This window comes from Saccharibacillus kuerlensis DSM 22868, from assembly GCF_000378145.1.
Taxonomy (GTDB): Bacteria; Bacillota; Bacilli; order Paenibacillales; family Paenibacillaceae; genus Saccharibacillus; species Saccharibacillus kuerlensis.
Genome location: NZ_KB899295.1, coordinates 1 through 57,671, shown reverse-complemented (window position 1 = coordinate 57,671; position 57,671 = coordinate 1). Strand labels below are relative to the sequence as shown.

The window sequence follows — 57,671 nt, the reverse complement described above, 5'->3', positions numbered from 1 at the left end:
TCTCCTCCAGCTGCTTGTTCCGGTCTACATCCTGCGCTTCGAAGAAGACATAAGCCTGCTCGAAAAAGATGCTGCCGCCAACTCCGCCCTGCCGGCTCTTGATGTACTCGAACGCTTCGCCAAGCTCGCTGTGAATGTAGCGGATCAGCGCAAGGTTGTGTCCGCTCTCACTGCCGAATGCCTGGTTCCACTCGTCCCATTTTGGCACCGTTCCGCTCAGAAGCGCACGACGGATCAGCTCGGAATACCGCGCTTTTTCGTTTTCGCTCAGCAGCGCGGAATCCAGCAGATCGTCGACAAACGGATAAGTCAGCCCGTAGCAGTAACCGAGCCGGACCGCTTCATCCATTCTGCGGGAGCGCTCTTCCTTCGGCGTATGCTCGTCCATATCTTCCCGCGCATGCAGCACAACGCCTGCGATAATCTTCATCAGCTTGCGCTGGGCCTGCTCCGCGCTCAAGCCTTCCGGGATATTTTCCGAGACTCTCTTCAGCTTGGCAATCATCCAGATGACCGTATCTTCAATTCCTTCCTGACGGCCCCAGCGGTACAGCACCGCCGTGTCGAAACCGTCTACCGGCATGCCTTCCTGCATGCCTTCTCCGCTTAGCAGCGAGCGCTTCAATCCGGAAGCGGTGCGGCGTACCCGGCTCTGCGTAGTTGGATTGTCCAGCGCCTGACCGAGATCGCGCATATACAAATACGACACGCTGCGCTCCAAATAATCGTCCAGCTTGCCCACCGCGTTCATCCATTGGATATAGCGCTCGTAATCCTGCCTGTCCGGCGTCCGGTAGCTGCGGAAGAGGCGCGCCGGCCACGGCGAGACATGCCCCTTTTTCCATACATAAAAGTCTTCCGTCAGTTCAGCCGCGTACTGTCCGCTTTGTACCCGCTCCGTCAGCTCCTCCAAATACTTTTCTGCACGAATTTCTGCCTGCCGATAAGCCGCCCGCCCGCGATATTCGTTTGTCGGATCCGTTTCGGCCGATGAAGCCGTCCGTGTCGATATTAGACGCATAGTCATTCCCCTTGGATTTTGTCATGTTGAGATCGTTAAGCGGTTATACGGAGCAGATGGAGAAGGGTTACGAAAAAGCCGATCGATCTTCCCAATTGTTATTAAATAGACGATGAAGAGACGGAAAACCCTGCACAAAAAACCGCCCGCAGAAGCCTTAAAAGGTTTCAAGCGGGCGGTCTGGAGCCGTACTTTGGATTTTAACGAACGGTCTGATCAGAACTCTTCGTACTCCGCCGGGTCCTGATCCCACAATCTCTTGTTATCCTTGCTGAATGCCGAGATCGTCTGCATCTGCTCGGCAGTCAGTTCAAAGTCGAAGATGTTCAGGTTCTCCTGCTGGTGCTCCCGCGAACCGGCTTTCGGAATCGGAACGGCGCCGAGCTGCGTATGCCAGCGCAGAATAACTTGAGTCGGCGTTTTGCCGTACTCTGCCGCAATAGCTTTGACCGACTCGTCTTCCAGTACGCCGTCGCCTTTGCCGCGGCCGAGCGGGCTCCACGATTCGGTGATTGTGCCATGCTTGGCGTTCGCCTCACGCTGAACCGTCTGCTCGAAGTACGGATGCAGCTCCACCTGGTTGAGGCTCGGCGCAGCGCCCGTCTCCTTAACGATGCGGTCCAGATGCTCCGGCAGGAAGTTGCTGACGCCGATGGAACGCACATAACCGCGCTTTTTCGCTTCAATCATCGCCTGCCACGCTTCTACATACTTGTCCTGCTTCGGATTCGGCCAGTGGATAATGTACAGATCAAAATAGTCGAGACCGGTGCGCAGCAGCGACTCTTCGATCGTCAGCAGCGCTTTGTCGTAGGCATGGTGGCGGCCCGGCAGCTTGGAGCAGATCCGCAGCTGTTCGCGGGGAACGGACGCTTCGCGCACCGCTCTGCCGACTGCACCCTCGTTCTCATAGTTGAAAGCCGAGTCGATCAGGCGATAGCCGACTTCGATGCCGCTCTTGATCGACTCCGCACCGGAATAACCGTTCAGCGAATACGTACCCAGGCCAATAGCGGGAATATCGAGTCCGTCGTTCAGTGTAATCGTTGGGATATTGGTTTGCATAGTAAAAAGCCCTCCTTCGTTATACGTCTATATTACCCGTAATATCATTCGAAAATCCGGCTCCTTTACGCTTCCGCAGGAAGACTCTCCACCGCCGTAAAGAACACATCGTACAGATCCCAATGCAATTCGCCGCGCACGTACGCTTCGATTTCCTGCAGCTGCGCTTCTCCGGTGTACTCCAGACACGGCCGCCCTTCGCTCCAGAGAACGCGGCAGGCAAACTGCTTCGTCACCCGCTCGATCACTTCATCCTGCGGAATATGCTCCCGGATGCTTCTCATCGCTACCCCTCCTTTTAACCCGACAATGGGACGATATATGTATTTATTTTATAAAAAAACAGATAGGAATGCGAAAAACCGCTCCTGCCGAGGTCGGTCGGCTTGGCGGATTTTTCGGTTTTGTTTGGTGAGTTTAACGCATTTTTCGATTCAATTCGTCTGCCCGCTTTTTGCTGTCCATTTTCGCATAGACATAGAATCCGAGTGTGTGCAGCACCAGCGACAGCACGATCATGCCCGGCAGATAAGGGAAGATCATATCGTACATCTCTCTCGAAAACAGCCATACCGCCAGCATGGTGCCTGCGAGCGACAGTACCGACGAGATCGCGATATTCCAGATCGGCTTCATCGTGAAATGATTCCACAGCGCATTGTACATGACTCCAAACACGGCGGCGAAGATTACGGCGATTCCGGCAACGTTCCATAGGTACCCCATATTAATGTTCTGATCTCCGAAAAATAGCGTAAGCAGCAGAACGACCCACAGCAGCGACATCGTGAACACCTGGAAAAACGAATTGCGAAGTTGAATGATCATCATAAACCCCTCCTGAATTGTTGGATGTAAAAGCGGCTGACCACATGCTGCGAACCATCATTCAGCATGACTTCGATACGGGCATGAGCGGCGGACGAAAATTCCCGGATATGATCCGTGCCGATGATCGTGCGGTTGTTGATCCGGAGAAAACGAGGCGCTTGGAAGTCTTCTTCGGCGGCTTTGAGCCTCTTGTTCAGCAGATACCGCTCGCCGGTGATCAGGGTGACGCCGCACATGCGGTCTTCCGACTCGATCACGGCGATCTGTCCCAGCGGAACCTGAACGACCCGATCGTTGGCGGCGTTGATCAATCCGATCTTCTCATCCGCCTGTTCGATCGCTTCCCGAATTTGCGGCCAGCGCCCCTGTTCCTCGGGATGCGTCAGCACTTTCGCTGTTCGGCGGTCGAGCACGGCATCGGCTTCGAACGTGATTTTCATGATGGCCTCCTTTCTTTAACTTGAGTTTATCGTATAGCGAAAATCGCAAAGAGGCTATATTTTGAGCAGTTTGTTGCAGGGATTAGAAAGTTTGTTGCATATATAGCAAAAAGACGCTCCGAAGGAGCGTCAGATTGTCGAGAAAGTCCAATATGCGCGAGAAGCGAGAAAACTCCGAAAGAAATTCTTTAGCTGATGCTTACGATGTACCTTTCTTCGAAAGGCTTTAGGTCGCGTGTTGAAATCGAGAAAAGGAATTAAATTTAAGCGGAATTTTCTCGATTAGCGGTGCAAGTTCACATCCTGATTCTGGGTGAACTCGCACCACAAAGGCGAACGCGATCAGCATATGCTTCCGAAGTGGCTTTCTGCGAAAGCCTGCACTTCACTGAATTTCCTCTTCCGCTCATTGGATTCTCACAAAAAAGACTTTTTCGACTCGTTGGACGTTCCGAAGGAGCGCCCTATATGCGTCAACGTGCTTCTTTTAATGCTTATTCGTTTTGGCTTACGTCTGCTTCCACACCATCACATACTCCCGTTCGCTCGTCGCTTCGTCGGTTTGCTCCCGTTCGATCTGGAAGCCGTTTTTTCGATAAAACTCGGCGGCCTTCGCATTTTGCACAAATACGTTCAGCGTGACGGTGTCCCGATCCCTTTTCACGTAATCCAGCATCAGACGACCGTAACCTCTACCCTGACAAAATTCGTCGACAAACAGTGCGGCCAGATGATTTTCGCTCATCGCGGCAAACCCGACGATCTCACCATTTTCCGTACAGACATAGACTTCGGAACCGGGCAGATGCCGAGTCTCCATCGCCTGCTGATTCGCTTCCCAGTAGTCGGAATCGATAAAAGAATGTGCGGAGAGCGACGTATCGAGCCAGAGCTGTGACAGCCTTGGGAATTGTTCTGAAGATGCTTTTTGAATCTTGACCTCGTCGGCGTTCGAATAATACTCACTCATGATTGGCAAAACTCCTTCGATCCGTTTTATTCATTATGGTTGATTATTGAAAAATTCGCAAAAAAAAACGGCATCCGCAGTCAACAGACCAGGATACCGCTTTTCATCAATCCAAAACTTTCAAACGTTCTCCGCCTCGACACCTGCAGCTGCCGCGCTTTCTTTTAGCCGAGCAATGTCATATCCCGTCGGATTCTGGAAAATACGCAGTCCGAACGTCGGAGCCACAGCGAAGATATGGTCGAAAATATCTGCCTGCAGCGATTCGTACGCCACCCAAGACGTGTCGCTGCTGAACGCATAGATTTCCAGCGGCAGACCGGTTTCTTCCGGCGCCAGCTGTCTCACGATCAGCGTCATGTCCTGGTGAATGCCGGGATGATGGGTCAAATACTGGCGAATATATTCCCGGAATACGCCAACGTTCGTCAGCTGACGACCGTTGACTCTGCTCTCCCGGTTGATATTGTGCTTCAAATTATATTCTTCGATCTCGGTCAACCGGTTGGTGAGGTAGTCGGACAGATAATGTATTTTCTTGAACTCTTCAATCATCTCATCTGTACAAAAACCAATGCTGCTCGTATCGATCCGGATACTCCGTTTGATCCGTCTGCCGCCGGACAGCTGCATGCTTCTCCAATTACGGAACGAATCCGAAATGAGCGCGTAACTTGGGATCATCGTGATTGTTTTGTCGAAGTTCATGACTTTGACCGTATTGAGCGTGATGTCGATGACGTCGCCGTCCGCATTGTAATTCGGCATTTCAATCCAGTCGCCCACGCGCACCATATCGTTGGAAGAGAGCTGTATGCCTGCTACCAGGCCGAGGATGGAATCTTTGAAAATGAGCATAAGTACCGCCGACAGGGCGCCGAGACCGCTGAGAATGATCAGAGGATTTTGGCCGATCAGACTAGAGATTAAGACGATGCCGCCGATGATGAACAGCACGATCTTCATGACCTGAATGTATCCCTTGATCGGGCGAATCTTGGAGATCTCAAACGAACGGTAAATGGCTTCGAAAGCATCCATCAACGCGTTCAGCACTACAATCGTGGCCAAAATCATATAGGCGGCGGACAGCTTCTCGATTAGCGACTGATAGACCGGAAATACGGGCGCGAATAAATAAATGATGATTGCCGGAACGAGATGCGACAGCTTGTGGAATACCCTTTTCTCCACGATGATATCGTCCCAGTGGTAGCGGTTGCTTTTGACAATCCGAATGACAGCGTTGAGCACAACTTTTTTGGTGATCAAATTGGCGAGAATACAGAGCAGCGCGATAAACAGGATCATAATGACGTTCGAGATGTAGAAGGTCATCGGATCAGTCATGCCTGCATTTTCGAGTTGATTACGGATAAAGTTCATGAGTTCCTCCTTGCAATTAAATCCATGTAGCATAAATGAATACGACAAGTTGGATATGAAGCTGTGCAGGACAAGTTTTTATTATAGGGGATACGGGGAACGTAGGCAAAGTTGATGCCATAAAGGACAATTCTATGAAAATAAAAAAAACATCCTTCCGGATGTTTTTTCGTTAACCTTTGTTTAGAGCTTGTCTGTACGCAAACGCACTGAATTTTATCTGCAGCCGCCTTCCTCTCTTGCGTCCGGCTCTTTTCGCATCTAGCCCCTAATCCGACCTTTCTTTGGCGAATAACCACAGCCCGATCGCGAAGAACAGCAGCATATAAACGGCATCCACGACCAGGGACCCGGTCACGCCGGGCATTTGCACTGCGTATTGCGGGTCACGCCAATACAGACTTAAATCATCGTGATGAATGAATAAAAGGTGAGTCCAAGAGACCGAAACGAGACTGCCGCCAAAGATCAACTGCATAAAATAGAGCACGAGACCGCCTCCGACTCCAATTGCTGCCGATCTCGTCCAAACGCCGATCAAAGAGGCAAGACCTGCATAAAGAAAACACTGCCACATAAGCGCCGCTGACGAATATACAGCCACCGACGGTTTTCCCCACGACATGTCAGGGCCCCCCATCACTAAAAACGAAAGCAGGGCGGCAAAAGCTACGCAGCAAACACCAGTGATAATAAGCAGCACCATCGCAGCCGCTTTGCCGGCATACAGTTTTGAACGTGAGGAACTATGTAAAAACAGCTGTTTTAAGGTTCCATATTGATACTCATCCGTCCAAATGGATGGGGAAACGACAATCGCCCAAGGGACGACAACCAGCATGCCCAGGGCTCCAATCATTCCATCCATCATTTGAAATCTGGTGATGTCGATCGCAGCCCCCTGAGAATATGACCCTGACAACACAAGTGCTGCGCCTGTAAGACCAATCAACGATAACACAAAGAATTTTTTATTCACAATCTTCAGCCATTCATTCCATATCAATTCAACTCACCTCACCACGTTTAGTTGTCCATTCCAAAAATTTGTCTTCCAGACTCGTATGGGCGGGAAGCACTCGATGAATATCTACTCCGGCTTCGCATAAAGATCGAATCAGCTTCGGAACCTGTTCTTCTTCAAGCGTAATAGCAATTGCATACAATCCGCCAGGCAGTTGTTCTGCCTGCTTGCTCTTCAAAGAACGATGAATGCCTCCTGAAAATTCAGTTAAGGCCTTTCCAGCTCGTTCAGCGTCATTGACATGAAGCGTGAGCTGAAGAACACTGCTGCCTGCCTCGTCTCCAATTTGCTGCTCGGCTATTAGACACCCCTGCTGGATCACGATCACACGGCCGGCCATTTGCTCAATCTCAGCCAGTTGATGACTGGAGATTACGACCGATACTCCTAGCTCGTCCGCAATCTGGTTCAGATACGTTCGTGTTTCTCGCACGCCTGCAGGATCCAGGCCGTTCATCGGTTCATCCAGCACAAGCAGCTTTGGCTTTTTGAGCAGTGCCTGCGCAATTCCCAAACGCTGTTTCATCCCAAGCGAATAAGTACCTACCCGCTGCTTCAATGCATGGTCGATCCCGACGAGACTCGCGACTTCCAACAACCAATCTTTAGATGCTTTTTTGTGCAAACGCTGATATTGACGCAAGTTCTCATACCCACTCAGGTAAGGGTAAAAAGCAGGCGCTTCGATCACTGCACCAAGATCGTCAAGAGCTTTGGAAAACTCAGTTTTCATACTGCGTCCAGCAATCTTGACATCTCCGGAACTGATTTTGCTCAATCCCACAATCATCTTCATAGTGGTCGTTTTACCTGCGCCATTTGCGCCGAGCAGTCCAACGATCTCTCCAGCCAAAACGTCGAAAGACACATCGTTTACGATAGTTTTGCCTTTGATTTTTTTGGTCAAATGCTGCACCGACAATATCGTGTTCAAGTCGCTTCCTCCTCTACAACCACTTTTATTGGCTTTCTCAATAAAGTATGGTCTCCATAGAATTTATGAACTCAGTTCTTTATAGTAATGCCGATAATAGCTGGAGCTTTGCAATAATTGAGGGTGGCTTCCGACATCACGAATTTTCCCGTTTTCCAAAACAATAATCTTGTCGCTGTTCATCACTGTCGTCAGGCGATGGGCAATTACAATTCGTGTACAGTTAATACGTGACAAATAAGTATCTACCTTCTCTTCACTTATATAATCCAAGGCGCTTGTAGCTTCATCCATTACAAGTACGGTAGGATGATTGAGCAAAGCCTTGGCCAGTGCAATCCTCTGCCTTTGACCGCCTGAAATGTTTCTTCCCATTTCAGCGATCATCGTTTGATATTGCATAGGCATCGCCATAATTTCCTCATGGATATTTGCTGCTTTTGCAGCTTCCACGACTTGCTCCGCCGTTACGTCTTCTTTATGAAGAACAATATTATCGTAAATGCTGCGGTTGAACAACGTGATATCCTGCGGTACGATACCCATCTGTTTGCGTATATATGGCATATCCAACTCAGAAGCTTCATGACCATCGTATCGCACTTCCCCTGAAGTCGGTTCAAACAAACCTACGATCAAATGAGCCAAGGTCGTCTTACCAGAACCCGACTGCCCGATAACAGCAATTTTTTGTCCGGGTCGAATATGCAGTGAAACGCCGTCGATTACTTTCGGGCTAAACCGTGTATAAGAAAAGCTAACATTCGACAAATTAATTTCTCCGCGGATTTTCACCTGCAATCTTCCATTATTTTTCTCGGTTGGCGCTTCTAAAACATCGTATACCCTTTTTAATACAGAAGTTGTAAGAATGTATGAATTAATTCCGTTCACACAGCTCGACGACGTAACGAAAAATAGCGTTGCAATAGCTTGGAACGAGACCACTGTGCCAAGCGTCATAGCCCCATACCCATTTGTCATCATCAACATGCCGATAGTCAAGACGACAAGAGGTGACATAAATTGGAGGCCACTGCCGACTGACGTAATATAACTGTTCAAGTTTTCTTTGCGCCGATAGATCTGAAGCAATCGGTTAAATTTCTCTCGCCATTGCAAGTAGACCTGTGTTTCTATGCCAGCTGTTTTTACGCCCACCATCCCATACAGCATCTCGGTATTTGCAGATTGTACTTCCGTCATAGTCACTACCTGCTGCTGATTAATTTCCGCTATAAATCTTTTGGTAAATAAAATAAGGAAAATATTTAAGCTAACTAGCAATAATACGATGGTTGCGAGCGTCGGAGATACAAATAACATATAACCTGACAATACAAACAGCATAATTCCGTCTAATATACCTCTAATTAATACGTCTGAAATCTGATTTCGAACGGTAACCAAACTGTTCATTCGAAAAATTAGGTCTCCGTACGACCGCAACAAAAAGAACGAAAAAGGCAATTTCAATAGGTGCGAGAAAAAGTGAGTTTGCATAGAGTAATCCAGCGCATTATTCAACTTCACCAGAACGCGACTACGTATAAAAGTGACCGTTATATATATCATTAAAAATCCGGTGATTGATATTAAAACTGTCGCGGGTAAATTTGCATGCTGCGGAGTTACAATACGGTCGATAATCTGCTGCATCATTAAAGGCATGGCTACGACTAGGATTTGCAAAATGATCGTAATCAAAAAAATATAAAAGAATATCCGTTTGAGCGGCTTGATATAATTCAAAAAAAACAACCAAACATTGCTTGTTCTTTCAGGGATGACTTTTTCCGTTGGAAACATAGTCATTGTGGTACCGCTAAAATTTTCACTAAATTTTTTCAATGACAATTGGATTCGACCGAATCGCGGATCGACAATACAAACTGAATTTTTCTTCACCTTTTCCAAAACGACAAAATGCGAATGGTTCCAATGCAAAATTGCGGGCAAAGAAAGCTCTCTCAATTGGTCCATATGCTCAATCCGATAAGCTTTAACCTCAAATCCCAGTGTTTCTGATGCCTTTTTTAATTGCAACAACGTTGTTCCGTCTCTTCCGACATCCAATCGTTCGCGTAAATCGTATAAAGAAACTTCTTTTCGATAATACGCCGATATCATGGCCACGCAGCAAATTCCGCATTCTGATTGATGCATTTGTTCAATATAAGGTACCCGTCTTCCCATTGCATGCTCTCCCTTCCTCAGATCACACAGGTTATCCGGAATTTGCAGCGAGAAAATCGTCGTTATCCAAACTTAAAATGTTGGCAACTTTATCCGGAAAAGCCTGTTTTAAAAGGCCGAATCCTACGCCTGCCAACCCAGCCATCAACCCTTTTCGATCGAAAGCGCGATGAGCGCCCACTGCGGTCCACGGCTGATCTTTTAGCAGTTCTAACAGCCGCATTCTAACAGCATCAATCCGATCAGAGAAAACATCCCGTTCAAGAACGGTATTCGCAAAAAGCAAGATTTCCAATTGCCCAAAATCTCCATGACAATAAAGGGGGTCTCCACTAAATCCCGACCGAATCGTAGTTTCAAGAGCGCACTCGATTTCTTTATCAATTTCCGAATCCCAATATCCGTTTTTTATCAAGCGTAAACGCGCTAATAGCACTCCAGGAGCTCCGTGACACCAGGTCACTCTGGCCGTATCGCCGGGAGTCATCCAGTTTTTAAGTTCTTCATCGTAATTTGCCCGCTCATATTGAAGTCCTTTTGCTATATACGGGATGTACTTTTCATTTCGGGTTTCACGATACAGCGACGACAAAGCGGCAATAATTCCGGAAACGCCATGTGAATACCCGACATAAGGCATTTGATCAGGTTGAGCCGACCATGCCATGCTGCCGTCTGACATTATTCGTACGTTTTCAAGCAAATGCTCCGCGCACTTCTCCGCTCCTTTTAAAGCCTCGATCCATCCCGTGCCCCGATATAGATGCAGAAGGATATCAATCGCTCCAGCTGAACCGCCTATGTAATCGAAAACGGTATCTTGCTCGACAAGGTCGCAATAATACGGAAGATATTGTTTGACCACTTGGAGCAGTGACTCTTCTCCCCATAGACGAGCTAAATGGTATACAGCAAATACGCCTCCGCCAATTGTGCCTGTATCAAAAGCTCCGATGCTTCGAACCTTTTCCTTGCTTTGTTTCTCTTTCATGATCTCGATCAACGGTCTCAATACTTTTAAAGCCATGTCTTTATACTTGTCTTCTGCGGTCAATTCGGCTAAATAGGCAAAAAACAACGCGATTCCGCTGTTCCCGTCATATAAATCGTATCCTACCGGAACGAGCCTAAGCTGCCTTTCATTATGTCCTCCTATCAAACCGATCCACGTCGCATCGTCGTTTATGGAATTCCGAGAGGTGATAGCGGTTTGAAGCATATTTTCTCCGATCGAAACGGCTAAACGAACATACTCTTTCCTCCAGTCAAACTGCAAAGTGTCGGTAGAATCTTTCGGACGCGCTTTCACAATGAATGGTTTATAAAGATGAGGGTTAGACGCCAAAATAGACATATGCAGAACTTGCAACTGTTCCTTTAAATCTCGATCGTCCATCTTTCTGATTTTTTTGATGGCAACATTCAGTCCCGATTCATCAAACATACAAGGAATTTTTTTATGATCGGAAGACCAAATATCTTTTTCAGCCGGATAAGTGTAAAAAATCGGAATGTCACCTTCTTCGATATCCCGCATTTCGTGAGAAACCAGCCTTAGATACTTAGAATTGGCCAGACAAGGAAGCCATAGTCTATGTAAAACAATTTTTCGATCCAATTCATTTTGCAATAAATCCGGGTGACATAATGTACGCATTAATTCTCCATATGCTCGGGTATCCCTTACAATGACTCGAACTCTGACAGAAGCAAATTGCCGAATCATGCTCTCTACCTCTACTTTATTTTCTGCAATAATTTTATATGCTTGAACAAAGCCTTTTTCTATCTCTTCAATATGTTTGTAGCTGTCTACTACTTCTCCTTGATAGTGCGGAAGATTTTGAGTTTTTTCTGTTTCTCCGTTCCCTTTTTCCAACCTCATTAAGTCCGTTCCCCTATTAATAACACCTATTGCATTAGGAACCTTTTTTCCTCCATGCCCAAAAATGCCGCTTACGTCCAATCCTGAATGTGTTTCGGTTTTATAGGCGTACTGCGGCAGCATTCCGGAAGACATTACGGAGTTTGAAAGAATTTCATAAGCATGGCCATTAGCGTCTTTCTCAAACGTTTTTGTGCTTATGGGAGAATGAAATAAAGATTCCAGATCGATTAAAACCGGACTGCCGCCATGCGCAATAATATTTTCGTAATGAAAGTCAGTAGCATTGAATACGTACATCATGGCCAACTGTACGCCCATACCGTAATAAAAAAGTTTCACTTCCTGCTCACTTTTACACTCTTCAAACTTGACGAATTCCGTCCAGCCGTAATCTCCACAATCTATATTTTTTACGACTTTCATGACGGGAATCCCTTTTTCAAACATCCATGACATCATTCGATAGTAACCTGTATCGACTTGTAACGAGCGGGGTTTGTAAACCAATCGATCCCCATCAGCAAACTCCAAAATCGTTACGCTTCGTCCATCATGCGTATCTCCTGCACCGATATGGATATGAACAACTTTACCGAACTGTTGGACTTCAGGCATATGTAAAAGAATTTTTGGATAATCGTTTTCAAATCTGTTTAAGACTTCGCTAACATGAATCGTCCATTTCCGGGTCACTTGAATCAACGAACGAATCAATACGGGATACTTGTCGGTTAATTGGGTTAAATACTCTTTGCTATAAAGCAGGCTTTCAAAATATTCATATCTTTTTTCTGAAGTTTCACCAAGAAGCAGCCCTTGATCTCTCAAAATATTCACTTCCTGAATAAGAACCTTGTAACTCATTCCAATGATTTTGTTGCTCAAGGAAAGAAACAAGGTGTTGAAGAAATTTTCATTCAAATTAAAATGTGTAGACTGGATAAGCTCCTTTTTCCCCAGTAAATCTTTAGCTATTATTAAAAAGCGTTCAATAAATCCGACAAATGAAGGTTTTTTTGCGGAAAATGAATTTTCTGGATTTCGATTCAGCAGCTCTTCCCATTGCACTTTCCAATTCATATCTTTTTCTTTGACTTCCAAAACGTTATCAATTTTGATGTCTGAAACTTCGGCAAGGCTTCTTCGCAGATATTCTTCTTTATCATAAAAAAATTTCTTCCAGTAGTGTGTTTTTTCATATATATCGATCACTGTCGTCCCAACCTCTCGATTTATATAAATGGTTCTCCAACATGTGCATACGTCGAGCCCTATTCATTTCCAATTAAGAAGAAAGGGCATATGAAGCGGTATATTTGAAGGCAGCCTTTACTAGACTGATCGAATATCCGTATATGCCCTTTGGGGAATTACTGAATTTATAACCTTTTTATAACGATAAGTATGCATTCAAAATCTTTGTTCATTACTTTACTTACTCTTAGCAGAGTCCCAGCCACGGAGTGCAGTCAGCTGTGATACTCTTCAAACAGTTTCCATCTGTAAAACCTTGCGCAGTAGCTCCGCCGGCTACAGTTTCCATCTCAGTGTCTGTCAATTCAGACAACACACCGCCTACTGGACTGTTCATTTCCAGATTGCTCATTTCCAAACTGTGTTTTTCCATTTTTTTCACCTCCTTTCACGCATGTAGGAAGTCTAAACTCTCAAGATTGGAATCAAAAGAATTTTTGTAATTTTAATGGATCAAATGAATTTTATGGATATTGTTTATATGTCATTTCTATCATCTTTAACTTACAAATTCAACCTTTAAATGTTTTTTTATACCTTTTTACTATAACTGATTATCAATAATAGGTCTTTTTACCTTATTTGGAGGAAGGGTATTATAATTAAAGTCTATCTTGAATAGGTCCTTAACAAAGTTACCTTTGATAGGATTCAGGAATTTTCGGAAAACAACTTCTTGTGAATAAAAAAGACACCCGAAGAAAGGGTGTCAGACGAAGATGAATTTTAAATTTTTCCCAATCGAAAGCGTCTAGTTTGCCGGCTTATTTCGCCCAATACTGCTGCGCGATTTTTTTACCCTGTTCGATCTTGGCCCATTGCTCCGCTTGAGTCAGCTCATTCCCGCCGTCGCAGGAAGCGAAGCCGCATTGGTGGGACAGCAGCAGACGATCTTTTTCGATGATGTTCGACGCTTCGTCCAGCAGACGCAGTACACGCTCTTCGTCGTCCAGCGTATTCGTCTTCGACGACAGCAGACCAAGGACGATCTCCGTGTTCGGCTTGTCTTTGAACACTTCCAGCGCTTCCAGCGAACCGGCACGCTCGTCGTCCCACTCCAGGAAGAAGCGGTCGTATTTGAGCTGCTTCAGGAACAGATTCGCGATCTTCGCATACGAACCGCCGCCCATGTTCCGGGAATCGTAGTTGCCGCGGCAGTTGTGTGTCCACATTTTCAGACCCAGCTCGTGACCGAAGTCAATGATCGTGTTGTTGATGTCGATAAACTCGGCCGCCAGTGCCTGTACCTGCTCCTGATCGATGTTCTCGCCGGTGTACGGAGAGTTCGGATTGTCGTCCGCAAACAGCTCCCACAGGCAGTCGTCGAATTGAAGGATTTTCCCGCCGGCATCCGCGAAGTCCTGAACGAATTCTTTGTACGCTTTAACGAGACCGGCTTTGAGTTCTTTTGCATCCTTATAGACAGAGTCTTTGCCACCGATATTATCCGACCACGACAGCTCTCCAAAAATATGCGACGGAGAAGGTACGCACAGCTTCGTCTCGCGTTCGCCGGCACTATCTTTCAGCTGCTTGAAGGACTCGAGGAAATGATGGTTTTTGCCGCCCAGCTCGCCTGTGATACGCAGCCCAATGTCTTTGCGCGTCTCGTATTTGGACGTGCCGTCGACATCGCGGAAGAAGTAGCCGTGATCTGCGATATAGCGCTCGATCCCCTGGAAGCCCCAGACAAAGTCCAGATGCCACATCGACTTGGAATACTCGCCGTCTGTGATGACCGAGAGATCATGCTGGATTTGGTCTTGGACGACCGATTCGATCGCTTTTGCTTCACACTGCTGATAACCTTCGAACTCCTGATAGAACGGATACTGGATGTCGTCGCGGTGCTCGATTTGCGTCTTATATTTCAGCAGGTCTTCGGGACGAAGCAAGCTGCCTACGAGTTGGAATTTATCAGTCATGGTAAAGGCCCCCTTGGTTGTTGGTTAACATTTGATCATTTGTAGATCGCGTCCGGTTGGAATGATTTGATTGTAGCATGGGAGCAGCTTTTCTTATGTAAACTTAAAAAGCATGACTGGTTATAGGGAATCGATATAGGAAGCTTTTACGAGAGGAATAACGAGATAGGTAAGATTATGAGGGAAATTACGTGAGAGGGATTGAAAAAAGAAAAACCCGCTCGGTGAGCGGGTTTGAGAATAAGATTTGCGGTCGCTTGGCAGTTCGACAATCCGGCGCTGGACGAAGCAGAGGATTCGGTCGGCCAAACGATCACGTTAACTTTTGCTAAAAATTAATGCATAGATTTCATCGTCTCGCGGCTGACCAGCACGCGGCGGATGAATAAAGCCATAACAACGCCGACCAGTGCGATACTCATTGTGAACAAGAATACGCTCTGCGATCCCGACGTCATTGCATTGGCAATTTCGGTCGGCTGGGAAGGCGCCGAGGAGCCGTGCAGGTACTTTTCGATTCCGCCAGACAGAATGCTGATTGCGACCGCCGTTCCAATCGCTCCCATCACCTGCTGTAGGGTATTCATGACAGCCGTACCGTGCGGATACAGTTCCGGCGGCAGCTGATTCAACCCGTTCGTTTGGGCAGGCATCCAGATCATGGCGATTCCTACCATAAGCCCGATGTGCAGAGCGACAATCAAGGCAACCGAAGAAGCCGGCGATACGTGGCTGAAGAACCACAGCATAAGCGTAACAACCACGAGACCCGGAACAACCAACCATTTTGGTCCGTATCGATCAAATAAACGTCCCACTCGCGGCGAAAGAATACCGTTCAGCGCACTGCCCGGCAGAAGAATGAGACCGGTGGCAAATACGGACAACCCTGCGCCTGTCTGAAGAAACATCGGCAGAATGATCATGCTCGACATAATGATCATCATGCACGACAGCACCAGAAGCAGACCGATAACGTACATAGGATGTTTGAATACTTTCAGGTTCAGCATAGGTTCTCTCATAGAAATTTGACGCAGCGTAAACAGCACCAAGGCGACTAGCCCCACGATGATCGATGCAACCACTACCGTGCTGCCCCAGCCTTCGGAACCTTCGCCCGCCTTACTGAAACCGAAGACGATTCCTCCAAAGCCGAGCGTCGATAATACGATGGACAACAGGTCGACCCGTGGCTTGGTAACTTCGGTGACATTCTCCAAATACTTCATGCCTACCAACCATCCGATAATCAGAAACGGCAGCGAGAGCCAGAAGATATAATGCCAGGTCAAATACTGAATCAATAATCCGCCTACCGTTGGGCCCGTCGCTGGTGCAAACATGATGACAAGTCCAACAAATCCCATTGCGGCTCCGCGTTTTTCCGGCGGATAGATGACGAGAATGGTATTGAACATAAGCGGCAGCAGCAGTCCCATACCAATCGCCTGCAGCACTCGGGCAAACATCAGCATTTCAAAATTAATCGCAAGCGCCGCCACCAATGTACCCGCGATCATGCTGATCAGCGAACCGGTAAACAGCTGTCTGGTTGTAAACATCTGCAGCAGCAGTCCGCTTGTTGGCATCAAGATGCCGAGAGTGAGCAGGAATCCGGTCGTCAACCACTGCGCGGTTGCAGCCGAAATCTGGAACACTTCCATCAGATTTGTCATGGCTATGTTCAAGGCGGTCTCGCTGAACATGCCGACAAAACCGCAAATCAGCAGCGAGGCTAAAATGGCGCCCGTATTGTATGTCTTATTCATTTTTGTAACTCCTCGTCGATTGATTTAAGTAAATCTTAGGTAGGATGCTTGAATAGCGGGTTAACTTCGGCACAATACCCTTCGTCGGTGAGAAGCCGTGCTATGTATCCACTAGTGGCCTTCTTTTTAGGAAAGCTTTAATTCAAGTTAAATAACTTCATTTAGCCTGCTAAATAAGTGAACGAGCTTATAATCACAACAAGTTGCTTTCCATTTGCTTCAAAATCCGTCTCAACAACAAACGTTCTTCAGGCAGAATCGAGTGCAGCAGCTTCTCCTGCTGCCGTTTCCATCTGAGTTCGACCGGCTTCTCCAGATCCTTACCCGTATCTGTCAGGAAAATACGCATGACCCTTGCATCTCTCTCGTCGCGCTTGCGGGTTATAAATCCGTTCTGCTCCAGTGATTTGACCATATTCGTAATCGTCGGCGGCTCGCAGTTTAAATGCTCACACAGCTGCATCTGCATGATGCCGTCTCCCTGCCACAAGCGGGCAAGCAGATTGTCCTGCCCCACATACAGGTTAAGTTCTCTAAGCGATTCCCCATAATCCCTGCGCATCTGGGAAGAAATCCGATCGACTGACTGACGAATATCGCAATCCACTTTATCTGTCATTTCTATCTCCTCGGCAGCTTGACTTATATTTAGCTTGCTAATAATATCACGATGAAATTCTCTCGTCAATAAGGATTTTACGCCGTTCATGGGAAAGTGAAAACGAGAAAATCAAAATAAAAAACTAAATAAAAAACTAAATAAAAAAACCATCAACATAAAAAAACCATCAACCAAATAACGGTTGATGGTTCCTGGTCTTACATATGGAGGCGAGGGGAGTCGAACCCCTGTCCGAAGGCAACGCAGCATAGGCTTCTACGGGTGTAGTCACAGTTTTGATGTCACCCTAGGATCTCCCCGTAACCGGATTCCCTTCGGGTCAGCCTGATTTTCTTCTTCCGTCTACCCCCAGGCGGAGACTAGCCGGCGTATCCTACTAATTGGGTTGGGCCCTCATCCCAGCACATAGGCGATGCTGAGCGAGAGCACGCATCACAGTTTCTTAGGCTGCGAAAGCGTAGTTGTTTTGTTGTTTGCCATTTAATAGGCTTTAGCGTTGATAAAGCGGCCGCGTCCCCACTACCCGCTACCCATGCCCGAACTACCCCCGTCGAATCCATAAACGCCCCCTTATTAAAAGGGAACTTCCGGATCAATGAGACTCGGGTTGAGTCACGTCTGGTCATCCTAAAGTTCGTACCGATCATTCGTCCCTCCATAAAAGACGAAGATCGCTGCAGGAAGAGTCACATGTTCCCCACAGACTTATATTGTACCACATCTGACGATGTAACGGTATATTACCCGTAGAAAAAACCCGTTAAACAAGACAGCGAGAATAGGCTGAAAAATAAAAAGAGAACGGCCGACGCATCGCGCAGCCGTTCTCTCTTTCGATTACATAGGTTGGTTTTACGGCCAACAGATCAATCATATGCAGATTGATCTTACATAGATTGAGCACCGTATACGACTTCAGCTTACGCAGCTTTGGGTTAACAGCCGCAGCTATTTTCACCCTGCTCGTTTGCTGTTCTACTCCACGGCGCGCTCCGATTCAATCCGCTGTGTCTCCGCCCTGCTGCCTTACCGCTGACGTGACTTCAGCGCGCGCTGGATATCGCGCTGAGCATCACGCTTGGCGAGTGTATCGCGCTTGTCGTGCTGCTTCTTGCCGCGGCCGAGGCCGATCAGCAGCTTGGCATAGCCGTTGCGCACATAGACCTTGAGCGGGACGATCGTGTAGCCTTCCTGCTTGGCCTGACCGATCAGCTTGCGGATCTGCTGCTTGTGCAGCAGCAGCTTGCGCGTGCGCGTCGGGTCTTCCGGATTGTTCCGGTTACCCTGCTCGAACGGGCTGATATGCATATTATGAACAAAGGCTTCGCCGCCCCGGATCGTTGCGAACGCGTCGCCGATATTTGCTTTGGCTTTGCGCAGTGACTTGATCTCTGTCCCCGTCAGCACGAGCCCCGCTTCATACGTATCTTCGATGAAATAGTCGTGGGACGCCTTTTTATTTTGAGCCAGCACTTTGCCCTGCTCAGTATTTTTAGGCATGTCTTGCACCCCCTTGATTTCGCTTCCAAGTATTATATGGATTGCAACAATAGCAATTTGAAAAGGTAAGAGAACGGCGCTAGACGCTCTTCAGATTCCAACGGATATAAGATCCGTAAGAATCTGATCGCAGCTCGCCGTTCTACTCAGCACTTATTCTTTATTGTTCCGTTCCGAAGCTCCGCCTGGATTCTTCGGGCCGCCGTCTTTCTTCGGTCTGCCGCCGCCGGCAGAACCTGAACGGCCACCGCCGCCGGAACGTCCGCCTTTGGAGCCGTTCGGACGCTCGTTGCCGTTGCGCGAGAACGTTGCCGTCTCGCCGCCATAACCGCCCGTACCGGAACCGAAGCCAAACTTGCCTTTGCCCGGCTCACGAACGCCGTCTCCGCCGCCCTGGCTGGCTTCGATCTGAATGCCGCCTTTGCGTGCTTGGCGCGGCTCGGCACCGGCTTCGCCGCGAGACGCGCCTTCTCCAGCGCCGCTGCGCTTGCCTTGACGCGGCTCTTTGCCGGCTTGTCCGCCGCCTTCGGTCGGAACGCCGTCGAATGCCCAGCCGCCGTCTCCGCCGCCTTGACGCGGCTCCATGCCGCCCTTAGCGCCGGCTGCGCCAGTGGACTGGCCGCCGCCTTTGCCTTTACGCTTCCGGTTTCTGCCGGAAGCAGGAGCCGGCGCTTCGCCGCCGCTTGATACTGCCGGCACAGCCGCATTCACCGTGCCGCTGCCTTCGGCGTTTCCGCCCTTACCTTTGCCTTTGCGCTTGCGCGAACGGCCGCTTTGGCTGCCGGTACGAGTACCGGCTTCTGCTGCACCGGCTGCAGGCGCAGGCGTACTGGCCGCCGCTTCGGCCGGACGGAATACTTCCGGCTTTTTCTTGCCCTTGCCTTTACCCTTGCCTTTGTCTTTACCAAACTTCTCTTTGCCGGTCTTGTCGCCTCGGCCGCCCTGGCCGCGCTTGAACGAGTCGCCCGATGATCCTTCGTTCCGGCGTCCGCCGCCGCGACCTCCGCGGAAGCTGCTCTTCTTCATGTCGACCAGTTCGAAGTCGATCGTATGCTCTTCCATGCTAACTTTCGACACGCGAATTTCGACAATGTCGCCGATACGGAAAATACGCGACGTCCGTTCGCCGACGAGTGTCATCCGGGTTTCATCGAAGTGGTAGTAATCATCGGTCAGGTTGCTGATATGGATCAGACCTTCGACCGTGTTTTCCAGTTCGACGAACAAGCCGAAGCTCGTTACGCTGCCGATGACGCCTTCAAACGTCTCGCCAACCTTATCCAGCATGTACTCCGCTTTTTTCAGCTGATCCGTATCGCGCTCGGCATCAACCGCCACGCGCTCGCGGATCGACGACTGCTGCGCATAATCCGGCATGCGTGCCGACAGACTCTCTTCACGCTGCGCAGTCAGCTTACCACCGTTCTCCAGCCATTCGCCGATCACGCGGTGAATCGCCAGATCGGGATAACGGCGAATCGGCGATGTGAAGTGCGTATAGAACTCCGCCGCCAGGCCAAAGTGACCCAGATTGGCCGAATCGTACTTCGCCTGCTTCATCGAACGCAGCAGCAGGGTGCTGATCGCTTTCTGCTCCGGCGTGTCCTGTACTTCTTCCAGCAGCTCCTGCAGTTCGCTCGGCTGGATGGTGCCTCCGCGCGTTCCTTTGACCTGATAGCCCAGGTTCGCCGCAAATGCCGCAAATGCTTCCAGCTTCTCCTGCGCAGGATCTTCGTGAATCCGGTACAGGAACGGAACTTTGGCTCTGCTGAAATGTTCCGCTACCGTCTCGTTCGCCGCCAGCATGAACTCTTCGATGATCCGTTCCGCAATGGTACGCTCGCGTTTGACGATGTCGATCGCTTTGCCCTCATCATCGAGCAGCACTTTTGCTTCGTCGAAATCAAAGTCTACTGCGCCGCGCTTCATGCGGCGTCCGTTCAGCTTCAGCGCAAGATCGCGCATCGTATGGAACGTATCCACCAGATAACCGTACCGCTCCAGCAGCTCCGGATCTTCTTCTTCCAGAATGCGGCGCACGTTTTTGTAAGTCATCCGCTCGACGGTCTTGATCACGCTTTTGAAAATTTCATAGCGGACGACCTTCATCGACGCGTCGAATTCCATCTCGCATGACAGGGTCAGACGGTCCACACGTGGATTCAAGCTGCAGATCCCGTTGGACAGGCGCGGCGGCAGCATCGGGATAACCCGGTCTACCAAGTACACGCTGCTGCCTCGGTTATAAGCTTCCTGATCGAGCTGGGAACCTTCCTTAACATAGTAGCCGACGTCCGCGATATGCACGCCCAGCACATAGTTGCCGTTTTCCAAACGCTCTACGTTAACCGCGTCATCGAGATCCTTGGCGTCTTCGCCGTCAATGGTCACAATCTGCTTATGGCGCAGATCGCGGCGTCCCTGACTGTTGATTTCCTCATCGGAAATCGTTTCCGGCGCAGCTTCCGCTTCGGCCAGCACTTCTTCAGGGAACGATTCCGGCAGCTGATGCTTGCGGATGATCGAGAGAATGTCGACGCCCGGATCGGTATTGTATCCCAACACTTCGATCACTTCGCCCTGTGCCGCCGAGCGGCCTTCCGGATAGGCGATAATGCTGACGACGACTTTCTGTCCGTTCAGCGCACCGCCTGCGCGGCCCGCCGGAATGAAGACGTCGCGCGTAATGCGCTTGTCGTCCGGCAGCACAAAGCCAAACGATTCCTCGTCCTGATACGTGCCAACAATCTGCGTAACGGCGCGTTTGACGACCCGTACCACTTCGCCTTCCATCCGTCCGTTCGAAGAACGGCGCGACGCGATGCGTACAAGCACCGTATCGCCGTTCATCGCGCTCAGCATATCGTTCGCGTTGATGTACACATCAGCATGCTCGCGGTCTTCGGGAATGAGGAAGCCGAAGCCTTTGGCATGCGTCTGCAGCCGTCCGCGCAGCAGGTCCATACGCTCCGGAACACCGTAACGTTGGGTTCGCGTCAGGACGATCTGGCCCGATTCCTCCAGTGCGTTCAACATCTTCATGAATTCCCGGAACACTTCCGCATCTTCAATGCCAAAGTGCTGTTCCAGTTCTTGATAGGTCATTGGTTTGTACGCGTTCTCGCGCATGAAGCCCAGCAGCATATCTTCCGTTATCATCATAATCACCTCTAAAATGGCTCCGGCTGCCCACAGACCGCCCGGCCGGCATGCAGGTCGCGAATGCTCGAATTTTTGCTTCTACTTTCGCTTCTTTTTTTGCTTCTATTCTCGCTTCTACTCTTGCTTCTATTGGCAGATACGCAAACGATGAGTCGGCATCTCTTACGAGGCCGCAGGCGGGACGTACAAGCGGAAGTCGGGATCAATATTTGAAATTCCGCTGCGTCCGAACACACCAACAAGTTTGCGTAAACGCCATTTCTACTTCTACTATTCATTATACGTTAAAAGTACCCGTGGTGGAGCCTGCTTAATCCCAACTAGCTCCGTAACTCTCTCCGTACTCTATCGGGTTTGGCTCCACGGCGGTACACAAAAAAGCCTTCGTATCCCTTGAATCCAAGGATCAACGAAGGCTTCCCCAGGCGGACAGGCCGCCCTGATCGCTGGGTTAGTTGTTAGTTACAGCCGTAGTGATCAGCGCGAGAACGACAAATCCTGTTCCCAACACAACGGTAATGCGCTCCAGAACCAAGTCCATACCGCGAGCTTTGGTTTTGCCGAACAGATGCTCCGCGCCGCCGGAGATGGCGCCGGCAAGACCTGCGCTTTTTCCTTTTTGAAGCAGTACGACCGTGATCACACCGACAGCAAAAATCACCAGCAGTATTTTCAGAAAGATTTCCATTTTAGTTCCACCTCCTAAGCGTAAGCAGCGTATCCTGTATATAAGTGGGTTAACACCAGTTGCTACATCGTCAATACCATTCCAAGAAAACAGTACTTTTATTCTACCATAGCTCCAGGTATTTGACAATCGAGCAAAACAGGGCCTTATTCCTGCAGAGTATTAAAAAAGCCGCGCTGCGGCTGAATCTTCCGCGGCGCGACCGGGTCGCTGACGATAAGGGGAATATACCTTGGGCGGTTGTGCGTTTAGCGGCGCTGCTGCTGCTGTTTGCCCTGAACGGTACGATCGGTCCACAGAATGTATCCGGCAGATACGGTCGTAAGGATCAGAATGGCCATGATGATCATGGCATCCGACATGCGCTTTCCTCCTCGCTGATATTGAATCTGGATGACTTGCAAACTTGCCTTGTTTTGAAACGTAAAGCGGCATGTCGGAACCTTGAATTCCCATTCGGAAATTCGGTGCCGGAATACGGATTCCCTAGTGGAAAAAACCCGCAATAAGCTGGTGCGCCGGACCTTTTTGAAGAGTGCGCGTACTGCTTTATGAATCGTATATTAACCCCTTCTGACACTCCGTGTAAAGATTTATTTTTGCCTGATTTTAGGTTTTTTTCTTGGGGATAATTGACGTCGAAAACTTCCGTTAAGCTACAGCTTTTTTATCGGCAAAAAACACCCCTTTGCTTAACTTTTTTTCGAACTTTTCAGCAAAAAATTTAAGGTTTAAACTTATCGAATTTCCTCTGTTCAAAAAGGCAGACAAACAAAAAAGGAGCCCGCATTCTGCTCGGGTTCCCTGTCTTTCTTTTTGCTTATTATTCGCGGTTGTTTCGATTATTGTTTGTGGTTGTTTAGACTATGTTCCGCGGCCATTCAGAATATCCCATGCTCTTCTTAGCTTCTCGTTATATGCCGGATCGTCTGCAGAGTTCATAAACCTTACTTTGCCGCTTCCCTCGCCCGTAAGGCCGCGTTCATTCAGAATTCCTGCCAATCTGCGCACCGTACCGACACTTCCGTCGATAACTCGGATATGTGCAGGCAGAATTTGCTCCAGCAGCTGCGTGTAATAGGGATAATGCGTACAGCCAAGCACGACCGTACCATATTCATTTAGATCGAATTTCGCGAATTCCCCCCGAAAATAAGCGCTCAATTCCTCCGGATCGAAGTTCAACCGCTCGCAATGATCCACCAGCTCCGGCATGGGCAGCGAATCTACAATTCCGTGATCGTCGACGCGCGACACCAGCTCCATATATTTGGCTTGACTGAGCGTCAGCTCCGTCGCCAGCACCAATACACGGCGTCCGCTGGCCCCGTTCATCTCGACCGCCGGCTTCACCGCAGGTTCCATGCCGATCACGGGAACGTCATACGTTTGGCGCAGTTCGGCCGCCGCCACGCTGGTTGCCGTATTGCAGGCGATCACCAGTGCCTCGACGCTCTCGCCCAGAATGCGCTGCGCGGCTTCACACACATAGTCTGTCACCTGCTGCTTGGTCTTCGGTCCGTAAGGGACGTGCAGCGTATCCGCGAAAAAAATAAAATCCTCGTTCGGAAGCTGGCGAACCGCTTCGCGCAGAACGGTCAGTCCTCCGATTCCCGAGTCGAAAAAAGCAATGCTCATGCTGTTCCCCTGCCGTTTCGTTGTTTTGGACTCCATTTCCATCTATGATTATAGACTGCCTACAGTCAAAACGCCAAAGAAACGAGCTGCGGCAGATGAAAAATCGGCCGTTCCCTTTTTCCCTTTACTTACGGGCTGTTGATTTTTGTTTCTCGCGCTGTTCCTTCCTTCCCTCCCTCCTTCCTGCTGTGCATCTTCTCTACCACTTCATACCGTTCGGTGCTGCTTCTTTATCTTTCCCTGCTTTCTGCCGCCATTCATTGCTGCTGTTCTATGTCATTACGCCTTTTTCTACGTCATTAAGCCTTTTATTGAGACTTTTTACTTTTCACTTTTTACTCACACCTCAATAAACCTTATCAAACCGAACCTTGGCTCTCGAACCTCAACACAGGACCGTCCCAATCGGTCTCCCTCGTTTCAATCAAGTCGACTGCCGATTCACAGGAACCGATCACGCTGCGCCAGAAAGAAAGCGCCGGAGCATTCTCTTCCATCACGCCCAGCTTCCAGCGCCCGGGAAACTGCCGGAACAATTCACAAGCCGCCTGACGACCCACACCGCAGCCCCGATACTTTTTCATGATAAAGAACTCGACCATCTCATATTGACTTGCGGTCTCCTGAAGGGATTTGTGTGTCTGTTCAGTCTGAAAAGCCGATTCTTGTTCAGCCTGAAGACAGTGTTTTTCCCGCCGCCTACTTTCGCTGTTTCCTTCCCCCTTTTCAATCAAACGAATCAGTGCGAATCCTGCCAGTTTTCCGTCTGCCCGCAGCAGAAAAGGATAGCGTCCCGGTTCATTCCAATAGGCGTCCAGATCGCGGGATTCGTACATGCCGGACTCGTTGACATCCTCGGGATCAAATTCGGTAAAATCGTATTTATACAGCTCAAGCAGCTGCCGAAGCGCCGTTTTGTGCTCGTAACCGGCCGGTTGGCAGACCAGCACGGGACTTTCTTTCGTTCTCAATGTCTATCTCTCCTTCGTGAGTTTGCTGCACTAGTGAGTTGCATTCCAGTGCATAGTCAGACGTCCCTCCCGCCTGCTTCTCGAATCCGTTCCTTCATATCGCGCGCAAACGCTCTTAATCGGTCCTTCGGAACTTCCACCTGCCCCGCCGCCCTTCCTTCGTACACGTCAAGCAATGGCCAAATCACATCCTGCCAATCCGGAAGTGATAGCAGCCCCCATTCGCCGCCTTCCTTTTTCGATGCAAGATGTCCTTCTGTTAGGAACATCAGCACCCGGCACAAATTGAGCGCTGTGTAGACCGGGCTGTCCGCGATCTCCGCTTCTGCATTCGCTGTATCGTGCAGAATGGAACGCAGATAATGCTCTCGAGCTATAGGCGGATACAGTTCGGGCATCGGCAGACCGTACAGCACCATTCCGCGCTCATAAGCCACTGCGACTTGAGCCGCAAGATCAGCATCTTCATAGTCTCCGCAAATGTAATCGGGATTAGACTTGTACCGGTCCCGGTGCGCAGCCGAGTAATGGTAGAGGCAGGGCGCAGGATGTACAAAATGCAGCAGCGACGACTCCTCGACTACGGTAAACTCAATATCCCGCCCTGCAGGCAGACGACGATGCAGATCCAACGTCTCACTTGTTAACTGCTGCAGCGTTCCCCGCTCTGGTCGTCCCTTCAGTACGATTAGCAGATCAATATCGCTCGCAGACGGATTGAAGCCTCCCATTGCCAGCGAGCCATGTAGGTAAACGCCAGCAACATGATCGCCCAGCACATGTACACATCTCTTTGTCATGTCTTCGGCTGCTGCAAATGCTTCTTGGATGCTTTGAGAAGTCTCAGACATTTCCGCGTTCTCGGACTGTTTCTCTCTTTCCATTTTGCTGCCACCTCTCTAGCCGACTTGTAAAATTCTAACGAATCCTGATCACGCTATTTCCTCTCCAGACGGCCTAAATAAATTCTAACGAATCGTAAACACGCTATTGAAGCAAAATCGGTCTAAAATATAAAAATTACGGCGAATAAGGTTATGAGGATTCGTTAGATTTTAAAAAAGGGCCAAAGACGACAAATAGCGATATCAGGATTCGTTAAAAGGTCGAGCGCTATAAGCATCTCAAAATCCCCACTACAGTTCCCCTACAATCCCCCACGACTCCGCTCTACAGGCCGCACATCGGAATCTCCATCTCGCAGCCGAACATTACCGGAAAACGGAAGGGCAATTCGCGCAGCAGGGTATTGTCCTTATAAGAAGATCCTATTTCCCCTCTACATTTAAACACCGACTCAGCAGATGCCAATTTTTTAAAAATCCCGATTTTTCCCCCTTGATCTTTCATCAATCATCCTTTAAAGTAATACGAGTTGACATTGTATACCTCAATAAGACGGTTTGAGGGTATCTACCGGGAACCTACCTCCCGACTACAAGTCGCGCCCAAGGCGCCTTTGTAGTCGGGAGTTTTTGCGTTTTCCGCGCTTTCCCGCCTCCACCGTGCCGTACTTTTTTACAAAGGAGACTGTATCAAAATGAATTTGAAAGTTCTCGTTCTGACGATTGCTGCGTTCACCGTTGGCCTTGTCGAACTTATTATCGGCGGCGTTCTGCCGCAAATCGCCGCAGACCTTGGCGTATCCGTCAGTGCCGCAGGCCAGCTTATTACGGCTTATGCACTCGTTTATGCCGTATCGGGTCCTACGCTGCTCGCATTTACAGCCAAGATTGAGCGCCGTAAGCTGTACTTGATGTCTCTTGTCGTCTTTATCCTCGGCAGTCTGCTCGCCTTCTGGAGTCCGAATTTCGGCGTCCTGCTGCTCTCCCGTTTCGTTACGGCAGCCAGCGGCTCGCTGATCACGACACTGTCCCTGACGATCGCGGTTAAGGTCGTACCGGAAAACTACCGCGCACGCGTGATCGGCATCGTCTCCATGGGTATCAGCTCGGCTATCGTGCTCGGCGTTCCGCTGGGCGTTCTGGCGGCTGACAAGCTCGGCTGGCGTATTCTGTTCCTGTTTATCGCCATCTTCGCCATGCTGACCATGTTTGTGGTCTACAAGCTGATGGCTCCGATCGAGCCGCAGCAGGTTATGCCGCTTCGTCAGCAGCTGGCTTCGCTTAAGAACACCCGCGTTGCGGGCGCGCATCTGGTTACACTGCTGATGCTGGCCGGCCACTATACGCTGTATGCTTACTTTACGCCGTTCCTCGTGAACGTCATGAACATGAGTGCTTCCTGGATCAGTATCGTCTACTTCTTCTTCGGTCTGTCGGCCGTAGCGGGCGGTATGATCGGTGGTATGATGTCCGACAGTCTGGGCGCCAAGAAAAGCATCCTGCTCGTTGTTGGCGTCTTCGCTCTCTCCCTGTTCATCCTGCCGTTTACAGCTTCGATGATCCCGTTGTTCGCGGTGCTGGTCTTCATCTGGGGTGCACTCAGCTGGGCATTGTCCCCGGCACAGCAGAGCTATCTGATCGATGCTGCACCGGAAACGTCGGAAATTCAGCAGAGCTTCAACTTCTCTGCTCTGCAGATCGGTATTGCAGCCGGTTCGGCGATCGGCGGCGTCGTAATCAGCCATACTCCGTCCGTTACATTCAATGCTTGGATTGGCGGCGGAATTGTCGTACTGGCCTTTGTCGTAGCCCTGTACACGCTGTTCCATAAGTCTTCGTCACGTCGTACGGACGGTCATGGACAGAAGAGCGGTTCGAAGCTTGAGCCAAACTTTGGCGGAGATTGAACAGCCGCTGCTGAACAGTTATAGCTTATAGAAGAGCGATTTAAAACGATAAGTGATCCACCTATGCAAGCTTTAAAGGGATCAACCAAAAAAGTCCAGCCGGCTATTTACTGCCGCTGGACTTTTTTTGCAGATTTAACTTCTTGCAAGAAACATCATTCATCAAGAAACGTTCCCCGTATTCAAACCGTTCATAAAGAATAACCGTATTCTTAGGAGATGATTTGCCATGCCTTTTAAAGTTTTGGTTTCTCTGGTGCTCCTCTTATCGATCATCTCTATATCCGGATGCGGAGGCAAAAGCGGACGAGAATTGATGATCGGGAGTATCGCTTGAGCAACAAAGCGTCGAGCGACAGAATCAAAGAGCTGCTTGATTTGGAGTAAAAGATTCAATCAAACTTCTACAGCACGCACATCGCAAAGTTAGGATTCAGCTCATAAACAAGCCAAGCCCTACCTTATATAATCAACATCCAACCTTTTCCGCACAAAAAAAGAGACGCCGCGTCCGGCGTCTCTTTTTCGTGCTTCCCGCCATTACCCAGGCGTCCCCGGACAAAAGCGTGAAGCGATGATCAAGCTCTCTTGCGAAAGTCTGATCTTATTGAAATTCCATTAAAGATCTTATTGGAATTTTTTGAGGTCGAGGTTGTAGAACGACTGCAGACCGTTGTATTGAGCCAGTTCGCCCAGTTGATCTTCGATGCGGAGCAGTTGGTTGTACTTCGCAACGCGGTCTGTACGGGAAGGAGCACCCGTTTTGATCTGACCAGCGTTTGTCGCAACTGCGATGTCCGCGATTGTGCTGTCTTCCGATTCGCCCGAACGGTGCGAGATAACTGCTGTGTAACCAGCGCGTTTCGCCATTTCGATCGCGTCGAAAGTCTCAGTCAGCGTACCGATTTGGTTAACTTTGATCAGGATCGAGTTACCGATGTTTTCTTCGATACCGCGGCCCAGACGCTCAGTGTTTGTTACGAACAGATCGTCGCCGACCAGTTGGATCTTGTCGCCCAGTTTCTCAGTGAGCAGTTTCCAACCTTCCCAGTCGTCTTCGGAGCAGCCGTCTTCGATTGTGATGATTGGGTACTTATCAACCCACGAAGCGAGCAGGTCAACGAATTCTGCAGAAGTGTAGGATTTGCCTTCACCTGCGAGAACGTATTTGCCGTCTTTGTAGAACTCAGTGGAAGCAACGTCCATACCCAGGAAGACGTCTTTACCTGGCGTGTAGCCAGCTTTTTCGATCGCTTCGATGATTGTGGACAGAGCTTCTTCGTTCGACGTGAAGTTCGGAGCGAAGCCACCTTCGTCGCCTACAGCTGTAGCCAGACCTTTGCTGCTCAGTACGGATTTCAGGTTGTGGAAGATTTCCGCACCCATGCGCAGAGCTTCTTTGAAAGTAGGCGCGCCTACTGGCAGAACCATGAACTCTTGTACGTCAACGTTGTTGTCGGCATGCTCGCCGCCGTTAACGATGTTCATCATTGGTACTGGAAGCTGCTTCGCGTTGAATCCGCCCAGGTAAACGTACAGCGGCAGGTCCAGAGCGTCTGCTGCAGCGCGGGCAACAGCCATCGAAACGGCCAGAATTGCGTTAGCGCCCAGTTTGCCTTTGTTAGGCGTTCCGTCCAGAGCGATCATCGCTTTGTCGATGCCCAGCTGATCAAGAGCGTCCATGCCAATCACTTCAGGAGCGATTGTTTCGTTTACGTTTTTAACCGCGTTTTCTACGCCTTTACCGAGGTAACGGCCTTTGTCGCCGTCGCGAAGCTCAACAGCTTCGTGAACGCCTGTGGAAGCACCGGAAGGAACGATTGCGCGGCCAATAGCGCCGGATTCCAGGTATACTTCAACTTCAACCGTAGGGTTACCGCGGGAATCAAGGACTTCGCGTGCATAAACGTCAGAAATAATCGTCATTTTAAGTATCTCCTTTGAATTCGTTTTATTTGAGGAGCGGCTGCCGCGCAGGGCGACAGCTTACGCTCCATGTCAACACTTTGATACGCTCTCCACCGTTAACTATGCCACATTTAAGGGCTCAATCCTATCCCCAATTCAAAACTACTTTGAAGTTTGAGGTTCGTCTTTTAGTTGGACGTTTTACGAGCGGAAATTACTGATTTCCCGGTCATTTCCGCCGGCTGTGTAACCTGCATCAGATCGAGGATCGTCGGCGCGATGTCAGCCAGAATGCCGCCTTCGCGCAGGGTGACGTCTTCGCTCGTCACGATAAACGGAACCGGGTTGGTCGTATGCGCCGTTTGCGGGCGTCCGAATTCGTCGATTTCCGTTTCCGCGTTGCCGTGGTCCGCCGTAATGATTGCAACGCCGCCTTTGGCGAGAACCGCGTCAACAACGCGACCTACGCACTCGTCAGTCGTTTCGACTGCTTTGATCGTCGGCTCCATCATGCCGGAGTGTCCGACCATATCCGGATTAGCGAAGTTCAGGATAATGCAATCCTGTCTTTCGGCTTCGATCTCGGCTACGCAGGCGTCGGCTACTTCATAAGCGCTCATCTCAGGCTGAAGATCGTAAGTTGCGACCTTCGGCGAGTTGATCAGGATGCGAGTTTCGCCTTCCAGCTCCACATCGCGGCCGCCGCTGAAGAAGAACGTTACGTGCGGGTACTTCTCAGTTTCGGCGATACGCAGCTGCGTTTTGCCGTTCTGCACAAGCACTTCGCCAAGCGTGTTGTTCAGGTTCTTCGGCGAGTACGCTACGCTGCCCTGTACATTGACGCTGTATGTCGTGAACGATACGAAGCTCAACGTTTCCGGCTGTTTGTCTCCGCGGTCGAAACCTGCAAAGCCCGGAGCAGTCAGCGCTTCGGAAAGCTGAATCGCGCGGTCAGGACGGAAGTTAATGAAGATCACGGAATCTCCCGACTGAAGATTCGCAGTCGGCTGGCCGTCCTTCGTAATGACCGTCGGCAGAATGAATTCGTCCATGACTTCTTTCGCGTAAGAAGCTTCTACCGCTTCAAGCGCGCTGGCTGCGAATTCACCTTCGCCGTATACCATTGCACGATAAGACTTTTCGACGCGTTCCCATCTCTTGTCGCGGTCCATCGCGTAGTAGCGGCCCTGTACGGTCGCAATTTGGCCTACGCCGATTTCGGCGATCTTGTCGACGAGCTGCCCCATGTATTTCTTACCGCTGTCCGGAGAAACGTCGCGGCCGTCCATAAATGCATGGATATAGACGTTATCGAAGTCCATTTTTTTGCACAGTTCAAGTGTAGCGAACAGATGCTCAATATGGCTGTGTACGCCGCCATCGGACAGCAGACCCATGACGTGGAGCGCTTTGCCGCTGTCTTTGGCCGATTGAACGGCACCGACCAGCGTCGCGTTCTCGAAGAAGTCTCCTTCGCGGATCGACTTGGAAATGCGAGTCAGATCCTGGTACACGATACGTCCCGCGCCGATGTTCAGGTGGCCAACTTCGGAGTTGCCCATCTGACCTTCCGGCAGACCTACGGCTTCGCCGCATGCCGTCAGCGTCGTGTGCGGATATTTGCTCATGAAACGGTCATAATTCGGTTTCTTCGCTTGAGCAACCGCGTTGCCCTCAGAACCTTCGCGCAGACCGAATCCGTCCATGATAATCAGTACTACCGGTTTTGGAGCCGTCATTACTTCGCCCCCTCAACCAGGGCCGTGAAGGAGTCAGGCTGCAGGCTTGCGCCGCCGACGAGTGCTCCGTCGATATCGCTTTGGCCCATATATTCCGTTACGTTCTCCGGCTTCACGCTGCCGCCGTATTGAATGCGGATTACGTCTGCCGTTGCTTGATCGTAGAGATCAGCAAGAACGGTGCGGATGTACGAAGTCACTTCGTTAGCATCGGAAGCTGTCGAAGATTTGCCTGTTCCGATTGCCCAGATAGGCTCGTAAGCGACAACGACTTTCGCCGCTTCTTCTTTGGACAGACCTTTGAACGCGCCTTCCGTCTGCACTTTGCAAACGTCCTTCGTTTGGTCGGCTTCGCGCTCTTCAAGCTTTTCGCCTACACATACGATTGGAGTCAGGTCGTTGCGGAATGCCGCTGCGACTTTTTTGTTGACGATTTCGTCGGTTTCGCCAAAGTACTGGCGGCGCTCCGAGTGACCGATGATGACGTAGTCCACACCAAGCTCTTTCAGCATAACGCCGCTGATTTCGCCTGTGAATGCGCCATTGTCTTCGAAGTGAAGGTTTTGTGCGCCCACTTTGATTCCGGTGCCTTTAACCGCTTCAGTCAGGGCAGGAAGGTTGGTGAACGGTGCGCAGATGACGGTTTCTACGCCTTCAACGACGGCTTTGCCTTTTACCGCTTCAGCGAAAGCCAGTGTTTCGGATACGGTTTTGAACATTTTCCAGTTGCCGGCAATAATTGGCGTTCTCACGAAATGATCCACTCCTTTTAGTGACTTCTTTGAAAAAGGGAAGGTTAGGTACATGATGAGGCGCTCCACCTTGTAGAGTCCTTCGATCGCCGTCGAATCCCGATTTCTCTTATTGAAGCATAACAGAGGTCGAAATCGAGATTCAAATGCGAGCGCTTCGCTTCTCCGGATCTCTACAAGCTTCCGCTGCGTCAGCACGTACAACCAACCCAAACCATTTTCAAAATCGTTTTAAACCTCGCTCGCAGGAAAGGAGGCGGAATCGTTTAACGCGATCCCGCTTGTTCCTCGCCTCGAACGTTTCTTGCTTCTATTAAATCCGTTCCATGAACCGGTTTGCCCAGCCGTGCAGGACAAGAACCGAATCGGAAATTTTACTTATCGTTCAGGGCTACAACGCCTGGCAGGGCTTTGCCTTCCATGAACTCCAGGGAAGCGCCGCCGCCTGTGGAGATATGGTTCATTTTTTCAGCCAGACCGAATTTCTCGGTTGCTGCGGCAGAGTCGCCACCGCCGATTACGGTGTAGCCTTCTGTATTCGCGCAAGCTTCGCCTACAGCACGGGTACCGTGCGAGAATGGTTCGATTTCGAATACGCCCATTGGTCCGTTCCAAACAACCAGTTTGGATTTTGCGATAACGTCAGCGTACAGTTCACGTGTTTTCGGACCGATGTCGATGCCTTCCCAATCTGCAGGAATGCCTTCTTCGACGTTAATGATTTTTGTGTTGGCGTCCGCGCTGAAGTCGTCAGTAATCACGATGTCGACTGGCAGCATGAAGTTCTTGCCAAGCTTTTTCGCTTTTTCGATGAAGCCCAGTGCTACATCGTACTTGCTGTCGTCAAGCAGGGACTTACCGATTTCATAGCCTTGGGCTTTGAAGAAGGTGTAAGCCAGACCGCCGCCGATCAGCACGTTGTCTGCAATGTTCAGCAGGTTGTCGATCACGTCGATCTTGTCTTTAACCTTCGAACCGCCAACGATAGCTGTGAACGGATGCTCTGGGTTCAAGATGGCTTTGCCGAGAACTTCGAGTTCTCTTTCCATCAACAGACCGGATACGGCTGGCAGATGGTGGGCGATGCCTTCGGTGGAAGCATGGGCGCGGTGAGCGGCGCCGAATGCGTCATTTACGAACAGATCAGCAAGCGAAGCGAACTCTTTGGCGAGTTCCGGATCGTTCTTCTCTTCGCCTGGGTGGAAACGCACGTTTTCAAGTACCAACACGTCTCCGTCTTTGAGCTCGGCGATTTTAGCCTTGACCGTCTCTCCGATCGACTCGTCCGCTTTAGCAACCGGTTTGCCCAGCAGTTCGGACAGACGCTCTGCCGCAGATGTCAGACGCATGGACTCAACCACTTCGCCTTTTGGACGTCCCATGTGGCTTGCCAGCAGCACTTTCGCGCCTTTTTCGGTCAGGTATTCGATCGTCGGAATTGTGGCACGGATACGAGTATCGTCCGTAATCTTTCCGTCTTCGAGCGGAACGTTAAAATCGACGCGCACAAACACGACTTTGCCGCTTACTTCTACGTCACGTACACTTTTCTTATTCATAAATTAATCCCCCATGCCCTCAAATTTAGAATTCAGGATTCCAAGGAATGCGACTCTCGCGCGGCGGCAACTTAGAAAAAGCGGAAACAAAGAAACTCTGTTTCCGCTTTATCCGCCCGTGCTGCGTTGGACGAGCTGCACTTACTCCCGTCAACACACCTGGAAATGCTATTGATAGCTGCTCTTTATGCGAGATGCTCCGAATTATTGCGCTTTTTTCGCGAAGAATTCAAGCGTACGAATGAGCTGAGCTGTGTAGGACATTTCGTTGTCGTACCAAGCTACTGTTTTAACGAGCTGCTTGTCGCCAACTGTCATTACGCGAGTTTGCGTAGCGTCGAACAGGGAACCGAAAGTCATACCCTGGATGTCCGAAGATACGATCTCGTCTTCTGTGTAACCGTAAGTTTCTGGGTCTGCCGCAGCTTTCATTGCAGCGTTGACTTCGTCAACTGTTACCGTTTTTTCCAGAACAACTACCAGCTCTGTCAGGGAACCTGTAGCAACCGGCACGCGTTGTGCAGCGCCGTCAAGTTTGCCTTGCAGCTCAGGGATAACCAGACCGATTGCTTTAGCAGCGCCAGTCGTGTTAGGAATGATGTTCTCAGCTGCTGCACGAGCACGACGGAAGTCGCCTTTAGGGTGCGGAGCGTCAAGAGTATTTTGGTCGCCTGTGTAAGCGTGGATCGTAGTCATGAGACCTTGAACGATACCGAACTGGTCTTGCAGCGTTTTTGCCATAGGAGCCAGGCAGTTTGTTGTGCAAGATGCGCCGGAGATAACCGTTTCCGAACCGTCGAGGATCTCGTGGTTAACGTTGTAAACGATTGTCTTCATGTCGCCTGTTGCTGGTGCAGAGATTACAACTTTTTTAGCGCCAGCTGTGATGTGCTTCTCAGCGCCTTCTTTAGTTGTGAAGAAGCCTGTGCATTCCAGAACGATATCAACGCCGAGCTCTCCCCAAGGAAGTTCTTCAGGGTTGCGGTTTGCCAGAACTTTAACTTCTTTGCCGTTTACTTTGAAGAAGCCGTCGTGTACTTCAACTTCACCGTTAAAGCGGCCTTGCGTTGTATCATATTTCAGCAGGTGCGCGAGCATTTTAGCGTCAGTCAAGTCATTGATCGCTACTACCTCGATACCTTGTACTTCTTGAATACGGCGGAAAGCCAAACGTCCGATACGACCAAATCCGTTAATGCCTACTTTTACAGTCATTGAACAGTTCCTCCTAAGATAGATGGTTTTTGAAGAAAAGTTTTGATTAAGTGTTCATTCCGAACTTCTTCAAAGGATATCTTTTTCGGAACAAACATTTATTCAAGGCGCCTTTCCCATATCCGATGAAAAAGGTTAGCCATGAGTAACAATTGTCAGTTAGGCGTTCTCCAGCTCCCGAACGATTTCCAGAGCAGCCGCTTCGTCGATCACCAGAATGTCTTCTTGGCCGAACCGAAGTACCGCATGAATCGCCCTTGCTTTTGATTTGCCTCCCGCGATACCAAGTACGACGTCCGCCGCCTTGATATCGTCAAGTTTGAGTCCCAGCGTCAGCATATTATGTACGACGCTTCCGCTTTGATCGAAGTAGTAACCGAACGATTCGGCTACCGCCCCTCTCTCTTCCAGTCCGCGAGTCGTTCCTTCGTCCAGCTTGCGCCTTCTCGCCATATCTACCGCGTTTCCGATCCCGTGCACGATGATGCGCGCGGTTCGGATCTCGCGGACGATTTCCTGAATGTTGGGATCGTGAACAAGCGAGTCGTACGCTTCACGGCTGAGCAGATCCGGTACATGCAGCAGCCGATAATCGGCTCCTACCCGCTTGGCCATATTGGAAGCGATCGTATTGGCCTGAATCTCCAAGCTCTCGCCCAGACCACCCCGAGCTGGTACAAACCAGCTTCCCTTGAGCGGCGCATTAACAGGATGGGTTAGCTGTTCGGCCATCTCGGCCAGCGTCGTTCCGCCTGTGACAGCCACGACATCTCCGCCTCGCATGACGCCGAGCAGCGCTTTGGCTCCGGCTTTGCCGAGCTCGCGTTTGGACAGCGGCGACTCGTCGCAGTTCCCCGGGACAATCACAACTTTCTGAAGTCCGTAGAACTTACGAATTCTCTCTTCCAAATTGGACAATCCCACTAATTCCTTCAATACCGGTTCCAGACGCTCAAGAAGGATCTGTCCGGCATCGCTGATCCGCATGCCTGCCGTATCCGTCTCAATCAAGCCTTGCGCTTTCAACAGATCGGTCTCGGCTCTCAGCACGCGTTCGGTCATCTGCAGGGAATTCGCCAGCGATCGGCGTCCCGTTGTGCCCGTCAGCATAATCTGATGAAGGATGGTATACCTTTTCTTGAGAGTTTCCATGAGATCGGGAAGCAGCTGCTGCTGAATTTCGAGAATGTTCTGCATGCGTTCCACCTCTGCAAACTTCGTCTGCCCGTATAATTTAAGATCAGTGGACACTTATTGTCCCAGGAACACTTTTTCTGTCCCACACCCTCATTCTACTCAATTTGACACCGCGATGCAAGTTTTGTCCAAACGATATTTTGGTTTGAGTCCTTGTTTTACGCGGCTACTATATATAGAGAAAATCGAAACGGGAAGCTCATGATCTAGCGGTGTTTTGTCCCGAATTTCACAGCTTGAAAGAAGACTTGCAATTTCACCTGCAGCCTTATATAATGATATATGCTGCTGTTTATTAATGTGCGCCCGTGGTCCAATGGATATGACGTAGGCCTCCGAAGCCTGAGATCCAAGTTCGATTCTTGGCGGGCGCGCCATTTTATGAATTCCAGCCCTTTTCCAGAACAGGAAGCCCGTTTATTATTTAACTGCATTCTTCTAGACTGACGCCGATAACGGCTATTTTTTTTGTATAAAGTTTGACTTTCTTTGACTTTATGTTTGGAATTGTTTATCATATGGGTAATACCAGCTAGAAGTTTACCGGACCCCTGTCTTACTTGAGGTTCGGCAGGCCATCCAGCGTGGCATCCATTCCAATTCTAACGACGGATATTATCCGTTCACAAGGAGGTTTTTCACTTGGGTTACATTCCTATGGTCGTTGAACAAAGCAACCGCGGTGAGAGAGCATACGATATTTACTCCCGTCTGCTGAAGGACCGCATCATTTTCCTTGGCACCGAAGTCAACGACGTTGTGGCCAACGCGATCATCGCACAAATGCTGTTCCTCGAAGCGGAAGATCCGGAGAAGGACATCTACCTCTACATCAACAGCCCGGGCGGCTCGATTACGGCCGGCATGGCGATTTTCGATACGATGCAGTTTATCAAAGCGGACGTTTCGACAATCTGTGTCGGTATGGCTGCTTCAATGGGCGCATTCCTGCTGAACGCCGGCGCCAAAGGCAAGCGTTTCGCTCTGCCAAACAGCGAAATCATGATTCACCAACCGCTCGGCGGTGCACAGGGGCAGGCTTCGGATATCGAAATCCGTGCCCGTCGCATCCTCGCACTGCGCGACAAGCTGAACCGCATTCTGTCGGAGCGTACCGGCCAGCCGCTGGAACGCATCGAGAAAGATACGGATCGCGATTACTTCATGGAAGCTGCAGCCGCAGCCGAATACGGCATCATCGACAAGGTCATCGAGAAACCGGTCACCGAAATCGGTATGAAGTAAGCGAAATACGGAATAGAAAAAGCCGCCCGGCAAATGCCAGGCGGCTTTTTTGTTTGTTCTTTTATGAAACTTGACTGCGGTTCTTCTGTACACTCGGCTGCTAGTCTTTCACAATGCTTCTCTACGCCGATCCTCCCGACAGCAGAGAAAACTCTTCCAGCGATAAGCCCTCCAGCTGCGACATGTCACCGACAACATCGGCTACAGTCGTCTGCTCAAGCACCTGTTCCATCGCCCGCTGCGCCGACAGAAAAATCGGGTTCATCGCGCCTTGAATATTGCGCGCAACTTCGCAGTTGGGATTAGGACTCTCGTGTACGGCGAATAATCCGCCTGTGCCGACCGCACCTACTGCCTTGTATACATCAAGCAGTGTAATCTCGTCGAGAGATTTCTTGAGACGGGAACCGGCGACGCCGGCTCTCGCTTCAACAAGCCCTGCCCGTCCGAGCATACCCGTAATTCTGCGAATGACTACCGGATTGGTATTCACGCTTCCCGCAATCATCTCCGAGGTCGCCGTACCGGGGGCCGAAACGCTCAGCAAAATCAGCGTATGCACTGCTACCGGAAATTTCGTACTGATATTCACTTCACATTCCTCCCTTCCGGCGAGTATCTTCACGGATTGATAAGCGCTCGCTCACATTATTGTGAAATCATTTTAGTGACAATGTCCGGTTATGTCAACCCTGTGTCGTTTCGGCGCTGCAGATCGTCTGCGTCCACCCGAAACGATCTTCCGAATCGCCGCGCTGAAGGGCAGTGAGTTCGTCATACAGACGACGTGTCCACTCGCCGGTTTCTCCGCCGCCGATCCGGACTGTTTTGCCGTTCCAGCCGATCTCGCCGATCGGTGACACAACGGCAGCGGTTCCTGTGCCGAAAGCTTCAAGCAGCGTACCTTCTTCGGCACACTCGAAGAGCTCGTCAATTGTAATTGGGCGTTCTTCGACCTCGATTCCGAAATCACGCAGCATATGAATGGCCGAATCGCGCGTGATGCCGTTCAAAATGCTGCCGCTGAGAGAAGGCGTTACAATTCGATCTCCGATACGGAAGAAGACGTTCATGCTGCCGACCTCTTCGATGTATTTGCGGTGTACGCCGTCCAGCCAGAGCACCTGCGAGTATCCGGCCGCATAGGCATTCTCCTGCGCCTGCATGCTTGCAGCATAGTTGCCGGCCGTCTTCGCTTCGCCGACACCGCCGGTAATTGCACGCACGTCGCGAGTCTCCACATGAATGCGAACCGGATTCAGTCCTTCGGCGTAGTAAGCTGCTACAGGCGACAAAATGATCATCATCTTGTACTGGAGCGAAGGATTCGCGCCGAGATGATTTTCCGTTGCGATTGCAAATGGACGAATATACAGCGACGTGCCTGGCGCCGATGGCACCCAGCTGCGATCAAGTTTGATCAGCTCTTTGAGCGCGTTCAATACGAATGCTTCATCAATCTCCGGAATGCTCATTCTGCGGCAGGAGCGGTTGAAGCGCTCGAAGTTTTTCTCCGGGCGGAACAGACGGATCGAACCATCGGGACCGGTGTAGGCTTTCATGCCTTCAAAAATGGTCTGTCCGTAATGAAATACCTTGGCTGCAGGATCCATCGGAATTGGACCGTAAGGCACGATCTTGGCATCATGCCAGCCTTTGTTTTTCTCGTAATCCATCGTAAACATATGGTCCGTCATATAAACGCCAAACGATAAGTTGGCGGTATCCGGTTTCGATTTGCGCTGCGTCGTTTCTTCGATCTTCAGTTCTCCCTGCATAATGCACGCTCCTCTTTTATATAAAATCCTATAATTCTTTCTCTATATTAATAATAGCCTTTTCACCGATTCTGCATACCCCAAAAGTAAGAAAGGAACAGAAAAAAGATAAATCTTCAGCAGCTGCATCGATTTTTCGCCTTTGTTGAGGAGATTAAATAATCCAGTGCTTGGAAAAATAGAGATTGATTTATTAATATTGTACGTTATACTAAACAGTAATTACATAGATGCGGGAGCTTGGTGTGCCAGGCTGAGAGGATAGTGATCAACTATCGACCGTTTAACCTGATCTGGGTAATGCCAGCGGAGGGATTGACGTCTTATTTGCGTGTACAAAATCCGTCTTCTTTCCCTAGAAGCGGATTTTTTTGCGCTTAGAGGACTTAGCTCCGCTTGCTCAAATCTATTTTCCGGGAGGAAATAAAATGACAAGCGAAAAAAATGCAAAAGGGCTGCAAAGCCAACAGGATGCAGCTGCTGTGGATTTATCCACTTTTCCAGGCAGCAGAAAGATTTATATAGAGGGTTCGCGTTCAGATATTCGGGTGCCTATGCGCGAGATCAAGCTGAGCCCTACTTCTTCAAGCCGCGGTGAAGAGCCCAATGAACCGCTGTGTGTCTATGACACCAGCGGAAGCTATACCGATCCTGATGTGCCTACCGATATTAGGCGTGGTCTGCCGGCCAATCGGTTGGGCTGGATTCTTGAGCGTGACGATTCGGAATCCTATACAGGAAGAGCCGTCCGGCCCGAAGACAATGGTCTGAAAGATGGAAGTAAAGTCACAGACACCTTCCCCGGACTCTCACGGAATCCGCTTCGTGCAAAGCCGGGACGAAACGTAACCCAAATGCATTATGCACGCCGCGGGATTATTACAGCCGAGATGGAGTATGTGGCTATTCGCGAAGGCGTATCGCCAGAATTTGTCCGCTCCGAAGTCGCCTGCGGCCGCGCGATCATTCCTGCCAATATCAATCACGCAGAATGCGAGCCCATGATTATTGGACGAAATTTTCTCGTAAAAATTAATGCCAATCTCGGCAATTCCGCCGTTACTTCCTCGATCGAGGAAGAAGTGGAAAAGATGCGCTGGGCTTCACGCTGGGGCGCCGACACGATCATGGATCTGTCTACAGGCCGCAATATTCATACCACACGAGAATGGATTCTGCGTAATTCACCGGTGCCGATCGGTACGGTCCCTCTCTATCAAGCCTTGGAGAAAGTTGGCGGCGTGGCGGAGGATCTGACGTGGGAAGTGTACCGCGATACGTTAATTGAGCAGGCCGAGCAGGGAGTCGATTATTTCACCATTCATGCCGGCGTACTGCTGAGATATATCCCGATGACCGTTAAGCGTATGACAGGGATTGTGTCTCGCGGAGGATCCATTCTCGCGGCTTGGTGTCTGGCACATCATAAGGAAAACTTCCTTTATACCCATTTCGAAGAAATCTGTGAAATCATGAAAGCCTATGATATTGCGTTCTCGCTCGGTGACGGTCTTCGACCAGGCTCCATTGCGGACGCTAACGACGAAGCCCAGTTTGCGGAGCTTGAGACGCTTGGCGAATTGACGAAGATCGCTTGGAAGCACGATGTACAGGTCATGATCGAAGGTCCTGGCCATGTGCCGATGCATTTGATTAAGGAGAACATGGACAAGCAGCTTGAAATTTGTAACGAAGCTCCTTTCTATACATTAGGGCCTCTGACCACTGATATTGCTCCTGGGTACGATCATATTACGTCCGCTATTGGCGCTGCCATGATCGGCTGGTTCGGTACCGCGATGCTGTGTTATGTCACACCGAAAGAGCATCTGGGCCTGCCTAACCGGGATGATGTGCGTGAAGGTGTCATCACCTATAAGATCGCTGCTCATGCCGCCGATCTGGCGAAAGGGCACAAGGGTGCCCAAGATCGAGATAATGCCTTATCAAAGGCTCGTTTCGAATTCCGTTGGCGCGACCAGTTTCATTTGGCGCTCGATCCGGAGCGGGCGCTGGCCTACCACGATGAGACGCTGCCTGCCGAAGGAGCAAAAACCGCTCACTTCTGCTCGATGTGCGGCCCGAAGTTTTGCAGTATGCGCATCTCGCACGATCTTCGTACAGCATCGCTGTCAGACCAGGGCTTGGAGGAAAAGGCTAAAGAATTCCGTGAGAGCGGCAGCAAACTGTACAGCTAAAAGGTTCTTAGAAAGACTAGTTCTTAAAAAGACCAATAGAAAATAATATTTACTCTGTTTGAACATACCCACTACGTAAAGTCGGTAAGACCAATTACAGCCGCAGCGAGATAAGGAGTTTCCTATCCCGCTGCGGCTTTTTCGCTTTTGGCAAACTTGAAATAGACTCTCCCTACATTTTGAATTTTTTTTCGAAAAGGGCTGCAATAGGGTATACAAAAAAGCTCGGTTGAAACTGCGTAATCGTTCTACACGAGTTCAAACTCCGAGCTTTATTCATTATCAATCTTTTTCAATTATCACTCTTTCTCAACTATACACTCGAACTTTCAGTACACTTTTAGACGACTGCCTTCCCGATCTCACTTAGAGTCCAGCGAACGGGTTGGTTCCTTTCGGCAGCAGAGAAGTGAATGTGAAATCAAAAGATGGAATTCCTGCTGCATACGCCGTGTATTCATACTGTTGGAAAAAGATCGTAATGCCGCTGTTTCTTACATAGAAATTAGGAGTACTGCCGATTGTCTTAAAGCTGTTTGAATCAAATGCCAGGTCGGTCTTTTTGAACGCTGCGGCAATCTTTTTATCAATGTCGCTGCGGTAATTCGGATTTCCTTTCAGCAGTTGATCGAGCGTCACCTGCTTGCCGCTGTCGAGCGAGAAGGTATAACCGGTCTGGATTGTACTGCCATGAGCGCCGCCGTAGAAAGAATAATCCTGCATCACTACACTGAACAGTCCGTCCTTGTTATAAGAAACCATGAAATTGGCATCGGCTTCATAATACATGTTCTCGCTAGGCAGTGGACCGAATTCTTTCATTAGTGCTTCAAAATTGGCTGAAAAGGCTTCCGCATGTTTCTTAAGTGCCGCGTTGATCTTCGCAATACCGGCTTCGCTGCCGGACAGCTGCGGATAACGAATATTGACGACCGCATCTTTTTGCGTGCTTTTGATTGATTTCTGAGTGACTGTAACTCCTGCAGCGGCAGTCGGCTTCAGCGCAACTGTACCTGTTTTGGCGCTCCAGCTGCTTTCAATGCTAGCGTAATCGCGCAGTACGGACAGCGGCACATACATCGTTCCGCCTTTTACTTTCCCTTCAGATTGAAGTCCTACGCTATTGGCACCGATCCAGACTCCGCCCCGATAAATCGACATCACCAGCGAGTTCGGGGATGTGCCGAGCGTATACCGTCCCGTCGTTTTATCGTAAGTCAAAGGCAGACCTGCAGCCTTCGCCAGCGCTTTTACCGGTACATAAGTATCTCCTTTGGCTTGAAAAGCATTCACTCCAAGCACTTTGCCGTTCCAGGTCACTTTTACGGTCTTTGCCGATTGGGTAGTTGCCGCTGCGGCTGCAGCTTGAACCCCATTTGTCTCAAGCACTGCCGCAGTCGGCAGCAGCAGCCCCACCGTCAGTACAGCGGCCGTCATCATTTGGGTTGTTTTATGCAATTTGTTTGTTTTGAATTTCATATCCGTTCAGCTCCTTCGCCTCTGGGTTCTCTCCTCTATCCCTTTGTGAGTATACCGAAGCAGAGGCGGAAAGGGGTAACAGCAAGCATTACAACATTGCAATTCCCCTGCAGGGTTTTTTACAAAATTGTTAGAAATGTCGAACTTCGAATCTAAGGTATCTATAGATTGACTCCTGTATTCCATTTGGATGTGCTCATAATACTTGCCAAGCGTCCGCCGGGCGGAGCGGGGCGAATAGGGAAATCCAATTCGAGAATGTTCATAGGGAGCTTATTGTTCTCCAATTTACGGTCGGCAAAATAGCCATAAAACGAATAGAGATATCCGCACGGATAATTATCGGCATCCGACTCTTCATACGGACGAAACGCCGCTTCTCCTTCAAGATCGCTGAAGTCCGGCTGCCGTCTCAATTTTTCGGCATAATTGGCAGAGGTCTCAAATCGCTCTCCCATTTCGACCCGTTCAGCGAACCATTCGATCATACGCGCCAGCGTACGCGCCGGCCGACTCGGCGAAGCGATCAGAATCTCGGGATGCCCAAAGCTGTATTCCAATCCGATCGTGAAGGCATAATTCATCCCTTCATCCGATAAGACAATTGGCACCCATCCCCGATGCATAAGGTCGGGAATGTAAGAAAGTCTTTTGCGGGCGAAATCCGTATACTCTTGGCAGAACAGCGAATAACGCTCGATCAGATTACGGCTGGGGTTCTCATGCAGAAGTCTTTGATAGTATTGTTTTCGGTTTTCAGGAATGTCCAATGTTTCGATCAATGGAATCACCTCGCTTTCGGTTCCGGAGAATTTGTAATCACGTTCGTTTCTTACTCCTTTTATAAACCTTACATTCTATTCCAAACATCCTTATGTCCGTTTTGGACAAAATATTCATTTCATTCCTATTCAAAAAAAGCCCGTGCAGCATGAAGTTAAGCAAGAAAGCCGCCTTCGCTAGGAGCGAAGACGGCTTTCTTTTGTTCCCTCAGCGTTCGCCTGCCGAACGTACCGGTGCAGCGAACGAGAGTTCACTTATTTCATTTCATACTGTACGGTAAGCTGGGTCATCATTGTAATTTGGCCTGGCTCAATCGCCGTAGAATCTTTAGTCGCACTGCTGGCCGTCTCTGCACCAGCATACTGCGCGTAGACGATTGGAGCTTCGGCTCCGTTCAGACTGATCGACAGGATAGGGCCCAGCGTACGGTTGGCGGCTTTGGCAATTGCAGATGCCTTGGCATTCGCGCTAGCCATTGCTTTGGCGATGGCTTGCTCTTCGTACTGCTCCGGATTCTCGGAAGCGAACATAATGTTCTGAATGCGGTTCGCTCCCGTGTCGGCAGCGGCATCAAGCAGCTGACCGATCTTGTCGAGATCGCGATACGTAACTTTGATCAAGTGAAGCGCGCTGTAGTCTTTGATCTTTTGGCCATCTTTTTCAGTGTACGTGTGATTCGGCGAAACATAGAATTGATCCGTTTCGATATCCTTGGCAGCAATCTTCCAATCACTTTTCAACTGCGCATTCAGCTTGTTCATGATTGCAGCTGTTTTCTTCTGCGCAGCAGCAGCCGTATTTGCATTTGATTCTACACCGATATACAGATAAGCTACATCCGGTGTTACTTTAACTTCACCTTTGCCAACTACGTTAATAACGTTCATCGCAGTTACCTCCGCAGCATGGGCTTGACCGACTCCGAACGAAGCGGGAAGCGCCGCTCCTCCTACCAACAAAGATCCGGCAATCAATACGCTGCCCAACGGTTTCATCCACATTTTCATTATTCCCCCTCCTGTATACGTTTTTGTAATTATCCTCTAAACGGGATTAGAACGGTAAAGGTTGCACCTCTTTCTCTTGGAAGCGCAGAAATGGGACAAAAATGTATCGGTCTAAGCCGAAAAACTTCAAAAAGCCGTTCCTGACCCGCTGCGAAATTCAATTGGCGCAGTGGGAAGGAAACAGCTTTCTGTAGAACGGGACAACGTCAGAATCGCCGAAGAAAACCGTTCGGTATAAAGAGGTGAGATAACAATCGAATTAAGCTGCTGGTTCTTCGGACTCCACAGGCGCGTCATTCAAACTCATCGCACCGGTTATCGTACTGGTCAACAGCATATCGTTGATTGCCGCATTTTCAGCCCGCGTCAGTACTTTTTTCGACTGGAAATCCGCTCCGGAATTATCGATTTTCACTTCCGGACCGTGGTAACCCAGCATGATCATCAGTTTGACGGCCGGAACAGCCCACTTATCCGTATTGCCCTTCAGCTTAACCGATTCAACCAGCTCGTCGGGATAGAGAGCGCCGGCAGAATTGTAGATGATAACGGCAGCTTCCTGGCGGGTAATCGGACGATCCGGTTCAAAAACCCCTTTGGTGCTGCCGGATACAAGACCATACTCGTAAGCGGTTTGGATTGCCGCCGCATAAGGGTGGCCTTTGACATCGGCGAACTTCGGAGCTTTCTCGGACAGGGGAATGGCCGAGGTGCGCAGCAGCATTTCGACGTACTCTGCACGGGTAATAGCCTGCTCCGGTCCGAAGGATTGATTCGGATCGTTCGGGTAATAGCCAAGCGACTGCAGGTTCAGGATATGCTGCAAATATGGATGAGTCGAAGGGATATCGTTGAATCCGGCCGGCTCCATCCCTTTTTGCTCGTAACCCATTGGATTCAGGTAAGGTTCCTTGAGATACGAAACACTGCCGTCATTTTCTGTCTTGAAAGCAACCAGCATTTTGTTTGCATCCATAAACAGTCCTGGCGCAACCTGGCGCAGCGCGCGCTCTCCAGTTAACGGATCGGAAATGACCATTCGGCCGCGCGAACCCGCTCCTACTTTGGAGACAACACTCTCTACACGAAGGTCCTTGTACAGACCCGCATAGCGGTTGAGCTGCTCCGGCGACTCCTCAGTAAATGCCGGGAAGGAAGCTTCCGCTGCATACTGCGGGAAGAACTGTGCGATAAATGCGGCATACAGCTGCTCACGCAGTCCTCCGTTCTGATTGTAAACGACGAAGACACCGGTATCCTGTTCCGGAATAAGGAACATTAATGAGCTGGCACCCGGTACATCTCCTGCTTTCGTGATGACTTTGCTGCTGCTGCCTGCGCCCGGAAGCTGCGTTGGCGCTTCAAAGCCATAGGTCGTATCGGGCAGCAGCGGATGAATCGCGGAACGATATTCCGTCATCGCGGCCACGGTATTCGCTGTCAGCAGTTGAGCGCCGGAATCCGTCTTTCCATCGTTCAGAAACGCAATCATGAACTTGGAAATGTCGTCGGCCGTGGACAGCATACCGCCATGCGGCATGACAGTCGGACGCACGGTATAAGGTTCGATCGTTTCGCCGACGGCATATCCGCTTGCGGCGCGTTTCATCAGCTCATCGGTCATAAGGAATCCACTACTTTTCATGCCAAGCGGGGCAAATACATTCTGTTCCATGTACGTTTCATAAGGCGTTCCGCTTGCCTGCTGGACAATATAACCGAGCAGCAGGAAAGCAAAATTGTCGTACATGTAAGCGGTCCCGGGTTCGCGCACAACATCGGGCATATACTTGGCAATATACTCTTCCATGCTGACATACTCGTCCAGATTCGGATTCAGGTCTTCAGGACGAGGATCTTGAATTCGGAAACCGCTGCGGTGGGTCAACAGATCGGCTACAGTGACGGACTTGGGAAACGGGTTATCGAAAGTGATTCCACCAAGATATGTACGAATGTCATCGTCCAGACTGACTTTACCCTGCTCTACGAGCTGCATAATAGCTGCTGCCGTAAATGTTTTGGAGACAGATGCCATACGGAACACATCGTTTTTCGGATCGACTTTGCGCTTGCTGTCCACATCGGCATAACCGTAACCTTTTTCAGCCAAGACCTTGCCGCCTTTAACGACAACGACTGCGGCTCCCGGCGCCATCTCTTGAATACCTTCCTTGGCAAAAAAGTCATTCAGAAATGCAGTAACCGAAGATGACGTCAGCGCAGTATCCTTTGCGGCGGCAGATGCGGATACCGCCGGCGCCTCCGCTGCCAATGTAGGTGGAAGTAAGGTGAGTGCCAGCGATGCGGCCATGACGGCTTTAGTCAATTTGACTGATGCCGCCCTCCAAACATAATTTTTTCTCAATCTGTTGTGCTCCCTTCCCTCTGTTAAATGGCGCTGCTCCGATTTCATGAGGAAAGCCCGCAGACGCCATAGGCGGACAGACGGGCATACATAGCGAGCGTATCGGTACTCCTTTTTAACCTTGGCTCCCCGCTTCCTAAACACAGATTGGAGCACAAAGCAGCGGAATCGCAAACACCTTCCTCTGCATACGTAAAGACCCCCTGAAAGTTTCAGGGGGTCTCGCGTATAATGGTCGATTATGCAATGGAACCGCAGCAGGAATTACTGGTTTTCCAATTCTTCTTTGCTGACCAGACTGATTAAAGCGTTTACAGCCTGCTCGGCGTCCGCGCCTTCTGCGCTGATGTGAATTTCTGTACCCGAACTAATGGCCAGGCTCATGATTCCCATGATGCTTTTGGCATTTACTTTTTTATCTTCCTTTTCTACAAAGATCTCGGAAGAATATTTATTTGCTTCCTGAACGAACAAAGCTGCAGGTCTGGCGTGCAGCCCCGTCTTCAGTCGAACGACTACCGGGTGCTTGGTCATGAGCAATCTTACCCCCTATACAAAATGAAGTTCCTGTCGAAACGCATTATTACATCCAGTATAACATAACTTCGGTTGCTCACACTAGTCTAAACCCGCTAACAAGATTCAAACGGGAAAAGAGGCAGCTTCAGCTGCCCCGGATCTTCTCCGCCATAATATCGAGCTTGCGCAGACGGTGGTTGACGCCGGATTTGCTGACGCTCCCTTTGAGCAGCTCGCCAACTTCTTTCAAATTGATTTCTGGATGAGCCAACCGCACTTCCGCCACTTCCCGCAGCTTCTCCGGCAGGTTCTCCAGCCCGACTTCCCTTTGCAGAAAACGGATATTGTCGATCTGCCGCACTGCAGCACCGATCGTCTTGTTAAGATTCGCCGTCTCGCAGTTGACGATCCGGTTGACCGAGTTGCGCATATCCCGCATAATGCGAACGTCCTCAAATTTAAACAAAGCCTGGTGGGCTCCGATAATATTCAACAGTTCAATAATCTTCTCGCCCTCTTTAAGATAGAAAATGAAACCTTTCTTCCGTTCGATACAGCGAGCATTTAAGTCGAATTTGTTTGCCAGGTCAACGAGCGACTGACAATGTTCCTCGTACATGGATGCGATCTCCAAATGATAAGAAGAGCCTTCCGGATTGTTGACCGAGCCCCCAGCCATAAAAGCACCGCGCAGATAAGCCCGTTTACAGCAGTTTTTCTTTACAATTTCCGGACTGATCCCTGGCAGGAATTGAAAACCTTCCGATGTGATCTTGAGCGAACCCAAAAGCTCCTGCACGCCTGCAGGAATTCGTACCATATACACGTTATTTTTTTTCAACCGCATCTTTTTGCGCACGAGAAGTTCCGTATGCACGTTAAAGTGTTTTTTGATCAGCGAATAAATACGGCGGGCGATCGCCGCATTTTCGGTAGAAATATCGAGATTGACCTTTTTGTTGGAGAGCTGAACCGATCCGTTCATCCGGATCAGTGCGGACAATTCCGCTTTTTCGCAGCAGGCGTCCGCCTCTACCATCGTCAATTCTTTTTTGGTTTGAGCCGCGAACGACATGGATTATTCACCCCTTTCGCATCATCCAGTCTCCCACAAGCCGGTTAATGTGTTCGCTTAATTTTTCTGTATCATGACGAAGATAAGTCCCGTATTTGACGAACGTATCGGCAATGATTGTACAGTGTCGGCAGGCAAATTCTTCCAGATCAAGCCGGACGGGCGCTGCCCCCTCTTCCGCATAACGCTTCTGTACGGTCTCGGGAATATGCCCGCTGTTAACCAGTACGTAGTCAAACAAATGGCTGCCTACATGATCGTATACCGCCTGCAGGTGATCACCTACACTGAAGCCGTCCGTCTCTCCCGGCTGCGTCATGACATTGCAGATATACATCTTGACGGCGCTTGAAGCGACTACCGCTTCAGCCAACTGAGGAACGAGCAGATTTGGAAGCAGACTGGTATAAAGGCTGCCTGGTCCAAGCAGAATAGCGTCAGCTCGCTGAATCGCCAGTACCGCCTCCGGCAGCGCCTCGACTTCGGCCGGCTCCAGGAAGATCCGCTTGATTTTCCCTCCGTATTCCGGAATATTCGATTCGCCCGTTACGATCGTTCCGTCCTCCATCTCTGCATGCAGGATGATTCCTTCTTTTGCGGCAGGATATACTCTTCCGCGGACGGCGAAAACCCGCCCAAGCTCGCGCACGGCGGTAACAAAGTCGCCCGAAATATCTGTCATCGCGGCCAGAATCAGATTGCCAAGACTGTGCCCGGCCAGACCGTTGCCGCTCTTGAAGCGGTAGCTCAGCATTTCCGACAGCAGCGGTTCCACATCGGCCAGCGACGTGAGCACGTTGCGGATATCTCCTGGAGGAGGCATCTGCAGCTCACTGCGCAGAATGCCGGAGCTGCCTCCATCATCAGCCACCGTTACGATAGCCGTAATATCAAGAGGCTGTTCCTTAAGACCCCGAAGCATCACGGATAAACCCGTTCCTCCGCCCATCACGACGATACGCGGACGACGAACAGGTCTCTGCGCTTGTTGCTTACTATTCATGAATGTTCACTCCTCAGTACGTTGACCGCCTCGAATATTGCATTGCCTCTGTCAAATTCCCGAATTCGGCCAACGTCCTCAGTGGCGATCCCGATCGGAATCCCGGTGATTCACACGCACGTTTTCCGTTTCGCTAGCTCCCAGCATACGGCCCAAATACTCGGAAATTGCCACCGAACGATGCTTGCCGCCGGTGCAGCCGATGCCGATAATGACCTGACTCTTGCCTTCTTTTCGATACTGCGGAATAAGAAAATGCAGCATGTCCAGCAGCTTGGTTAAAAACGTCTGTGTTTCCGGCCATTTCATCACATAATCGTAGACGTCGCTGTTCTGACCGGTCAGTGGGCGCAGGTTATCAATGTAATGAGGATTGGGCAGGAAGCGTACATCGAAGATTAAGTCGGCATCGATCGGCACGCCATACTTGAAGCCGAATGATGTTACATTGACCGACAGCTGGTTGCTTTCTATATATGCAAACTGGGAAATGATTTTTTCTTTGAGTACTGCCGGCTTCATGCCGGTCGTATCGATGATCTGTGTCGCCGAATTTTTCAGTTCATCAAGCATCTTGCGCTCCAATCGGATGCCGTCCAGCGGCATACCGTCCGGTGCCAGCGGATGACGTCGACGCGTTTCTTTATAACGCTGCACAAGTACGGCATCGCTGGCGTCGAAGAACAGAATCTCACTATGAATGGTAAAATGATCTTTCATATAGGCGAGCGATTCGGACAGTGCAGCGAAAAACTCCCGGCCGCGCAGGTCGATGACCAACGCAACCTTGGCGATCTTGCCGTTGGACTGTTCAATCAGCTCTGCAAACTTCGGAATCAGGACCGGCGGCAGGTTATCGACACAGAAAAAGCCCAAATCTTCCAAGCTCTGCACCGCGATCGTCTTGCCGGCTCCGGACATTCCCGTAATAATCATCAGCATAGCGGTCGAAGTCGACGCCTTCTCCCTGGATATCTCGGTCATGCGAACCTCTCCTCCCTGACTTGCGGTAATTAACGGATAAGCAGACCTGCCGCTCCGATCATGCCGGCATTGTTGCCGAGCATAGCCGGTACAATCTGAACACTCTGCTGCAGTGGTTCCGGCGCCAGATTCGCAAACGTTTCGCGGATTGGATTGAACAGAATGTCGCCGGCTTTCGATACACCGCCGCCGACAATAAAGCTTTGCGGATTAAGCACAGCCGCTACAACTGCCATCGACTTGCCGATATAGAATGCGGCACGTTTCACAATGCGCAGCGCCACTTCGTCGCCGGCTTTGGCCGCATCAAATACGGTCTTTGCCGTAATTTCGCTTGCATCGGCGATGAAGGTACGCTCGCCGCGCTCCACCGCTTCTTTTGCCATGCGAATAATGCCTGTCGCCGAAGACACGGTCTCCAGGCAGCCCGTCTTACCGCAGCCGCACTGAATCGCTTCCAGGTCCGGTACGACATCGATATGACCGATCTCTCCGGCCATACCCGAAAACCCTTGATAGATGCGGCCACCAATAATGATGCCGCCGCCCACACCGGTTCCCAACGTGTAGCAAATGCAGTTTTCAATGCCTGCTCCGGCACCGCTCCAAGCTTCGCCGAGAGCTGCGACGTTGGCATCGTTATCGATCTGTACGGGCTTGCCGAGCCGCTCTTCCAAAATGGCGCGAATCGGAACGTCCTTGAAGCCTATGTTCGGCGCCATGACGATGATTCCGTCACGGACATTCGTGAATCCGGCGACCCCCGCGCCGACCCCGGCCAGCTGTTCCCAGGAATAAGGCGATTCTTCGACGACCCGACGAACGTACTCCGCCATGTTGGAGATTACCGCTTCCGTGCCGTCCGCTACTCCTGTGGGCCCTTCATACGTATGCAGCAGGATGCCGCTCTCGCTGCACAGCCCGACCTTGATCGTGGTGCCGCCCAGATCCATCCCGACGTAGACATTTTCAGACATGATACAAGCCACCTTTTTTCTTCTAATTATAAGAAAGACAAAAAAAATTATTGGTATAAGTATAAGATTCGTTTCCTTCGTATCTCACTATAAGCGAACACCCGATTGCGGTCAAGCAGCTGCCCCGAGTCGCAAAGCCTTGTCCCATAAGGGTCGAAAGCCCTTTCTGAACTCTGGCTTCTATCCGCTTGCCTGTTCGCCCTTTGTTTCTTCTGTTCGCGGCACGCCCGGGAGCGTTGAAAACCTTATAGGACCGGGGTTTGACGTTCCCTCAGCGATTTGTCTCTCTCAGGTTTGGAAGTTCAAACTATGCTGCCGTGATACAGTTTGGCCTGCATTCACTGTTCTTCTTCATCTTCCTCAAGCAGCGCCTCCAGCATAGACTCTCGGTTGTTCAGAAACTCCCGCGTTATGATATAATGCTCCGTCTCCTCCACCCGACACTCCCGAATTCCGTTTGCTGTGAGACTGTACAACCGGGAATGCGGATAGGCCATCAGCAGCGGAGAATGGGTAGAGATGATAAACTGCCCGCCGCTGCGCGCCAGCTCGTGAATTCTGGTCAGCATCGCCAACTGACGAACCGGGGACAATGCGGCTTCCGGCTCGTCGAGAATATACAGACCGCCTGCTCCAAACCGATGCATAAATGTCGCGAAGAAAGCTTCGCCATGCGACTGCTCATGCAGCGATCGCCCTCCGTAGCTGTCGATAATTTTGCCTCCGCACGGATCTTTGTCGAGCTCGTCGATTGTCGTTGCCACGTTGTAGTAACTTTCCGCCCGGAAAAAGAATCCGTCCTTCGGCCGCGCTGTTCCTCGAATCAGCCGGATATAGCGATGCAGCGAAGAATGCGTCTCCGCCGTTGCAAAATTGAAGTTGAGCGTACCGCCCTCCGGATTGAAGCCCCAAGCCGCAGCAATCGCTTCAAGCAGCGTTGATTTTCCGACTCCGTTCTCCCCAACCATATACGTTACCCGCTCATGGAACTCGATTTTTTCAAGCTCCCGCACCGCCGGCAGATTGAACGGATAGACGCCCGGCGCGTCGATCTTTTCATGCAGCAGTTCCACTTTTCGCAGATAGCGACGATCGAGCCTTCCCTCAGTTATGCGGCTCATCCTCGTTCTCCTTTCATACGCCCTGTTTCTTGGCAGCTCCTTGTTTCTTCATACGAAAAGAACGCACAGACGAAAGGATCCGGCTGCGGATTTTCGTCTGTGCGCTCTATCATTCATCTGTCGTTCTGTATTGTTGTATGCTGTAATCGGTTCGCTCTTAGCGGTCGAGCGACTCGCTCCAATCGTGCACGATGCTGCCTTCAAGGTATTTCTCGCAGTCCATTGCCGCCATACAGCCGCTGCCTGCAGCCGTGATTGCCTGACGGTATTTCGTGTCCTGCACGTCGCCGCAGGCAAATACGCCCGGAATATTCGTTTCCGTCGTACCCGGTTTTACAATAACGTAGCCGTGACCGTCCAGTTCGAGATGGCCCTGCAGGAACGTCGTATTCGGCGTGTGGCCGATTGCCACGAATACGCCGTCCGCTTCAAGCAGCTCTTCCTGCCCGGTTTCATTGTTCAACACTTTCAATCCTTTGAGACCCGTATCGCCTGCCACGACTTCCAGCGGCTTGCGGTTAAGTGCCCAAGATACTTTCTCGTTCTCGCGTGCGCGATCCTGCATGATCTTCGAAGCCCGCAGCTCTTCGCGGCGGTTGACGACCGTTACTTCGGTTGCGAAGCGCGTCAGGAAGCTTGCTTCTTCCATAGCGGAATCGCCGCCGCCGACCACGATAAGCTTTTTGCCGCGGAAAAAGAATCCGTCGCATGTCGCGCAGGTGCTGACCCCGCGGCCGATGTTGTCCTGCTCGCCCGGAATGCCGAGGTAGCGGGCCGAAGCGCCAGTCGAAATGATTACCGAATCCGCTTCGATCGTGCCGGAACCTTCAACGGTAACTTTGAATGGGCGCTGCGAGAAGTCGACTGCATCAACCCAACCATTCATGAATTCGGCGCCGAAACGTTCTGCCTGCTTGCGCATATTGTCCATCAGCTCAGGTCCCATGATACCTTCGGGGAAACCTGGGAAGTTCTCGATTTCAGTCGTTGTCGTCAACTGACCGCCAGGCTGAATGCCCTCGATGACGATTGGATTCAGGTTGGCGCGAGCCAAATAGATGGCTGCTGTCAGGCCCGACGGCCCTGTTCCGATTACGACTGTTTTATGTTTTTGCATACAGAAATCCTCCTAAAGGTTAGAAAATAATTAAACGCATAAATTACTTATTGAGCTGCATATCCGGGCTTACAGTCCTTTACTATGATCTCTTTGATGCAGGGACATACGTTCCTTGACGCTGCAGACTTGATCCATCCGCTTCACATAGCGTCCAACGGTCGAAGCGGACACGCCGTAGCGTTGGCCGATCTCCTCATAGGTGGCATGACCGCCGTGCAGCTTGTCTGTCAAATAATTCAAGGCAGCGGCCCAACCTTCAACGTAAGACAGCACAGGTACATCGGGATACAACCGGCGGAGGAAGTCGGTCCATAGTGCCTCAAGCTCGCGTCGGAGTCCAAAATCTCCCGGTGAACACGAAGCGCGAATCGCCGCATCCAGTACATCCTGCCAGCGCTTCTCCCATACCGGCAGCTCGGCTGGCTCCCGCGAGAACTTTGGCGCCGGAAGCTCGTCTTCTTCGGTCGAATCAACCGGCTCCAACTGGCTTTCGCCCAATGCGGCACGCGCTAATTCGCGCAGACCGACCGCTTCGCGTTCATTGTCGGCCAGCTCGCGAAGCGCTGCATTCATCTCCTCGTCGGCCAGTGGACGGCAGGCCTGCAGAACATGGCGCTTGTCTTCTTCGCTGCCTGAGCGCAGCGTACGGATTAGAGCAGCGCGAATTGCCGGCGAGTCTTCCGGCAGACGCTCTTCCCAGCGCCGCCAGAGCTCGGAGCGGCGCACCGCTTCAAGCCGGTAATGATAATTGACCGGCTCTGTAACGCCGCTCAGACGCCACTCCGGCAGACATTCCAAATAATAAGCTGCCGCTTCGGCGTCTGGATCCAGCTTCAATGTCTGCTTCCACAGCTTTTCCGCCGCATCCGGTCTCCCGCTGAGCAGAGCAGCCACGGCGCAGTAATGGTGAATCGAAGCGTCCCCCGATGCTTCGCCGCCGGCCAACAGGCGCCGGAAATGCCGATATGCCGCTTCATGTTCGCCCAAAATGCCAAGCGTCGTCGCCAGCTTGAAAGCATGCTCCCGATGAAACGGTACGATTGCCGCCAGACGCCGGGCCAAGCGCGCCGCCTCTTCGGCTCCGACCGGACCGGAGTGTCGACGGAAGATTGCCAGATTGCATAGACCGTGCAGATTCCCCGGCTCGCGCCGCAGCACGTCTTCTACCGTCTCCAACGCCTTATCAGTCATACTCATGTAGTAGTAAGCCAGTGCCAGATTATTGGCCGCTGCGGCGAATTCCGGATACTCTTCCAACAGCTCTTCCAACAGACCGGCAGCTTCCGCAAACATGCCTTCTTCCAGCATGGTCCGGGCACGTTCGTGTCGGTCAGATCCGTGGCGAGCCAATACGCTGTGACTGCGAATCTTGCGCTTCAGCTCAATCTGCAGCAGTTCGATCATCTCTTCGGCTTCGTCCAGGAACTGTCCTGAAGCATCTTCCTCAAGATAAGCCAGCAGCGCGTCCTCCGCCTCTTCAAAACTTTCCATGTTGGCGAAATTGTTCGCCATATAGAAGCGGCATTCCGTCATGGAAGGGTCGACTTCGCTGAGTACGTGCAGGAGAACTGCATTCGAAGCTTCGTAGTCGCCCATCTCTGATAATATACCCGCCATATTGCAATGATTCACCGGATTGTCCGGTTTCAGTTCCACCGCTTTGCGAAAATATTTCAATGCCTTGTCATACTGGTAGCGATCCAGCGCGTGAACGGCCCTTTCGAAGAAAAAGCTTTCGTCCATCGACAAAGAAACCACATTATTTCGCGGATTGTCTTCACGCCGATAATTCTCGTTCACCTGAGCAAGGCCCCCTTTGCCAACTGCCAAATCGAATGTTTGACTCTGTGATTTTTCATGATGTACATTCAGACCGCGAGCTATTCGGCAGGAAACTGCAGTACCCCGGTCAAGGTATTAGTATACCACAATTGTTGGACAGACTTCCTATGCCCGCATGCTTAAATTCCCGAATCGCTGAACAATGTCGCGAGCGATCCGCCTTCCAAAATAATTCGGATTGCCCGGGCCAGCATCGGTGCGACGGGCAGCACCGTAAATCGTTCCGAATGGGCTTCCGACAATGCGATTGAATCGGTAATGACCACTTCCGCAATGCCCGGATGATCCAACCGCTGAAGTGCTCCATCCGAAAATACAGCGTGTGTAGCGCAGACAATTGGATCCTTCGCATTGCGCTCCTTCAACCCTTCGACGACTTTGAGGATCGTCGATCCTGTATCGATGAGGTCCTCCATAATGATCGGAGTTCGCCCTTCCACGTCGCCAATCACATGAGTAATCATCGCTTCGTTATGGGCCGGGCGTTTCTTCAGCATGATGGCTACCGAAGCATCGAGCCGGTTCGCCAATTTCTCTGCCAGCTTGGCACGCCCCGCGTCCGGCGACACAACGACCGGATCGGTAATGTTTTTGCTGCGCAGGTAATCGGCAATCAAGTCCAGCGTCGTCAGATGATCGACCGGAATATTGAAAAACCCTTGAATGGCAGCCGCATGCAGTTCGATCGTTACGACACGGCTTGCACCGGCCGTCGTCAGCACGTCAGCCACCATTTTCGCTGAAATCGGTTCACGCGGAGCCGCTTTGCGTTCCTGCCGGGCATAGCCGTAATACGGAATCACTACGTTCACGGTTCGTGCAGAAGCCCTCTTGGCGGCATCGATCATAACAAGCAGTTCGACGAAATGTTCATTGATCGGATGAGACAGCGACTGGACCAGGAAAACATCCTGATTGCGGATACTCTCCTCATAATGCACATAACTTTCACCGCTCTTGAATTTAGTCCGTTTGATCCTGCCAGGCGTGACACCCAAACTATCGCAGATTCGGTCCACCAGACCCGGATTGGACGATCCCGAAAATACACGCATCCTGTGCTGCATGGCACCCTCCCGCATTCCTCTTATTTAATAGCCTTCCGGTCTTGGCCGGACGTCGTGGGCGGCAAATCGAACCCGCCTTGTTGATGGGTTTGATCGCTTCATATGCTGTGACTTTACTTACTGTCGTTTCTCATTCTATTGTTGCATATACTGTCGCTTCATGCATTTTCATTGCGCTTGCTGTCGTTTCGTATAATGCTGCTGCATATACATTTGCTTCATGCATTCTCACTGCACCTGTTGTCGTTTCATGTAGTACTACTACATATACAGTCGCTTCATGGTTTCTGCAGCTTTACTATGCTTTGCCGCTTCATTACTCCTTAACGAGCACCAACCTGCCTTGATTATACCCCAATCACCGGATGCAAAAAAGCGAAGAGACGCCGCAAGCAGCGTCTCCAACATATTGCGAAATCTGATCGTCTTCTTCTATACGGAAAATAAATGCGTATATACAACTAAATCATTCGATCTTCCGTATTTTTTTGAAATAAGTGCTGATATACTAGGCCTGTTGATTAGCTATTTTCTGGAAATGAAATCTGGTTACTGAAGTAAAAAATCCATTCGACAGGAAGACAATTGAGCTTAAATAATCGATCGAATTCGGCCAAAGATAATCGAGCCGAAAGATGGACAGTTCGGTTGCCTTGCTCGAACCAAAATTTCAATAATACGTACACGAATAACGCC

Annotated in this window: 45 protein-coding genes, 1 tRNA gene, 1 other RNA gene and 2 riboswitches (1 of these 49 running past the window's edge); of the genes, 4 read left to right on the top strand and 43 right to left on the bottom strand. The window is 50.4% G+C overall.

Annotation, left to right across the window (positions count from 1 at the left end):
• From F456_RS0116210 to F456_RS0116105, 22 genes are all read right to left on the bottom strand, one after another.
• Window positions 1-1,021 carry the 5' end (the start) of a polyprenyl synthetase family protein gene (locus F456_RS0116210; RefSeq protein WP_018978102.1) on the bottom strand. It extends 1,427 nt beyond the left edge of the window, so the window shows 1,021 of its 2,448 coding nt (coding positions 1-1,021); its start codon is at window positions 1,019-1,021; its stop codon lies beyond the left edge, outside the window.
• A 216-nt stretch (window positions 1,022-1,237) separates the two neighbouring features.
• Window positions 1,238-2,086 carry an aldo/keto reductase gene (locus tag F456_RS0116205; protein ID WP_018978101.1) on the bottom strand — a complete coding sequence of 283 codons (849 nt, stop codon included), beginning with the start codon at window positions 2,084-2,086 and terminating at the stop codon, window positions 1,238-1,240.
• 65 nt (window positions 2,087-2,151) lie between these two features.
• Complete coding sequence (locus F456_RS0116200; protein ID WP_018978100.1) at window positions 2,152-2,370, bottom strand: hypothetical protein; 219 nt, start codon at window positions 2,368-2,370, stop codon at window positions 2,152-2,154.
• A gap of 133 nt (window positions 2,371-2,503) precedes the next feature.
• Window positions 2,504-2,917: a hypothetical protein gene (locus F456_RS0116195; RefSeq protein WP_211223579.1), complete on the bottom strand. Its 414-nt coding sequence runs from the start codon at window positions 2,915-2,917 to the stop codon at window positions 2,504-2,506.
• Window positions 2,914-3,357 (bottom strand): LytTR family DNA-binding domain-containing protein, encoded by a 444-nt coding sequence (locus tag F456_RS0116190; protein ID WP_018978098.1) that lies wholly within the window; start codon window positions 3,355-3,357, stop codon window positions 2,914-2,916. Before F456_RS0116190 ends, F456_RS0116195 begins: the two co-directional genes overlap by 4 nt.
• Before the next feature lie 508 nt (window positions 3,358-3,865).
• Complete coding sequence (locus F456_RS0116185; RefSeq protein ID WP_018978097.1) at window positions 3,866-4,327, bottom strand: GNAT family N-acetyltransferase; 462 nt, start codon at window positions 4,325-4,327, stop codon at window positions 3,866-3,868.
• Between the two features lie 120 nt (window positions 4,328-4,447).
• Window positions 4,448-5,713: a mechanosensitive ion channel family protein gene (locus tag F456_RS0116180; protein ID WP_018978096.1), complete on the bottom strand. Its 1,266-nt coding sequence runs from the start codon at window positions 5,711-5,713 to the stop codon at window positions 4,448-4,450.
• 268 nt (window positions 5,714-5,981) lie between these two features.
• Complete coding sequence (locus tag F456_RS0116175) at window positions 5,982-6,719, bottom strand: ABC transporter permease (RefSeq protein ID WP_018978095.1); 738 nt, start codon at window positions 6,717-6,719, stop codon at window positions 5,982-5,984.
• A 1-nt stretch (window position 6,720) separates the two neighbouring features.
• Window positions 6,721-7,671, bottom strand: coding sequence for an ABC transporter ATP-binding protein (locus F456_RS0116170; RefSeq protein ID WP_018978094.1), 951 nt, complete (start codon window positions 7,669-7,671; stop codon window positions 6,721-6,723).
• Window positions 7,672-7,734: 63 nt separating this feature from the next.
• On the bottom strand, window positions 7,735-9,867 hold the full coding sequence (locus F456_RS0116165) for a peptidase domain-containing ABC transporter (RefSeq protein ID WP_018978093.1): 2,133 nt from the start codon (window positions 9,865-9,867) through the stop codon (window positions 7,735-7,737).
• A 31-nt stretch (window positions 9,868-9,898) separates the two neighbouring features.
• Window positions 9,899-12,967 (bottom strand): type 2 lanthipeptide synthetase LanM family protein, encoded by a 3,069-nt coding sequence (locus tag F456_RS0116160; RefSeq protein ID WP_018978092.1) that lies wholly within the window; start codon window positions 12,965-12,967, stop codon window positions 9,899-9,901.
• 229 nt (window positions 12,968-13,196) lie between these two features.
• Window positions 13,197-13,382 carry a hypothetical protein gene (locus F456_RS22840; RefSeq protein WP_018978091.1) on the bottom strand — a complete coding sequence of 62 codons (186 nt, stop codon included), beginning with the start codon at window positions 13,380-13,382 and terminating at the stop codon, window positions 13,197-13,199.
• A 391-nt stretch (window positions 13,383-13,773) separates the two neighbouring features.
• Window positions 13,774-14,934 (bottom strand): cobalamin-independent methionine synthase II family protein, encoded by a 1,161-nt coding sequence (locus F456_RS0116150; protein ID WP_018978090.1) that lies wholly within the window; start codon window positions 14,932-14,934, stop codon window positions 13,774-13,776.
• A gap of 335 nt (window positions 14,935-15,269) precedes the next feature.
• The gene (locus F456_RS0116145) at window positions 15,270-16,706 is read right to left on the bottom strand and encodes a DHA2 family efflux MFS transporter permease subunit (protein ID WP_018978089.1); all 1,437 of its coding nucleotides are present in this window, start codon (window positions 16,704-16,706) and stop codon (window positions 15,270-15,272) included.
• Between the two features lie 193 nt (window positions 16,707-16,899).
• A complete protein-coding gene (locus F456_RS0116140) occupies window positions 16,900-17,325 on the bottom strand; it encodes a MarR family winged helix-turn-helix transcriptional regulator (protein WP_018978088.1) in 426 nt (141 codons plus the stop codon).
• A 204-nt stretch (window positions 17,326-17,529) separates the two neighbouring features.
• Window positions 17,530-17,898: a transfer-messenger RNA gene (gene ssrA / locus F456_RS24050) on the bottom strand.
• A gap of 456 nt (window positions 17,899-18,354) precedes the next feature.
• Entirely contained in the window at window positions 18,355-18,828 is a 474-nt protein-coding gene (smpB, locus tag F456_RS0116135; RefSeq protein ID WP_018978087.1) for an SsrA-binding protein SmpB, read from the bottom strand.
• A gap of 153 nt (window positions 18,829-18,981) precedes the next feature.
• Entirely contained in the window at window positions 18,982-21,987 is a 3,006-nt protein-coding gene (gene rnr, locus F456_RS0116130) for a ribonuclease R (RefSeq protein WP_018978086.1), read from the bottom strand.
• A 454-nt stretch (window positions 21,988-22,441) separates the two neighbouring features.
• Window positions 22,442-22,678 (bottom strand): preprotein translocase subunit SecG, encoded by a 237-nt coding sequence (gene secG / locus F456_RS0116125; protein WP_018978085.1) that lies wholly within the window; start codon window positions 22,676-22,678, stop codon window positions 22,442-22,444.
• Between the two features lie 864 nt (window positions 22,679-23,542).
• Window positions 23,543-24,316: a glutamate racemase gene (gene murI, locus F456_RS0116115; protein WP_018978083.1), complete on the bottom strand. Its 774-nt coding sequence runs from the start codon at window positions 24,314-24,316 to the stop codon at window positions 23,543-23,545.
• A 359-nt stretch (window positions 24,317-24,675) separates the two neighbouring features.
• Window positions 24,676-25,287 carry a GNAT family N-acetyltransferase gene (locus F456_RS0116110; RefSeq protein ID WP_018978082.1) on the bottom strand — a complete coding sequence of 204 codons (612 nt, stop codon included), beginning with the start codon at window positions 25,285-25,287 and terminating at the stop codon, window positions 24,676-24,678.
• 56 nt (window positions 25,288-25,343) lie between these two features.
• The gene (locus tag F456_RS0116105; protein WP_018978081.1) at window positions 25,344-26,171 is read right to left on the bottom strand and encodes an aminoglycoside adenylyltransferase domain-containing protein; all 828 of its coding nucleotides are present in this window, start codon (window positions 26,169-26,171) and stop codon (window positions 25,344-25,346) included.
• Between the two features lie 476 nt (window positions 26,172-26,647).
• Window positions 26,648-26,745, top strand: a riboswitch (purine riboswitch).
• A gap of 82 nt (window positions 26,746-26,827) precedes the next feature.
• Here F456_RS0116105 and F456_RS0116095 point away from each other — a divergent pair.
• The gene (locus tag F456_RS0116095; protein ID WP_018978079.1) at window positions 26,828-28,039 is read left to right on the top strand and encodes an MFS transporter; all 1,212 of its coding nucleotides are present in this window, start codon (window positions 26,828-26,830) and stop codon (window positions 28,037-28,039) included.
• 627 nt (window positions 28,040-28,666) lie between these two features.
• Here the strand turns inward: F456_RS0116095 and eno are convergent.
• The 6 genes from eno to F456_RS0116065 form a co-directional block, all read right to left on the bottom strand.
• On the bottom strand, window positions 28,667-29,965 hold the full coding sequence (eno, locus tag F456_RS0116090; RefSeq protein WP_018978078.1) for a phosphopyruvate hydratase: 1,299 nt from the start codon (window positions 29,963-29,965) through the stop codon (window positions 28,667-28,669).
• 170 nt (window positions 29,966-30,135) lie between these two features.
• Window positions 30,136-31,686: a 2,3-bisphosphoglycerate-independent phosphoglycerate mutase gene (gene gpmI / locus F456_RS0116085; RefSeq protein WP_018978077.1), complete on the bottom strand. Its 1,551-nt coding sequence runs from the start codon at window positions 31,684-31,686 to the stop codon at window positions 30,136-30,138.
• Window positions 31,686-32,438, bottom strand: coding sequence for a triose-phosphate isomerase (gene tpiA, locus F456_RS0116080; RefSeq protein ID WP_018978076.1), 753 nt, complete (start codon window positions 32,436-32,438; stop codon window positions 31,686-31,688). Before tpiA ends, gpmI begins: the two co-directional genes overlap by 1 nt.
• A gap of 374 nt (window positions 32,439-32,812) precedes the next feature.
• Window positions 32,813-33,997, bottom strand: coding sequence for a phosphoglycerate kinase (locus F456_RS0116075; RefSeq protein WP_018978075.1), 1,185 nt, complete (start codon window positions 33,995-33,997; stop codon window positions 32,813-32,815).
• A gap of 204 nt (window positions 33,998-34,201) precedes the next feature.
• Entirely contained in the window at window positions 34,202-35,212 is a 1,011-nt protein-coding gene (gene gap, locus F456_RS0116070) for a type I glyceraldehyde-3-phosphate dehydrogenase (protein ID WP_018978074.1), read from the bottom strand.
• Window positions 35,213-35,371: 159 nt separating this feature from the next.
• Window positions 35,372-36,409, bottom strand: coding sequence for a sugar-binding transcriptional regulator (locus F456_RS0116065; protein WP_018978073.1), 1,038 nt, complete (start codon window positions 36,407-36,409; stop codon window positions 35,372-35,374).
• A gap of 302 nt (window positions 36,410-36,711) precedes the next feature.
• On the opposite strand from F456_RS0116065, the gene F456_RS0116060 reads away from it, so the two are divergent.
• Together F456_RS0116060 and clpP are read left to right on the top strand one after the other, a co-directional pair.
• Window positions 36,712-36,786: transfer RNA gene (locus F456_RS0116060), tRNA-Arg, on the top strand.
• 265 nt (window positions 36,787-37,051) lie between these two features.
• Entirely contained in the window at window positions 37,052-37,654 is a 603-nt protein-coding gene (clpP, locus tag F456_RS0116055; RefSeq protein WP_018978072.1) for an ATP-dependent Clp endopeptidase proteolytic subunit ClpP, read from the top strand.
• Between the two features lie 121 nt (window positions 37,655-37,775).
• On the opposite strand, the gene F456_RS0116050 is transcribed toward clpP, so the two are convergent.
• On the bottom strand, window positions 37,776-38,246 hold the full coding sequence (locus F456_RS0116050; protein ID WP_018978071.1) for an Rrf2 family transcriptional regulator: 471 nt from the start codon (window positions 38,244-38,246) through the stop codon (window positions 37,776-37,778).
• 94 nt (window positions 38,247-38,340) lie between these two features.
• Window positions 38,341-39,432 (bottom strand): branched-chain amino acid aminotransferase, encoded by a 1,092-nt coding sequence (locus F456_RS0116045; RefSeq protein WP_018978070.1) that lies wholly within the window; start codon window positions 39,430-39,432, stop codon window positions 38,341-38,343.
• A gap of 222 nt (window positions 39,433-39,654) precedes the next feature.
• Window positions 39,655-39,764: riboswitch (TPP riboswitch) on the top strand.
• 96 nt (window positions 39,765-39,860) lie between these two features.
• Here F456_RS0116045 and thiC point away from each other — a divergent pair.
• Window positions 39,861-41,630 carry a phosphomethylpyrimidine synthase ThiC gene (gene thiC, locus F456_RS0116040; protein ID WP_018978069.1) on the top strand — a complete coding sequence of 590 codons (1,770 nt, stop codon included), beginning with the start codon at window positions 39,861-39,863 and terminating at the stop codon, window positions 41,628-41,630.
• A 366-nt stretch (window positions 41,631-41,996) separates the two neighbouring features.
• On the opposite strand, the gene F456_RS22835 is transcribed toward thiC, so the two are convergent.
• From F456_RS22835 to F456_RS0115975, 13 genes are all read right to left on the bottom strand, one after another.
• Window positions 41,997-43,109: a PdaC/SigV domain-containing protein gene (locus F456_RS22835; RefSeq protein ID WP_018978068.1), complete on the bottom strand. Its 1,113-nt coding sequence runs from the start codon at window positions 43,107-43,109 to the stop codon at window positions 41,997-41,999.
• A 161-nt stretch (window positions 43,110-43,270) separates the two neighbouring features.
• Window positions 43,271-43,891, bottom strand: coding sequence for a DUF4262 domain-containing protein (locus F456_RS0116030; protein ID WP_018978067.1), 621 nt, complete (start codon window positions 43,889-43,891; stop codon window positions 43,271-43,273).
• A gap of 255 nt (window positions 43,892-44,146) precedes the next feature.
• Window positions 44,147-44,899 (bottom strand): SIMPL domain-containing protein, encoded by a 753-nt coding sequence (locus F456_RS0116025; RefSeq protein ID WP_018978066.1) that lies wholly within the window; start codon window positions 44,897-44,899, stop codon window positions 44,147-44,149.
• A gap of 259 nt (window positions 44,900-45,158) precedes the next feature.
• Window positions 45,159-47,267, bottom strand: a complete 2,109-nt coding sequence (locus F456_RS22830; RefSeq protein ID WP_169577848.1) for a serine hydrolase domain-containing protein — start codon at window positions 47,265-47,267, stop codon at window positions 45,159-45,161.
• 264 nt (window positions 47,268-47,531) lie between these two features.
• On the bottom strand, window positions 47,532-47,801 hold the full coding sequence (locus F456_RS0116015; RefSeq protein ID WP_018978064.1) for an HPr family phosphocarrier protein: 270 nt from the start codon (window positions 47,799-47,801) through the stop codon (window positions 47,532-47,534).
• A 130-nt stretch (window positions 47,802-47,931) separates the two neighbouring features.
• A complete protein-coding gene (whiA, locus tag F456_RS0116010; protein ID WP_018978063.1) occupies window positions 47,932-48,861 on the bottom strand; it encodes a DNA-binding protein WhiA in 930 nt (309 codons plus the stop codon).
• Between the two features lie 7 nt (window positions 48,862-48,868).
• Complete coding sequence (locus F456_RS0116005) at window positions 48,869-49,864, bottom strand: gluconeogenesis factor YvcK family protein (protein WP_018978062.1); 996 nt, start codon at window positions 49,862-49,864, stop codon at window positions 48,869-48,871.
• Between the two features lie 78 nt (window positions 49,865-49,942).
• The gene (rapZ, locus tag F456_RS0116000) at window positions 49,943-50,848 is read right to left on the bottom strand and encodes an RNase adapter RapZ (RefSeq protein WP_018978061.1); all 906 of its coding nucleotides are present in this window, start codon (window positions 50,846-50,848) and stop codon (window positions 49,943-49,945) included.
• Window positions 50,849-50,877: 29 nt separating this feature from the next.
• Window positions 50,878-51,825 carry an ROK family glucokinase gene (locus F456_RS0115995; protein WP_018978060.1) on the bottom strand — a complete coding sequence of 316 codons (948 nt, stop codon included), beginning with the start codon at window positions 51,823-51,825 and terminating at the stop codon, window positions 50,878-50,880.
• A 338-nt stretch (window positions 51,826-52,163) separates the two neighbouring features.
• On the bottom strand, window positions 52,164-52,946 hold the full coding sequence (locus F456_RS0115990; RefSeq protein WP_018978059.1) for an AAA family ATPase: 783 nt from the start codon (window positions 52,944-52,946) through the stop codon (window positions 52,164-52,166).
• Between the two features lie 157 nt (window positions 52,947-53,103).
• Window positions 53,104-54,063 carry a thioredoxin-disulfide reductase gene (gene trxB, locus F456_RS0115985; RefSeq protein ID WP_018978058.1) on the bottom strand — a complete coding sequence of 320 codons (960 nt, stop codon included), beginning with the start codon at window positions 54,061-54,063 and terminating at the stop codon, window positions 53,104-53,106.
• Between the two features lie 69 nt (window positions 54,064-54,132).
• Entirely contained in the window at window positions 54,133-55,866 is a 1,734-nt protein-coding gene (locus F456_RS0115980; RefSeq protein WP_018978057.1) for a tetratricopeptide repeat protein, read from the bottom strand.
• 161 nt (window positions 55,867-56,027) lie between these two features.
• A complete protein-coding gene (locus F456_RS0115975) occupies window positions 56,028-56,975 on the bottom strand; it encodes a ribose-phosphate diphosphokinase (RefSeq protein ID WP_018978056.1) in 948 nt (315 codons plus the stop codon).
• Window positions 56,976-57,671 lie beyond the last annotated feature (696 nt).

Coding starts and splice junctions, on each gene's coding strand:
- thiC (WP_018978069.1), top strand. CDS start 39,861: ATGACAAGCGAAAAAAATGCAAAAGGGCTGCAAAGCCAACAGGATGCA.
- F456_RS0116140 (WP_018978088.1), bottom strand. CDS start 17,325: ATGACAGATAAAGTGGATTGCGATATTCGTCAGTCAGTCGATCGGATT.
- secG (WP_018978085.1), bottom strand. CDS start 22,678: ATGGAAATCTTTCTGAAAATACTGCTGGTGATTTTTGCTGTCGGTGTG.
- F456_RS0116105 (WP_018978081.1), bottom strand. CDS start 26,171: ATGGAAAGAGAGAAACAGTCCGAGAACGCGGAAATGTCTGAGACTTCT.
- smpB (WP_018978087.1), bottom strand. CDS start 18,828: ATGCCTAAAAATACTGAGCAGGGCAAAGTGCTGGCTCAAAATAAAAAG.
- murI (WP_018978083.1), bottom strand. CDS start 24,316: ATGAGCATTGCTTTTTTCGACTCGGGAATCGGAGGACTGACCGTTCTG.
- F456_RS0116180 (WP_018978096.1), bottom strand. CDS start 5,713: ATGAACTTTATCCGTAATCAACTCGAAAATGCAGGCATGACTGATCCG.
- gap (WP_018978074.1), bottom strand. CDS start 35,212: ATGACTGTAAAAGTAGGCATTAACGGATTTGGTCGTATCGGACGTTTG.
- F456_RS0116185 (WP_018978097.1), bottom strand. CDS start 4,327: ATGAGTGAGTATTATTCGAACGCCGACGAGGTCAAGATTCAAAAAGCA.
- F456_RS0115975 (WP_018978056.1), bottom strand. CDS start 56,975: ATGCAGCACAGGATGCGTGTATTTTCGGGATCGTCCAATCCGGGTCTG.
- F456_RS0115990 (WP_018978059.1), bottom strand. CDS start 52,946: ATGAGCCGCATAACTGAGGGAAGGCTCGATCGTCGCTATCTGCGAAAA.
- F456_RS0116045 (WP_018978070.1), bottom strand. CDS start 39,432: ATGCAGGGAGAACTGAAGATCGAAGAAACGACGCAGCGCAAATCGAAA.
- F456_RS22835 (WP_018978068.1), bottom strand. CDS start 43,109: ATGAAATTCAAAACAAACAAATTGCATAAAACAACCCAAATGATGACG.
- trxB (WP_018978058.1), bottom strand. CDS start 54,063: ATGCAAAAACATAAAACAGTCGTAATCGGAACAGGGCCGTCGGGCCTG.
- whiA (WP_018978063.1), bottom strand. CDS start 48,861: ATGTCGTTCGCGGCTCAAACCAAAAAAGAATTGACGATGGTAGAGGCG.
- F456_RS0116065 (WP_018978073.1), bottom strand. CDS start 36,409: ATGCAGAACATTCTCGAAATTCAGCAGCAGCTGCTTCCCGATCTCATG.
- F456_RS0116200 (WP_018978100.1), bottom strand. CDS start 2,370: ATGAGAAGCATCCGGGAGCATATTCCGCAGGATGAAGTGATCGAGCGG.
- F456_RS0116165 (WP_018978093.1), bottom strand. CDS start 9,867: ATGGGAAGACGGGTACCTTATATTGAACAAATGCATCAATCAGAATGC.
- F456_RS0116005 (WP_018978062.1), bottom strand. CDS start 49,864: ATGAATAGTAAGCAACAAGCGCAGAGACCTGTTCGTCGTCCGCGTATC.
- F456_RS0116205 (WP_018978101.1), bottom strand. CDS start 2,086: ATGCAAACCAATATCCCAACGATTACACTGAACGACGGACTCGATATT.
- F456_RS0116015 (WP_018978064.1), bottom strand. CDS start 47,801: ATGACCAAGCACCCGGTAGTCGTTCGACTGAAGACGGGGCTGCACGCC.
- F456_RS0116150 (WP_018978090.1), bottom strand. CDS start 14,934: ATGACTGATAAATTCCAACTCGTAGGCAGCTTGCTTCGTCCCGAAGAC.
- gpmI (WP_018978077.1), bottom strand. CDS start 31,686: ATGACGGCTCCAAAACCGGTAGTACTGATTATCATGGACGGATTCGGT.
- F456_RS0116145 (WP_018978089.1), bottom strand. CDS start 16,706: ATGAATAAGACATACAATACGGGCGCCATTTTAGCCTCGCTGCTGATT.
- rapZ (WP_018978061.1), bottom strand. CDS start 50,848: ATGACCGAGATATCCAGGGAGAAGGCGTCGACTTCGACCGCTATGCTG.
- F456_RS0116195 (WP_211223579.1), bottom strand. CDS start 2,917: ATGATGATCATTCAACTTCGCAATTCGTTTTTCCAGGTGTTCACGATG.
- F456_RS0116025 (WP_018978066.1), bottom strand. CDS start 44,899: ATGAAAATGTGGATGAAACCGTTGGGCAGCGTATTGATTGCCGGATCT.
- F456_RS0116075 (WP_018978075.1), bottom strand. CDS start 33,997: ATGAATAAGAAAAGTGTACGTGACGTAGAAGTAAGCGGCAAAGTCGTG.
- eno (WP_018978078.1), bottom strand. CDS start 29,965: ATGACGATTATTTCTGACGTTTATGCACGCGAAGTCCTTGATTCCCGC.
- F456_RS0116190 (WP_018978098.1), bottom strand. CDS start 3,357: ATGAAAATCACGTTCGAAGCCGATGCCGTGCTCGACCGCCGAACAGCG.
- rnr (WP_018978086.1), bottom strand. CDS start 21,987: ATGATAACGGAAGATATGCTGCTGGGCTTCATGCGCGAGAACGCGTAC.
- F456_RS0116095 (WP_018978079.1), top strand. CDS start 26,828: ATGAATTTGAAAGTTCTCGTTCTGACGATTGCTGCGTTCACCGTTGGC.
- F456_RS0115995 (WP_018978060.1), bottom strand. CDS start 51,825: ATGTCTGAAAATGTCTACGTCGGGATGGATCTGGGCGGCACCACGATC.
- F456_RS22840 (WP_018978091.1), bottom strand. CDS start 13,382: ATGGAAAAACACAGTTTGGAAATGAGCAATCTGGAAATGAACAGTCCA.